Origin of the sequence: Streptomyces sp. NPDC091281, assembly GCF_044757425.1 — a bacterium.
GTDB lineage: Bacteria > Actinomycetota > Actinomycetes > Streptomycetales > Streptomycetaceae > Streptomyces.
In genome coordinates this window covers 346029-388630 of the sequence record NZ_JBIVUY010000009.1, presented here as the reverse complement: position 1 = coordinate 388630, position 42602 = coordinate 346029, and the positions used below count along the sequence as shown (strand labels likewise).

At 72.8% G+C, this 42602-nt stretch carries 30 protein-coding genes (1 of these 30 only partly in view); 15 read left to right on the top strand and 15 right to left on the bottom strand.

Features of this window, described 5'->3' with window-relative positions:
• Window positions 1-127 precede the first annotated feature (127 nt).
• Complete coding sequence (xylA, locus tag ACIQPQ_RS24515; RefSeq protein WP_401307137.1) at window positions 128-1294, bottom strand: xylose isomerase; 1167 nt, start codon at window positions 1292-1294, stop codon at window positions 128-130.
• Window positions 1295-1410: 116 nt separating this feature from the next.
• On the opposite strand from xylA, the gene xylB reads away from it, so the two are divergent.
• The 4 genes from xylB (at window position 1411) to ACIQPQ_RS24495 (ending at window position 7574) form a co-directional block, all read left to right on the top strand.
• Window positions 1411-2856, top strand: coding sequence for a xylulokinase (gene xylB / locus ACIQPQ_RS24510; RefSeq protein WP_401307135.1), 1446 nt, complete (start codon window positions 1411-1413; stop codon window positions 2854-2856).
• A gap of 14 nt (window positions 2857-2870) precedes the next feature.
• Window positions 2871-4079, top strand: a complete 1209-nt coding sequence (locus ACIQPQ_RS24505; RefSeq protein ID WP_401307132.1) for an ROK family protein — start codon at window positions 2871-2873, stop codon at window positions 4077-4079.
• A gap of 443 nt (window positions 4080-4522) precedes the next feature.
• Window positions 4523-5791, top strand: a complete 1269-nt coding sequence (locus ACIQPQ_RS24500) for a GAF domain-containing protein (RefSeq protein WP_401307130.1) — start codon at window positions 4523-4525, stop codon at window positions 5789-5791.
• A 259-nt stretch (window positions 5792-6050) separates the two neighbouring features.
• The gene (locus ACIQPQ_RS24495) at window positions 6051-7574 is read left to right on the top strand and encodes an aldehyde dehydrogenase family protein (protein WP_401307127.1); all 1524 of its coding nucleotides are present in this window, start codon (window positions 6051-6053) and stop codon (window positions 7572-7574) included.
• Window positions 7575-8567: 993 nt separating this feature from the next.
• Here ACIQPQ_RS24495 and ACIQPQ_RS24490 read toward each other — a convergent pair.
• From ACIQPQ_RS24490 to ACIQPQ_RS24470, 5 genes are all read right to left on the bottom strand, one after another.
• Window positions 8568-9446, bottom strand: coding sequence for an ROK family protein (locus ACIQPQ_RS24490; RefSeq protein WP_401307124.1), 879 nt, complete (start codon window positions 9444-9446; stop codon window positions 8568-8570).
• 38 nt (window positions 9447-9484) lie between these two features.
• On the bottom strand, window positions 9485-10513 hold the full coding sequence (locus ACIQPQ_RS24485; protein WP_401307122.1) for an SIS domain-containing protein: 1029 nt from the start codon (window positions 10511-10513) through the stop codon (window positions 9485-9487).
• Between the two features lie 63 nt (window positions 10514-10576).
• Window positions 10577-12097 (bottom strand): GMC family oxidoreductase, encoded by a 1521-nt coding sequence (locus ACIQPQ_RS24480; RefSeq protein ID WP_401307119.1) that lies wholly within the window; start codon window positions 12095-12097, stop codon window positions 10577-10579.
• A 73-nt stretch (window positions 12098-12170) separates the two neighbouring features.
• The gene (locus ACIQPQ_RS24475) at window positions 12171-12929 is read right to left on the bottom strand and encodes a DeoR/GlpR family DNA-binding transcription regulator (RefSeq protein WP_401307116.1); all 759 of its coding nucleotides are present in this window, start codon (window positions 12927-12929) and stop codon (window positions 12171-12173) included.
• Window positions 12930-12964: 35 nt separating this feature from the next.
• Window positions 12965-14428, bottom strand: a complete 1464-nt coding sequence (locus tag ACIQPQ_RS24470; protein WP_401307114.1) for an APC family permease — start codon at window positions 14426-14428, stop codon at window positions 12965-12967.
• A gap of 737 nt (window positions 14429-15165) precedes the next feature.
• Between ACIQPQ_RS24470 and ACIQPQ_RS24465 the strand changes: the two genes are divergently transcribed.
• The 7 genes from ACIQPQ_RS24465 (at window position 15166) to ACIQPQ_RS24435 (ending at window position 21082) form a co-directional block, all read left to right on the top strand.
• On the top strand, window positions 15166-15576 hold the full coding sequence (locus ACIQPQ_RS24465) for a hypothetical protein (protein ID WP_401307112.1): 411 nt from the start codon (window positions 15166-15168) through the stop codon (window positions 15574-15576).
• 466 nt (window positions 15577-16042) lie between these two features.
• Entirely contained in the window at window positions 16043-16546 is a 504-nt protein-coding gene (locus tag ACIQPQ_RS24460; protein WP_401307110.1) for a Fur family transcriptional regulator, read from the top strand.
• A 135-nt stretch (window positions 16547-16681) separates the two neighbouring features.
• On the top strand, window positions 16682-17620 hold the full coding sequence (locus ACIQPQ_RS24455) for a metal ABC transporter substrate-binding protein (protein WP_401307108.1): 939 nt from the start codon (window positions 16682-16684) through the stop codon (window positions 17618-17620).
• Window positions 17621-17631: 11 nt separating this feature from the next.
• Complete coding sequence (locus ACIQPQ_RS24450) at window positions 17632-18501, top strand: metal ABC transporter ATP-binding protein (RefSeq protein ID WP_401307105.1); 870 nt, start codon at window positions 17632-17634, stop codon at window positions 18499-18501.
• Window positions 18498-19379 carry a metal ABC transporter permease gene (locus tag ACIQPQ_RS24445; RefSeq protein ID WP_401307102.1) on the top strand — a complete coding sequence of 294 codons (882 nt, stop codon included), beginning with the start codon at window positions 18498-18500 and terminating at the stop codon, window positions 19377-19379. Before ACIQPQ_RS24450 ends, ACIQPQ_RS24445 begins: the two co-directional genes overlap by 4 nt.
• A gap of 346 nt (window positions 19380-19725) precedes the next feature.
• Window positions 19726-19896, top strand: a complete 171-nt coding sequence (rpmF, locus tag ACIQPQ_RS24440; protein ID WP_401307099.1) for a 50S ribosomal protein L32 — start codon at window positions 19726-19728, stop codon at window positions 19894-19896.
• Between the two features lie 7 nt (window positions 19897-19903).
• Window positions 19904-21082 (top strand): GTP-binding protein, encoded by a 1179-nt coding sequence (locus ACIQPQ_RS24435; RefSeq protein ID WP_401307096.1) that lies wholly within the window; start codon window positions 19904-19906, stop codon window positions 21080-21082.
• Window positions 21083-21276: 194 nt separating this feature from the next.
• Here the strand turns inward: ACIQPQ_RS24435 and ACIQPQ_RS24430 are convergent, their stop codons facing one another.
• Both ACIQPQ_RS24430 and ACIQPQ_RS24425 read right to left on the bottom strand, forming a co-directional pair.
• Window positions 21277-22284, bottom strand: coding sequence for a CU044_5270 family protein (locus ACIQPQ_RS24430; RefSeq protein WP_401307094.1), 1008 nt, complete (start codon window positions 22282-22284; stop codon window positions 21277-21279).
• The gene (locus ACIQPQ_RS24425; protein ID WP_401307092.1) at window positions 22277-22870 is read right to left on the bottom strand and encodes an RNA polymerase sigma factor; all 594 of its coding nucleotides are present in this window, start codon (window positions 22868-22870) and stop codon (window positions 22277-22279) included. The genes ACIQPQ_RS24430 and ACIQPQ_RS24425 overlap by 8 nt, the downstream gene beginning before the upstream one ends.
• Window positions 22871-22975: 105 nt before the next feature.
• On the opposite strand from ACIQPQ_RS24425, the gene ctaD reads away from it, so the two are divergent.
• The 3 genes from ctaD (at window position 22976) to ACIQPQ_RS24410 (ending at window position 25775) form a co-directional block, all read left to right on the top strand.
• Window positions 22976-24592: a cytochrome c oxidase subunit I gene (gene ctaD, locus ACIQPQ_RS24420; protein ID WP_401307090.1), complete on the top strand. Its 1617-nt coding sequence runs from the start codon at window positions 22976-22978 to the stop codon at window positions 24590-24592.
• Complete coding sequence (locus ACIQPQ_RS24415; protein ID WP_401307088.1) at window positions 24589-24942, top strand: hypothetical protein; 354 nt, start codon at window positions 24589-24591, stop codon at window positions 24940-24942. Before ctaD ends, ACIQPQ_RS24415 begins: the two co-directional genes overlap by 4 nt.
• Window positions 24943-25274: 332 nt before the next feature.
• Window positions 25275-25775 carry a GNAT family N-acetyltransferase gene (locus ACIQPQ_RS24410; RefSeq protein ID WP_401307085.1) on the top strand — a complete coding sequence of 167 codons (501 nt, stop codon included), beginning with the start codon at window positions 25275-25277 and terminating at the stop codon, window positions 25773-25775.
• A 290-nt stretch (window positions 25776-26065) separates the two neighbouring features.
• Here ACIQPQ_RS24410 and ACIQPQ_RS24405 read toward each other — a convergent pair whose 3' ends face one another.
• On the bottom strand, window positions 26066-26830 hold the full coding sequence (locus ACIQPQ_RS24405; protein ID WP_401307083.1) for a thioesterase II family protein: 765 nt from the start codon (window positions 26828-26830) through the stop codon (window positions 26066-26068).
• Window positions 26831-27073: 243 nt separating this feature from the next.
• On the opposite strand from ACIQPQ_RS24405, the gene ACIQPQ_RS24400 reads away from it, so the two are divergent.
• Window positions 27074-27736 (top strand): O-methyltransferase, encoded by a 663-nt coding sequence (locus ACIQPQ_RS24400; RefSeq protein WP_401307081.1) that lies wholly within the window; start codon window positions 27074-27076, stop codon window positions 27734-27736.
• A gap of 62 nt (window positions 27737-27798) precedes the next feature.
• On the opposite strand, the gene ACIQPQ_RS24395 is transcribed toward ACIQPQ_RS24400, so the two are convergent.
• The 6 genes in view from ACIQPQ_RS24395 to ACIQPQ_RS24370 are tightly spaced (at most 40 nt apart) and all read right to left on the bottom strand, a layout consistent with a single transcriptional unit that may run on beyond the window.
• Window positions 27799-28875 (bottom strand): HAD-IIIC family phosphatase, encoded by a 1077-nt coding sequence (locus ACIQPQ_RS24395; protein WP_401307078.1) that lies wholly within the window; start codon window positions 28873-28875, stop codon window positions 27799-27801.
• Between the two features lie 11 nt (window positions 28876-28886).
• Window positions 28887-30152 (bottom strand): acyl-CoA dehydrogenase family protein, encoded by a 1266-nt coding sequence (locus ACIQPQ_RS24390; protein ID WP_401307076.1) that lies wholly within the window; start codon window positions 30150-30152, stop codon window positions 28887-28889.
• Window positions 30145-30417 (bottom strand): acyl carrier protein, encoded by a 273-nt coding sequence (locus ACIQPQ_RS24385; RefSeq protein WP_383777410.1) that lies wholly within the window; start codon window positions 30415-30417, stop codon window positions 30145-30147. Before ACIQPQ_RS24385 ends, ACIQPQ_RS24390 begins: the two co-directional genes overlap by 8 nt.
• The gene (locus ACIQPQ_RS24380) at window positions 30414-31310 is read right to left on the bottom strand and encodes a 3-hydroxyacyl-CoA dehydrogenase family protein (RefSeq protein WP_401307074.1); all 897 of its coding nucleotides are present in this window, start codon (window positions 31308-31310) and stop codon (window positions 30414-30416) included. Before ACIQPQ_RS24380 ends, ACIQPQ_RS24385 begins: the two co-directional genes overlap by 4 nt.
• Entirely contained in the window at window positions 31307-37909 is a 6603-nt protein-coding gene (locus tag ACIQPQ_RS24375) for a type I polyketide synthase (RefSeq protein ID WP_401307183.1), read from the bottom strand. Before ACIQPQ_RS24375 ends, ACIQPQ_RS24380 begins: the two co-directional genes overlap by 4 nt.
• 40 nt (window positions 37910-37949) lie before the next feature.
• A protein-coding gene (locus tag ACIQPQ_RS24370) for a type I polyketide synthase (protein ID WP_401307071.1) crosses the window boundary here: on the bottom strand, window positions 37950-42602 show its 3' portion. Its footprint extends 5847 nt past the window's final position; the window shows 4653 of its 10500 coding nt (coding positions 5848-10500); its start codon lies off the right edge, out of view; it ends in the stop codon at window positions 37950-37952.

Here is a 42602-nt window from a genome sequence, read left to right as displayed (position 1 = left end):
CCCGGCCCGCGGGCCCCCCCCCCGGGGGGCCGGGGGGGCCCCCCCGGGGGGGGCGCTGGGGCCCCGGGCCGGCCGCCCCCGCCCGGCCCCCGGGCCCCGCCCACGGCCGTACGGTTTGGCGGGACGGTCAGTCGCGCGCGCCCAGCAGGTGGTCCATGGCCAGCTGGTCGAGGCGCTCGAAGGCCATGCCGCGCGCGGCGGCCGCCTCGACGTCGAAGTCCTCGAAGGCGCCCCGGTCGGCGAGCAGCGCGCGCAGCCCGTCGGACGCGGTCGACTGGGCGAGCTGGTCGAGGCGCGAGTCGCGAAGCGCCTCCCGCACCTGGGGGTCCGCGCGGAAGGCGGCCGCGCGATCCTTGAGGATCAGGTAGTTGCGCATGCAGCCCGCGGCCGACGCCCACACACCGTCCAGGTCCTCCGTACGCGGGGGCTTGAAGTCGAAGTGGCGCGGGCCGGAGTAGCCGGCGCTCTCCAGCAGGTCGACCAGCCAGAACGCGGAGCGCAGGTCGCCCGCGCCGAACCGCAGGTCCTGGTCGTACTTGATGCCGGACTGCCCGTTGAGGTCGATGTGGAAGAGCTTGCCTGCCCACAGCGCCTGCGCGATGCCGTGCGGGAAGTTCAGCCCGGCCATCTGCTCGTGCCCGACCTCCGGGTTGACGCCGTACATCTCCGGGCGCTCCAGGCGCTCGATGAAGGCGAGGGCGTGTCCGACAGTGGGCAGGAGGATGTCGCCGCGCGGCTCGTTCGGCTTGGGCTCGATCGCGAAGCGCAGGTCGTAGCCCTGCGACACGACGTACTCGCCGAGCAGGTCGAAGGCCTCCTTCATCCGGTCGAGGGCGGCGCGGACGTCCTTGGCCGCGCCGGACTCCGCGCCCTCACGCCCGCCCCAGGCGACGTACGTCTTCGCGCCCAGTTCGGCCGCGAGGTCGATGTTGCGGATCGTCTTGCGCAGCGCGTAGCGGCGCACGTCACGGTCGTTCGCGGTGAACGCGCCGTCCTTGAACACGGGGTGGGTGAAGAGGTTCGTGGTGGCCATGGGCACGGTCATGCCGGTGGTGTCCAGGGCCTGGCGGAAGCGCTTGACGTGCTCCTCGCGCTCGCTCTCGGAAGACCCGAAGGGGATCAGGTCGTCGTCGTGGAAGGTCACGCCGTAGGCGCCGAGTTCGGCCAGGCGCTGCACCGACTCGACCGGGTCGAGCGCGCGGCGGGTGGCGTCGCCGAACGGGTCGCGCCCCTGCCAGCCGACGGTCCAGAGACCGAAGGTGAACCTGTCATCGGGGGTGGGCTGGTAGCTCATGCCGCGGCTCCTTGCGTACAGACTATTTCGTCATGGCCGTTTACAAATTAGTATGCGGACGCATCTCTGGGAAGACAGAACCTGCAGAGAGCCGCGAAAAAGTTAGGGAGAGCCCGATGTCAGCAGCCGAGGGTCCGCTCGTCGTGGGCGTGGACACGTCCACCCAGTCCACCAAGGTGCTGGTCGTCGACGCGGCCACCGGGCGGGTGGTCGCCAGTGGCCAGGCGCCGCACACGGTCTCCTCCGGCGCCGGGCGCGAGAGCGACCCGCGCCAGTGGTGGGAGGCGCTGAGCAAGGCCCTGGACCAGTGCGGCGACGCCGCGCGCGAGGCCGCCGCCGTGTCGGTCGGCGGGCAGCAGCACGGGCTCGTGACGCTCGACGCGCGCGGTGAACCCGTCCGCCCGGCCCTCCTGTGGAACGACGTGCGGTCGGCACCGCAGGCCCGGCGGCTCACCGAGCAGCTCGGCGGCGCGAAGGCCTGGGCGGAGCGCACCGGGCTCGTCCCCGCCGCATCCTTCACCGTCACGAAGTGGGCCTGGCTGGCCGAGAACGAGCCGGAGGCGCTGCGCGCGACGAAGGCCGTCCGCCTGCCGCACGACTACCTCACCGAGCGGCTCACCGGCGAGGGCACGACCGACCGCGGCGACGTCTCCGGCACCGGCTGGTGGGCCTCCGCGACCGAGGCCTACGACGACGAGATCCTCGCCCACGTCGGCCTCGACCCGGCACTGCTGCCGCGCGTGGTCCGCCCCGGCGAGGTCGCGGGCACCGTACGCGACAGCCACGACCTGCCGTTCTCCAAGGGCACCCTGGTCGCCCCCGGCACCGGCGACAACGCGGCCGCCGCCCTCGGCCTCGGACTGCGCCCCGGCACACCCGTACTGAGCCTCGGCACGTCCGGCACGGTCTACGCGGTGTCGCGGCGACGTCCCACGGACGCGACCGGCACCGTGGCCGGGTTCGCCGACGCGCACGGCGACTGGCTGCCGCTGGCCTGCACCCTGAACTGCACCCTGGCCGTCGACCGGGTCGCCGCGCTGCTGGGCATCGACCGCGACGCCGTCGAGCCCGCCGGGGACCTCACCCTCCTGCCCTACCTGGACGGCGAGCGCACCCCGAACCTGCCGCACGCCTCCGGGCTGCTGCACGGGCTGCGCCACGACACCACGGCGGGCCAGCTCCTCCAGGCCGCCTACGACGGCGCGGTCCACTCCCTGCTGGGCGCCCTGGACCTCGTCCTGGACGAGGACGCCGACCGCTCCGAACCGCTGCTGCTGATCGGCGGCGGCGCGCGCGGCGCCGCCTGGCAGCAGACGGTACGGCGGCTCTCGGGGCGGCCCGTGCAGATCCCCGAGGCGCAGGAGCTCGTGGCGCTGGGCGCCGCGGCGCAGGCGGCCGGACTGCTGACCGGAGAGGACCCGGCGGCCGTCGCGCGCCGCTGGCAGACGGCCCGGGGGCCGGTACTGGACGCCGTGGAACGGGACCGGGCGGCCCTGGACAGGATCGCCGGGGTACTCTCCGACGCATCCCCGCTGCTGGAGCGGGAACCGAACACCGACTGAGGACCGACGCAGTCATGAGCGCACCGCCGCACGAGGCCCGCCCCACCGGCCCGGGGCGGGCGCTGCCCGACACCCAACAGGGCATGCGCCGCCGCAACCTCTCCCGTGTCATGCACGCCGTGAGCGCCGACGGACCGCTGTCGCGCGCGGCGGTCGCCTCCCGGATCGGACTGACACGTGCCGCGGTGTCGACACTCGTCGACGAGCTGATACGCGCCGGGCTGCTCCAGGAACTGGGCCCCGAGCGCCCCGGCCGGGTCGGCAGGCCCGGCTCGGCGCTCGCCGTGAGCGGGCGCGGCCCGGCCGGGATCGGCGCGGAGATCGGGGTGGACCATCTCGCGGTCTGCGCCGTCGACCTGCGCGGCGAGGTACGCGCGCGTGCCGAACGGCACGGCACCAACCGCGACCGCTCCCCCGAACCCGTCCTGCGGGAACTGACCGCGCTGGTGCGGCAGGTCGTGGCCGCCGGGGAACGCGAGGGGCTGTGGCCGGTGGGGCTGGCGGTCGCCGTTCCCGGCCTGGTGGCACGGGACGCCCGGACTGTCGTACGCGCCCCGAACCTCGACTGGCACGACGTGGACCTCGGCACCCTGCTCCCGGACGGATTGCCGCTGGTCGTGGACAACGAGGCCAACTACGGCGGCCTCGCCGAACTCTGGCTGGGCGACGGCACCCCGCGCGACTTCCTGCATGTGTCGGCCGAGATCGGCATCGGTGCGGCACTGGTCGTCGACGGCAGCCTGCTGCGCGGGACCCGCGGCTTCGCAGGCGAACTGGGGCATGTGCCGGTGCATCCCGACGGCCCGTACTGCGCCTGCGGCGGCCGGGGATGCCTGGAGCAGTACGCGGGCGAGGAGGCCGTGCTGCGCTCCGCCGGTCTGGAGCTGGGCGGAGACCGCGTCGGACTCCTCTCGGGTCGAGCCGCCAACGGGGACGAGGAGGTACGGCGGGCGCTGCGGGAGGCGGGCACCGCGCTCGGCATCGCCCTGACCGGGGCCCTCAACCTCCTCGACCCCGAGCGGGTCGTGCTCGGCGGCGCCCTGTCCGGACTGGCGCCGTGGCTGCTGCCGTCCCTGGAGTCCGAACTGGCCCGCCGCACGGCCGGCCCGCCCTGCCCGGTGTCCGTCTCACGACTCGGCCCCGAGGGACCACTGCTCGGCGCCGCCCACTCGGTGGTCCGAGGAGTGCTCGACGATCCGGCCGGGGTGGCCGGTCGAGGGTGAGGCGGCGTCGCCGAGCGGCGGGGCGGTGTCGGACGCCAGGTGTGGGGCGGGGTGGCGCTGGGGGCGAGGCGGGTGGCGGCCGGGGGCAGCGCGGCACGGGACGCTGTCAGGGGACCCTTTTGACGGCCGCCGATGGCGTACTCCACATTCCTGACGTGACGTCAACTACACGATGGGGTGACGGAGTTGTCCACAGGCGGGCCTTTGTCCACCGATCCTGTCGGCGCTCGCGGGGACGGGCCGGAGCCGCCGTAACGTGATCCGCGGGGCGCAGCTCGCGCTCCGGGACCGAAGAGGCATCGGACTCGTCACTCCAAGCGCGACGACGTCGTACACGGCCAGTGGACTCTCTCCTTTCGGGTGAGCGGGGCCCAAACGGTTGTCGGCGCGCATACTCGGAGTAACGATGTCCCCACAGCCGCACAGCTCACCGGGAGGACGTCTTGACCGATCCCTGGGTGGCCCTCGAACCGGGGGCCGACCCTGCCGAGCGGGTACGGATACTGCGGCGGGCGCACCAGGCGTTCACCGAGGTCGGCACAGTGGCGCGCCCCGTGCGGTCCGTGGTGGCCGAATCGTGGCGACGGTCGGCTCGGGCCGGCGTCGGCCCCGACGGCACGGCCGACGTGGAGCTGACCGACAGCGACCTCGGGGCCTACCGCGCCGAACATCCGCTGGCGCGGCTCATGCCGCTGTTCCGCGAGCTGATGGGGACGTTCGCGTCCGACGGCGAACACCTTCTCGCGGTGTGCGACGCACACGGGCGACTGCTCTGGGTCGAGGGCCACTCGGGGACGCGCCGGCAGGCCGGGAGGATGAACTTCGTGCCGGGCGCGCGATGGTCGGAGAGCGCGGTGGGGACGAACGCGCCCGGCACCGCGGTGACGGTGGACCGGCCGGTGCAGGTCTTCGCCGCCGAGCACTACATCCGGCGCGTCCAGCCGTGGACCTGCGCGGCGGCCCCGGTGCACGATCCCCGGACCGGACGCGTCCTGGGCGCCGTGGACATCACCGGAGGGAACGGACTGGCTCACCCGCACAGCCTGGGCTTCGTCCAAGCCGTCGCGCGGGCCGCGGAATCGCACCTGGCGCTGCTCGCGCCGCCCCGCGAGGAGAGCGATCCGCCCGAACTGGCGGTGCTCGGCCGCGACGAGGCCCGCCTCACCGCCAGCGGCCGCCGGGTCAGACTCAGCCGACGGCACAGCGAGATCCTCGTGCTCCTGGCCCGTCACCCCGAGGGCCTGAGCGGGGACGAACTGCTGTGCGCGCTGTACGAGGACGAGTCGGTGACGCCGGTGACGTTGCGGGCCGAACTGGCCAGGCTGCGCGGCGTGCTCGGTCCCGGACTCCTGGCATCGCGGCCCTACCGTCTTACAGTCCCCGTCGAGTCGGACGTGGGCGTGGTGGAACGGAGGCTGGCCGCAGGAGCGGTCACGGCCGCGTTGACCGCGTTCACCGGACCGCCGCTGCCCGCGTCACAGGCACCCGCGGTGGTCCGCCTGAGAGAACGGCTCACCAGCGGACTGCGCGCCGCCCTGATCGCCCGTGGGGACCCCGACCTGCTGGCGGACTGGGCACACGCGCCCTGGGGCGAGGACGACCTGGACGTGTGGCAGGCCTTGGCGTCAGCCCGGCCCACCGCCGCAGTGCGGTCGCGGCTGGCCGCGCTGGAGTCCGAGCTGATGTCTCCGGTGGGGTGGTCGCGGCGCTGATGCGGCTCGGACCGTCGATGAGCGGGGGCGGGCGGAACAAGCGGGGCGGGCAAGGCATCTAGGGGGGTGGGGGGGAGGGGGGACGGGGGGTGGGGGGGAGGGGCCCCCGTCGAGAGGCTGGCTCCGGCCCGCGTACGCGCCCTCCGCGCACGCCCTCCGCACGCGCCGTCCCCGCAACGTCGCTGCAACGTCCGTCTCCGTAGCGTCGTACCCGGAGCTGTCCAATGGCGGGCAGCCCTGCTCAGGGAGGCAGTCCACCATGACCCGATACGCGGCGCCCGGCACCGAGGGCGCGATCGTCTCCTACCTGTCCCGGTACGACCACTTCATCGGTGGGGAGTACGTCCCCCCGGCGCTCGGGCAGTACTTCGAGAACCCGTCCCCGGTGAACGGGCAGCCGTTCGCGGAGGTGGCGCGCGGCACCGCCGAGGACGTGGAACGGGCACTGGACGCGGCGCACGCGGCGGCACCTTCCTGGGGCAGGACGTCGGCGACGCAGCGGTCCGACATCCTGCTGAAGATCGCCGATCGGATGGAGGCGAACCTGGAGGCGCTGGCGGTCGCGGAGAGCTGGGAGAACGGCAAGCCGGTCCGTGAGACGCTCGCGGCGGACATCCCGCTCGCCATCGACCACTTCCGCTACTTCGCGGGCGCGGTGCGGGCCCAGGAAGGGGCGCTCAGCGAGGTCGACGAGGACACCGTGGCGTACCACTTCCACGAGCCGCTCGGGGTGGTCGCGCAGATCATCCCGTGGAACTTCCCGATCCTGATGGCGACCTGGAAGCTGGCGCCGGCGCTGGCGGCGGGCAACGCGGTCGTCATCAAGCCCGCGGAGCAGACGCCGGTCTCGCTGCACTACTGGATGAGCCTGGTCGGGGACCTGCTGCCGCCGGGCGTGGTGAACATCGTGAACGGGTTCGGCGAGGAGGCGGGCAAGCCGCTGGCGTCCAGCCCGCGGGTGGCGAAGGTCGCGTTCACGGGCGAGACGTCGACCGGGCGGCTGATCCTCCAGTACGCCGCGCAAAACCTGAAGCCGGTCACGCTGGAGCTGGGCGGGAAGTCGCCGAACATCTTCTTCGACGACGTGTGGGAGAAGAACGACGACCTGCGCGACAAGGCCCTGGAGGGCTTCACGATGTTCGCGCTGAACCAGGGCGAGGTGTGCACCTGCCCGTCGCGAGGTCTCGTGCAGCGCGGCAACTACGCCGACTTCATGGCCGCGGCGGTGGCCCGCACCGAGCTGATCAAGCCGGGTCACCCGCTCGACACCGACACGATGATCGGCGCGCAGGCGTCGCACGACCAGCTCACCAAGATCCTCTCGTACATCGACATCGGGCGGAATGAGGGGGCGAAGGTCCTCACCGGCGGGGAACGGGCCGAGTACGGCGGCGAGTTGGCGGGTGGCTACTACGTCCGGCCCACCATCTTCGAGGGCGACAACCGGATGCGGGTCTTCCAGGAGGAGATCTTCGGTCCCGTCGTCTCCGTGGCCGGGTTCGACGACTTCGACGACGCCATCAAGATTGCCAACGACACGTCGTACGGTCTCGGTGCCGGTGTCTGGACCAGAGACATCAACACCGCTTACCGCGCGGGGCGGGCGATTCAGGCGGGCCGCGTCTGGACGAACTGCTACCACGCCTACCCGGCCCACGCGGCGTTCGGCGGGTACAAGCAGTCGGGAATCGGCCGGGAGACGCACAAGATGATGCTGGAGCACTACCAGCAGACCAAGAACCTCCTGGTGTCGTACTCGCCGAAGAAGCTGGGCTTCTTCTAGACGCACAGAGAGGGCGCCTGAACAGGGCAGATGCCCGGCAGGCGCCCTCCTCGGCTCACATCTCAGCAGCGAGTCAAAATACTCCCTTACTCCCGATACATCTGACCTGCGTCCCAGTCCTGACCAGCAGTTCCGGGGAACTTCCGGGCCAAGGTCCCGCTAACACGCTCTCCGCATCGTCATCGGCCGTCGCCTCATCCCGGGTCTCGCGGACGGAGCCATCGTCGGTCCGCTCCTTACCGGCAGTCACGACGCCGCCCCTCAAGTTCAGAAGGCCTCAGCCGCTCTCCGGCAGACGGCACTGGGATTTCTAGGTGGATCACCTCGGCTGGGCGCATGGCGGCGCAGTGCAGGCAGCGAAGAAGGCTTATAGATGAGGGCCACGTCCGGGCAGGGCTCTCACCGCGCCCAGGAGTCGGGCAACCTGAGCGGGGTTCGGCACGCAGTCGGGATCGACCTCATCGGCGACTTCCGGCGCCGCCCGACGAAGTCCGGTCAGCGGGTTCTGTGCGAAGTATCCGCGCTCCACGGCTACACCAAACACCTCGTGGACCGCTGCCTTCTTTCGCTTTACGGTCTTCGCGGCAGCGGCTGTTCCGTGGATCTTCCGAGAGAGCGCGTCGAGGCCACGCCTCAGCGCATCCGGATCATCCAACTCACCTACAGGCCGCGAGTGGATTGCGCAGTGCGATCGTTTCCGCTCTGACGAATTCCTCCCAGACTCGCACCCTCATCCGCGGATCGCTGACACGCTCCGCGCACCGCACAGACCGGGAGGGGCAGGAGAGCGTCCTGGAGCCAGCGCCGACTGTTACGTCTCAATCCGTCCAGGCCCAGCAGTTCCTCCCCCGCGCTCAGACGACTCCTTGAGGACCACTCCGGCCCGGCACCGTCCGGGTGAGTGATCAGATGGCCTTCTTGACCGCTTCCCGGGTCGCTGGCGCAGGTGCGGGCGCCTGCGCCGCCCATCTGTTCTGTGGGCGTGTAGGGCCGTCACTGTCTTGCGGATTTTTGGGCCAGTACGGCTGCTCCGATGGCTCCTGAGTGTTCGGCGAGTCGGGCTGGGAGAACCGGTGGCGTGTAGGCGAAGGGCTCCGTGCGGGTGAGGGCGTGCTGAAGGCCCCCGGCGAAGAGCGGCAGGTGTTGCGCGGCGCTCCCTCCGATGACGACGTGGGCCGGCCGCAGGACGGTGATGAGCGTTCCGGCCCCTGCCCCGACATGCTGGCCGTAGCGTTCGAAGACGGCGCGGGCCTGCAGTTCGCCCGAGTGTGCTCGGGCGGCGAGTTCGGCGGTGGTATGGCCGGTGGCGGCATCCAGGGCGGTGCGGGAGGCGAGTTGTTCCCAGCACGTGGACAGTCCGCAGTAGCAGGGTGCGGGCGGGCCGTTGACGGGGATGTGGCCGGCTTCGGGGTGGGTTCCGTCGGCGCTGCGGTAGGGCGTGCCGTGCGTCAGGAGGGCCACTCCGACGCCCGTGCCAAGCGTGATCATGAGGAGCGCGGGGCTGTCATGACCGGCGCCGTAGGTGTTCTCCCCGATGGCGGCGGTGACGGCGTCGTTGTCGATGAGGCAGGGCACGCCGAGCCGGGCGCTGATCATTTCGGTGAGGGGGATGTGGCTGTAGGGGCGCAGAGTGGCGTCGTTCCGGATGATGCCCTGTGGGTCGACGGGGCCGCTGGCGCCGATTCCGACGGCGGTGAGGGCGGCGCCCTCGGCGGCGTCGCGGATGTGGGCGGCGAGGTCGGAGACCAGGTCCTCGGCGGCAGCGTCCGTGGAGTGCCGGGTCGGGAGGCTGCGGCTGGTGCGGACGGTGCCGGTGGAGTCGAGGGCGACGATGCGGGTGCCGGTGCCGCCGAGGTCGATTCCGATGGTCACGGTTGGGCCGCCGGAGGTCTGGGGGGTGCTGTGGCGTTTCACAGCGCTGTGGTGATCTTGCTGCCGTAGGTGAACGCCCCGGGTTCGATGCCGCGTGCGCGGGCGATGTGGACGGCGATGTGCTGGGCCACGACCGCGCTGGTGGCCAGTTCGGTGAGGGCGTCCGGACGCGGGACCTCGATGGTCCGGGCTCCGTGCTGGACGAGGTCGCCGACGAGCGTGACGTCGGAGCCGCTGGCCACCAGGTCGGCTGCGAGGGTGCGCAGCGACGCGGAGCGGTCGTCGGCCCAGGCGCCGAAGAGGACGGCGGTCAGTCCGGGTCCGGCGAGTTCCATGGGGCCGTGGCGGAACTGGCCGCCGATGTAGCCCTCGGCCGGTACCTTGGCCGCTTCCTTGGTGATGAGTCCCGCGTACAGGGCGGTGGCCGCCTGGTCCTGGTTTCCGATGAACGCGATCCGCGGGGTGTCGGCGGCGCATCGGGCCAGGTCGGTGACGGCCGGGCCGGGATCGAGGTGTTCGACGGCTTTGGCCGCGGCGGTGACGGCGTCGGGGTTGTTGCCGTGGCCGGACAGGGTGTTGAGGAGCTGCTGGTGGGCGGCGAGGGTGTTGAGGTAGCTCTTGGTGCTCACCGTGGCCTCGGCGCCGGAGCGGAGGCCGATGACGGCGTCGGCGGCGGTCGCCAGGGCGCTGTTGTGGTCGTTGGTGATGCCGATGATGGTCCGCGGTCGGGGGGACGCGCGGTGGAGGTCGAGCAGGGCGGCGATCTCCGCGCTGTTGCCGGACTGCGAGGTGGCGACCAGCAGGGTGGTGTCGGTGACCAGTCCGGGGCTGTCGAGCAGTTGGCCGGCGTCGGCCCACCATGCGGTGTGGCCGAGGGAGACGAGGCTGCGCCAGGTGGGCAGCGCCGCGAAGTGGGAGGAGCCCATCCCGGTGAGCACGATGCGGTCGTAGCGTTCGCGGTGCTCCGGCAGGAGAAGCGGCGGTACGGCGTCGGGTTCGGCTCGGGCGAAGTCGCGCAGCGCGCCGGGCTGGTCGATGATGTCTTGCTCGAACGGACTGAGAGTCACGGGTTTTCTTTCGTTTCTTCGAGGGCCCGTTTCTTGCGGGCCCGTTGTCGGGACGGGCCGTGGTCAGCGGGCGGCGACGGTCTCGGGAGCGAGGCCGAGCAGTCCGGCCGCGACGCGGGCGCCGATCATGGCGGTGGGGAGGTTGGTGTTGCCGCGGGTGATGTCGGGCATGAGGGAGGCGTCGGCGACGAAGAGGTTGCCGGTGCCGTGCACGGCACCGGTCGCGTCGACGACGGCGCTGCGGTCCGTGGCCGGGCCCATCTTGCAACTGCCCGCCGGGTGGCAGTAGTTGACGATGTCGCGCAGGGCGTCTTCCGCCGAGGTGACCTGTGTTCCGAGGATCTTGCCGAGCTGGGGATCCGCGGTCATGTCCTGGAGCAGGTCGAGGGCTTCGGTCAGGACGGTGCGGTCGTAGCCGTCGGCGTCACTGGCGTAGCGGTGGTCGATGAGGGGCCGGGCGTCCGGGTCGGCGGAGGGCAGGGTGAGACGGCCTTCGGAGCGGGCCCGCATGGCACCGCCGTAGAGGCTGATCGGTGGCAGGCCGGGGTGTCCGCTGTTGGCGCCGGCGACCATGAAGACGTGGATGTCGTACGGTCCGGCGTCGCAGCGGGAGGACTTGGCGCGGCCGACGGTCTGCTCGTCGGGGTTCCAGGGCAGTGCGGCGAGTTCGTCGAGGAGCCCTTCGTGGCCGGTGAAGTCGAGCTGGACGCAGGAGTGGTCGAGCAGGTGCCTGCCGACGCCGGGCAGGTCGGCGACCGGGGTGATGCCCAGTGCGCGCAGTTCGTCGGCGGGGCCGATGCCCGAGCGCAGCAGCAGGGCCGGTGAGTGGTAGGCACCGGCGGCCAGCACCACGCGGTCGGCGTGGACGCGGTGGACGCGTCCGTCGGGTGTGGCCGCTTCGACGCCGATGACGTCGCTTCCGTCGAACAGGAGCCGCCGTACGGTGGTGCGGGCGGCGATCCGCAGGTGCGGCACGGCGCGGACCGGGTCGAGGAACGCGAACGCGCTGTTCCAGCGGATGCCGTCGCTGACGTTGACCGGCATGGGCCCGATACCGGTGGCCGCGTCGAGGTCGTCGAGATCGTCGGCGAAGGGCAGGCCGGCGGCCAGTCCCGCGGCGACGAAGGCCGCCTGGGGCGGGGTCAGTTCGTCCATGCGGTAGCGGCGGACGCGGAAGCGGTCGTGGACCCAGCGCAGCAGGGGTTCGACATCGGCGGCGGCCCAGCCCGGGTTACCGGCGGCCGCCCAGCCGTCGTAGTCGGCGCGGGCGCCGAGCGAGGCGGTGCAGCCGTTATGCGACGAACAGCCGCCCATGATCTTGGCGCGGGGAAGGTCAAGGACCCGGCCCTCGATGCCGGCGCCGGTCTCCAGCTGCCAGTCGTGGGAGAGCGGGATGGCACGGGCGTCCAGGACGTCGCCGGGCCACGCACCGTCGGCGAAGGGCCCGTAGTCGGGTCCGGCCTCCAGCAGCAGGATGCTCTCCGTGCTGTGCTGTGCCAGTACTCCGGTCAGGGCGGCGCCGCCCGTGCCACCCCCGACGACGAGCGTGTCGACGGTGGAGGGGAGTTCCGTGTCGGTGGTCATGGTGATCTGCTCCTCTGGTTCGGACGGGACGGGACGGGCGGGCCGGGACGGGCGGGCCGGGCACGAACGGGATTCAGGCGATGCGTACGTCGGCTCCACCGGCGGCGGCGGCTTCGCGCTGGTCGGCCGCGAGCGCGGTATCGGTGATGATCACGTCGACATCGCCCAGTGCGGCGATGCGGGCGAACGCGGTCTGCCCGAACTTCGAGGAGTCGCAGGCGACGACGCACCGGCCGGCGACGGCGAGGGCAGCGCGTTTGACGGCCGCGTCGTCGAGGTTCCATTCGGTCAGCCCTGCGGCCGTGTCGATACCGGAGACGGTCATCACGTAGGTGTCGAACCGGTGGTCGGCCAGGGTTCGTTCGGCCGCCGCGCCGGCGAGGCTGAGCTCGTCGTGCCGGATGATGCCGCCGGGCAGCATGACGCGGGTGGCCGGGGAGGAGGCCAGGATTTCCGCCACCCGCATGTTCAGTGCGCACACGGTCAGGTTGCGTCCGACGAGTGCCTCGGCGACGGCCATCCCGGTGGTGCCGCCGTCGAGGATGACGGTCTGGCCGTCGGTCAGCTCCGCGGCGACGGCGGTGGCGATGGCCCGCTTGGCCTCGGTGTGCAGCCGTGCCCGCAGTGCGAACGGCGGCTCGAAGCTGCCGCTGCCGGCGCGTGCGGCTCCGCCGTGGATACGGCGCAGCAGTCCGGTCTTCTCCAGCTGGGCCAGGTCACGACGGACCGTCATCTCCGACACCTCGAATCTGGCGCTGAGGTCGGCGATGGCCAGCTGGCCCCGGGTCTGGAGCATCTGGAGGATGGTCTGCTGGCGTTCCTCGGCTTGCATGATGTGCTGACTCCTCGGTCGTAGCTGCGGTGCTGTCAGGTGATGTCGGGGAGTTCTCCCGCCCGGCCCATCCAATCGCGTTTGCCGGGGCGCAGGTTGCGGGCGAACAGCACCACGGCTCCGAGCACGAGGTAGGTGGCGGCCAGCGCCGGGGCGAGCCGGACCGGCCAGTCCGGCAGCGGAACGATGCTCTTCCAGCCGATCGTGAGGAGCGCCGCGGTGGAGGCCAGGGGGCAGATCACGTGGGCGAGGACCGAGAACTCCTCGCGGTGCTTGCGGTGGAAGAACCGGAACACGGCGATGTTCATCAGGATGAAGATGGGGATGTAGACGAAGGTGCCGGCCGTGCCCAGCAGGTTGAACAGGTTGTAGGCGCCCAGGGAGAGGCCGCCCGCCAGGCACACGGTGACCGCGATGGCGGACTGCACGAACACGGCGGTGACGGGTGTGCGGTGGACCGGGTGGACCTGTGCGAGTCCGCGGGGCAGGGCACCGGTGCGGGCCATGCCGAACAGGGTTCTGGTGGAGCTGGTGGTGCAGGCGATGCACACGCCGAGGCCGGAGTTCACCAGGGCGATCAGCACGATGATCGAGCCTCCGTTCCACAGGCGGTCGGCCAGGACGAAGGCGGGGGCGGTCGGCGAGTCGGCGAGTGCGCCGAGGTTGCTCGTGCCCCAGCCGATCTGCAGTCCCCAGGCACACACGACGTAGAACGCGCCGATGAGCACCAGTGAGCCGATGATCGCGCGGGGCACGAACCGCACCGGGTCACGGGACTCCTCCCCGACGGCCGCCGCGCTCTCGAAGCCGGTGAACGCGAAGATCGACAGCACGATGGCCAGGAAGAAGCCCGAGGAGTCGCCGATGTGGGCCGGGTTGAAGCCGGTGGCGTTGACACCCCCGGGGCCCGGATCGAACAGCCCGGTCATGGCCAGGCCGAGTCCCACCACGATCTCGAACATGGTCATCACGACGAGGAACCGGATGGAGATGACGATGCCGCGGTAGGCACAGGCGAAACAGACCACGAGCATGACCAGCGCGTACGCCCACCACGGCAGGCCGAAGCCGTACTTGCCGTCGAGTTCGTCGTGCAGGATCGCGCCCGTGAAGGCCGCCAGTGCGGCCGGGACGATGACGACCATCACCGCGTAGAGCCATCCGGTGATGAACCCCCAGCGTGGACCGATGCCCCGGGCGACGTAGGTGTAGAAGCCGCCGGCCGACGGCAGGTGCTGGGCCAGACCGGCCATGGGCACGGCGATCAGCAGACAGACCACGAACGCGGCGAGGTAGGTCAGCGGCGCGCTGACACCGGCTTGCCCGGTGTTGAAGGCGATTGTGTAGAAGATGCCCAGGGTCGGCGAGATCTGCGCCACCGACTGCATCAGGACCCCGGCGAGTCCGATGGAGCCGGCTTGCAGATTGGTGGGGGCATCGGGTGCTTGCGGGACGGTGGGGGGTGTGGGGGTCGCTGGCTGATCTGCGGTGGTGCCCATGGGATCTCCCTCGGGAAGGCGGTCCAGGGTGACTGGCAGCGACAGCCCACACATCAACCTGAACATCAGATGCGTTAACTTTCACATCCAAGACGTGCAGAGTCAACGTTAATGTTCGAGGATTTGTTCAATCTGTTGGCTGGATCATCATGTGACCGTGGCCCGGCCGGGGAGTGAGGGGAACGCGCCGGGGGGTGCGGACAGGTACGCCCGTCCGCCGTGCGGATCCTCGTGCCACAGCGCCGTGCCGGGTCTGCCGACGCGGCTGCCGGGCGGCCGCACCCGGCACCTACTGCAACGCGTCCGGCAAGATCGCGGTCAACGCACCCGAGGCGGTCCGAGCCACACAGCTCTGGCGCGACCTGCTGACCGAGTACGGGGTGAGGTGAAGGGCGTCGGCCACTTCGACAGGGAGCAGAACCGCATCACCTTCACCCAGGGCAAGGCGGCGATGCCCATAAACGCCACAGCTAATGGCCCCTTCGACGAGGACCCCAAGTCATCGGTCGTCGCCAGCACGGTCGGCCACGTCCCGGTGCCCTACGCGATCGCCAACCCGCCCGGCACCGGCAACACCGACAGCTCCCCCAACGTGCACGCGCTCCGCCTGAGCGCCTTCAGCAAGCACAAGGACTCCGCATACACCTTCGCGGCCTGGGCGACGAGCAAGGCCGGGCGGGAGGCCAACCGAAGGGACGTCCACCATGCCGGCCGCCACCTGGGCATCCCCAGTGGCGGTGATCATCGTGGCGCTGGCCGACCCCGAATCCCTCGCCCCGCCCCCCCTCGACGCCACGCAACTCGACCGCACCGTCGGCCGTCGGCTCACCCGCCACGTCAAGCGGCCGATGCCAGCCCCCGTGCCGTCGATCGTGCTGACGCTCCGCGTCATCGACAGCGTCCAGACCTTCGCGATCATCAACGCCATGGCCAAGGGCGGCCCCGGCACATCGACCCTGGCCATCAGCAACTACGTCCACCAACTCGGCTTCCAGACCTTCGACATCGGCCATGCCACCGCTATCGGCCTGCTGGCGTCCCTGGCCATGCCGATCCTGCTGGTGAGGAACTCTTGGAGCCCACCGGCCCGAACGACGCCGACCTCACCGGACATCGGAACACCCCAGACGCGGGCGACGGCGCGGTAACGCGCTGCGGCGGTCGTGGGGCGAATCCTGCCGGTGGATGCCGTAGCCGCCGACCGCCACCCGGCACGAAGCTCTCAGACAACCAGACGACCAGACGGCCAGACGGCCAGAGCGGAGCCGTCCGCCTCATGGACGCACAGGTCGTGCGCGCGGCCCCTCGGGCGCGGAAGCAGACGCCGCAACAGGTGCGGGGCCTCAGGAATGCCGTGCTCCGTGTCCTGGGCCTGGACGACGACAGCGCCGTGGTCATCCGCCCGCTCGACCCGAACGGGCCCGGCCGGCCTCCGCGACGATCGTCTCCCTACAGGCCCATGGACTGTGACTCTCGGCACCGCGGCGCGTGCCGCCCACCCGCGGCACGGCAAGGGGATACGCGTAGTCATGAGATTCATTTTCATCTAGCTTTGACCGGCAAACCCCCCGACCTTGACCGACAGACCCCCAACCTCCCCGGGAGGCAAGCAACATGGGCCGCACGGCGACCGGCGAACACCCTTCCCCCTGGCGGTCCACTCGACAGCGTGCCGCGATCCTCCAGGCATTGCTCAATTCCGGCGACTTCGTCTCGGCGCGCCAGTTGCACGCGGAGCTGGCTTCCGTCGGCTTCCTCGTGGGACTGACCACCGTGTACCGGACCCTGCGCATGCTGGAGCAGGAGGGCCATGTGGACGTCGTGCGTGAGCAGTCCGGAGAGCGCCTCTACCGGCCGCGCCCCTCGGACGGTCATCGCCACTACCTCGTCTGCCGCAAGTGCGGCATCAGCCTGACCGTGGACGCCGAGGCGGTCGAGAACTGGGCCGAGGCGATGACGAGGAAGACCGGCTTCAGCGACATCGAGCATGTCGTGGAACTCACCGGGATCTGCGACCACTGCCGCCGACCCGCCGCAGAAACCGCCTCCGAAACCGTCCCCGAACCCCGCCCTCGCGAAGGCGACCGCGCCCGCCCGCGCGAAGACGGCCATGGCTGACGGCTCGCCCGGACCGTAAAGACTTGGAAACGATTCCCATACCGCCCTCCCCGTCATGGTTGCGACATTCGTTTTCATCTAGCGTGAAGGTGTTCACCCGAACGGCTCCACGCTCGCACCACCTGGAGGAAGCCCATGTCCACCACCCCGTCCTTGCGCGTAGCGCTGATCGCCGTCGCTTCCCTCGCTCTGCTGGCGGGCTGCGGCAACTCCTCGGACGCCGACAGCGACGGCAAGAACGCGGGGGGCGGCTCGTCCTCGTCGAAAGTGACCGTGGTCGCCTCCACCAACGTCTACGGCGACATCACCGAGCAGATAGGCGGCGACAAGGTCGACGTCACCTCCATCATCAGCGACCCCGACCAGGACCCGCACTCCTACGAGGCCAGCACGCAGAACCAGCTCGCCCTGTCCAAGGCGAAGGTCGTCATCGAGAACGGCGGCGGTTACGACGACTTCGTCGACCGCATGCTCAAGAGCAGCGGCAACTCCGGTGCCGAACGGATCAACGCCGTGAAGGTGTCCGGCAAGACCGCGCCGGAGGGCGAGGAACTCAACGAGCACGTCTGGTACGACTTCCCCACCGTCTCCAAGCTCGCCGACCGGATCGCCGCCGCCCTCGGCAAGGCCGACTCCGCCAACGCCGACACGTTCACGAAGAACGCGGAGGCGTTCAAGAAGAAGCTCACGGCGCTGGAGACGAAGGAAGCCGACATCAAGAAGGCGCACCACGGCGAGGGCGTCGGCATCACCGAGCCCGTGCCGCTGTACCTGACCGAAGCCGCGGGTCTGGACAACAAGACGCCCGAGGAGTTCAGCGAGGCCATCGAAGAGGGCGACGACGTCTCCCCGAAGACGCTCCAGGAGACCCTGAAGCTTTACAGCGGCAAGAAGGTCGCGGCGCTCGTCTACAACGAGCAGACCTCGGGCCCGCAGACCGAGAAGGTCAAGAAGGCCGCCGAGAACGCGGGCATCCCCGTCGTTCCGGTCACCGAGACCCTGCCCGAGGGCAAGGACTACATCGGCTGGATGACCTCCAACGTCGACGCACTCGCCGCCGCCCTGAACAAGTAGGGCAGCACACCATGGCTCCCGTTTCCCAGGCCCGCGACAACGCCACCGATCACCAGCGCGCGGGCTCCGCCCCGGTGATCGGGCTGAAGGGCGCCGCCCTCTCCTACGGCGAGCGCACGGTGTGGCAGGACCTCGACCTTGATGTACGGCCGGGTGAGTTCCTGGCCGTGCTCGGGCCGAACGGCTCCGGCAAGAGCAGTCTCGTACGGGCGCTGCTCGGCCGGCAGCCCCTGTCGGCCGGGACGCTCACCGTCCTCGGCCGCGCCCCGCGTGAGGCCGCCCGGCACATCGGCTACGTCCCGCAGCAGGCCGAGTTGTCTGCGCAGGCCCTGTTGCGCGCCCGTGACCTGGTCCGCTTCGGCATCGACGGACACCGGTTCGGTCCCGGATGGGGCGGGGCCGCCGTCCGCCGCCGGACGAACGAGATCCTGAAGGCGGTCGGCGCGTCCCCCTACGCGGACGTCCCCCTCGGGATGCTCTCCGGCGGTGAGCGCCAGCGCGTGCGCGTAGCCCAGGCCCTGGCCACCGACCCCGACATCCTGCTCTGCGACGAACCGCTCACGTCCCTCGACCTCAACCACCAGCGGGCCGTGACCGCACTGGTCGACGCCCGCCGCCGCTCCCACGACACGGCGGTCGTCTTCGTCACCCACGAGATCAACCCCGTCCTCGACCTCGTCGACCGGGTTCTCTATCTGGCACCCGGCGGCCACCGCGTCGGCACCCCGGACGAGGTACTCACCTCCGAGTCCCTCTCCCGCCTCTACGGCACCCAGGTCGACGTCGTCCGCGTGCGCGGCCGCGTCGTGGTCGTCGGCACCCCGGACGGCCCGGCCGCCCCGGCGCACCACACCGATGTGAAGGAAGAAGTACGTCCATGACGTCCGCCGACGGGATCTGGCAGCAGATCTTCAGCTTCGACAACTACGGCGAGCTGCTCGTCCTGGTCCGTAACTCCCTGATCGCCGGGGCCGCGCTCGGCCTCATCGGCGGCCTGGCCGGTGTCTTCGTCATCATGCGCGATCTGCCCTTCGCCGTGCACGGCATCAGCGAGCTCTCCTTCGCCGGTGCGTCGGGCGCTCTGCTCCTGGGCACGAACCTCGTCGTCGGCTCGATCGTGGGATCGCTGCTCGCGGCGGCGGTGATCGCGCTCCTGGGCACCCGGGCCCGCGACCGCAATTCGGCGATCGGCACCCTCATGCCTTTCGGCCTGGGCCTGGGCGTGCTGTTCCTCGCTCTCTACAAAGGCCGGGCAGCCAACAAGTTCGGTCTGCTGACCGGTCAGATCGTCGCGGTGGACACCCCGCAGACGGCCTGGCTGCTCGGCACCTCCGCCGTGGTGCTCGCGGCGCTGACCGTCATGTGGCGTCCGCTGACCTTCGCCAGCGCCGATCCGGACGTCGCCGCCGCGCGCGGGGTCCCGGTACGAGGCCTCTCCTTCGCCTTCATGATCGTGCTCGGCCTGGCCATCGCCCTGTCTGTGCAGGTGGTGGGCGCGCTCCTGGTCCTGGCCCTGGTCACCACCCCTGCCGCGGCAGCCGCCCGGGTCACGGCGTCACCGGTGCTGCTGCCCCTGCTGAGCGTCGTGTTCGCAGTCGTCTCGATCGAGGGCGGCATCCTGCTGGCACTCGGCAGCTCCATCCCCATCAGCCCCTACGTGACCACCGTCTCGTTCGGCATCTACGTCATCTGCCGCTTCGTCGGCCGCTACCGGGCCCGGCAGTGGGGCAACCGAACGGCGGTCCCGCAGCCCGTCTGACCCACCGCCGTCCTGCCGCCCAGGGTGGAACAGGCCGAATACCGTATGGCACACCGCACACCGCACACCTCGCTGGCGTGGAACGCGTGTTTTCGCAGGTGGGCGCGGCGAGACGCTCGAAGACCGAGGCGACCCACCCCTCGTCGTTGATCCGGTAGTACGGACGCCGGTCTCCGGGGACGGACACCTTCTCGACCAGGCCCGCCTGCATCAACTGCCGGGGCGATTTCGAGCTTTGCGCGCCGATCTCGCTGGCCGACCCGAGGCCTGCGAAGCGGGCAACTTGCGTAATGACATTCGTTTTCATATATCGTGTGCGCAGCTCACCGATCGCCCGGAGGTCCCCATGGCCGTTCCCAAACGCAAGATGTCCCGCAGCAACACCCGTCACCGTCGTGCGCAGTGGAAGGCCACGGCACCCCAGTTGGTGACCGTCACCGTGGACGGTGTGTCCTACCGTGTGCCCCAGCGGCTGGCCACGGCCTACGAGCGCGGCCTGATCCGCCCCGCGGACTGACCGCCGTATGTCGCACGCTCCCGCGCCGCGCCTGCCCGTCACCGTCCTGTCCGGTTTCCTGGGCGCAGGCAAGACCACTCTGCTCAACCACGTGCTCGGCAACCGCGAGGGCATGCGCGTCGCCGTCATCGTCAACGACATGAGCGAGGTCAACATCGACGCCGCCCTGGTGCGCGGCGGTGAGGCAGCGCTGTCACGCACCGAGGAACGCCTGGTCGAGATGACCAACGGCTGCATCTGCTGCACGCTCCGAGACGACCTCCTGGAAGAGGTGGACCGGCTGGCCCGCGAGGGCAGGTTCGACTACCTCCTCATCGAATCCTCCGGCATCTCCGAACCCATGCCGGTGGCCGCCACCTTCGCCTTCGCCCGCGACGACGGTGCCACCCTCGACGACCTCGCCCGGCTGGACACGATGGTCACGGTCGTGGACGCCGCCAACTTCCTGCCCGAGCTGGCAGGTGGGGACGAGCTGGTCGAACGGGGCCTCGACCAGTACGAGGACGACGAACGCACGGTCAGCGACCTGCTCATCGACCAGATCGAGTTCGCCGACGTCATCGTCCTCAACAAACTCGACCTCGTCGACGACACCTTGGCCACACAACTGCGGGCCACCCTCGCGCGACTCAACCCAGCCGCCCACGTGGTCCCGACGGTCCGCGGCCAGGTACCCCTCCACGAGGTCCTGGGCACCGCCCGCTTCGACCTGGAGCGAGCCCAGCAGGCCCCCGGCTGGGTGAGAGAACTCAACGGTGACCACGTCCCCGAGACCGAGGAATACGGCATCTCCTCCACCGTCTTCCGCTCGGGAGCCCTCTTCCATCCCGGACGGCTGTGGACCTTCGTGACCGAGACCCTGGACAGCCGACAGCACGGACACATCCTGCGTTCCAAGGGCTTCTTCACCCTCGCCAGCCGTCCCCACGTGACCGGGCTCTGGTCACAGGCCGGCTCGGTCGCACGTTTCGAACCGTCCACCGCACGCGACGCCGACAGCCCGCACGCACAGGAACTGGTCCTCATCGGCACCCACCTGGACACGGACGCACTCCAGGCGGCCCTCACCGAGTGCCTCGTACAGGCCGGCGAGGCGGCACCCGCGACCGACTCCTTCCCCGCCTGGGAGACGTACGGACTCGACGAGACCTGCTCGCACGAGAGCCCGGCACCGACGGCTGCCTAGGCCGTGTCCGCGACGAGACTCCGGGCCGGACGGTGGTCGCAGCCACGGCATCGTCCGGCCCGGTTCCCGACCGGATGGTCACCACCATCGACCACGACCCGGGACGCTTCGACACCGCGAAGCATCCCGGGTCGTCGATCTCCTGGCAGACCACCCGCCGCGCGAGCGGCACCGCTACCAGGGGGGCGCCGCGGTCATCTGGTCCAGGCGCTGTACTCCATGACGTCGCCCGCCTGGACGCCGTACTCGGGCTGGTCCTCGGTGAAGGTGGTCTCCAGGCCGAGGACGGCGCCGGTGACCGGGTTGAGGATCAGCATGCGGCGCAGGCCGGCCTGCTCGAACACATAGGCGTGGCCGGGTCGGCCGAGGCGGTCGGTGACCCGGCCGACGGGGCGGAGTTCCGTGTCCTCGGCGAGGAGGCGGGCGAGAGCGGCCGACTCCGGGGCGCCGAGGGTCCAGTTGTCGAGCAGGAGCACGGTCGCGTCGAGGAGTTCCGGGGTGTCGAGGGTGTCGCTGTGCTGTGCCTCCTCCAGGTAGGTGCGCAGGCGTTCCGGGTCCCGCGGCGGCGGCGACTGGGGCGGGGCGTCGCTCCAGCTGGGGGGGTAGGTGCGACGGCTGAGGACGTGTCCGTCCTCGACCAGGCGGGGTGTGCCGTCCTCGTCCTCGCCGAGGACCGGGCGTCCCGGATGGCGCGGGTCGGTCGCCACGACCAGCTCGGTGTGGCGGCCGTCGGCCGTCCACCGCACGACGCGTTCCTCGGGGAGCGTGACCGGGGGCCCGTCGTCGGACATGCCCAGGCTCCACGAGCGCACATGCGTCCCCCGGCGCAGTGCGGGCCCGCCGTCGGCCGCGGCGCGTTCGGCCCGGTCGGCGAGCCGGTCCATCGGTACGGGCGTGGCGTCGGCGACCACGGCCAGCGGGCGGGGTGCGGCGACGGCGGGGGGGGCCGCGGTGCCGCCGAGCAGCAGGACCGACACCGTCACGGCGACCACGGCGACGGCCGTCAGGCTCCAGGCCGCGCGGGCGCGGCGACGGGCGGGCCGGAGGAACCGGACGGCTGTCCGTCCCGGGTCCGTCGACGGCCCGTGCAGCAACTGCTCCAAGTGGTGCTCGGCGCGTGCCGGCAGGGGTCCGTCGCCGAGGGGGGAGGCGTCGGCGGGCACGGGGTCGGCGCGGCGCAGGAGTTCCAGCTCGTCAGCCATGGCCGTGCTCCTTCGCGGGGATGGCGTTCGTCGTGGCCGCCGGGTGGGGGGTCCGCCGGGCGGTGCGGGGTGCGGGAGCGGCAGGCCGGTCCATGCGGTCGATCTCGGCCCTGAGCCGGGCGCGGGCCCGGTGCAGACGCATGGAGGCGGCCCTGCTGCCGCAGCCGAGGGCGAGGGCCAGCTCGTCCACGCCGAGTTCCTCCCAGGCGGTCAGCCGCAGGACCTCCTGGTCCTGGGGAGACAGCCTGGCCAGCGCCTCGTGCACCCAGCCGCCCGGTGGTTCCGCCTCCGGTCCCCGGGTGAGGTGTCTGCCGTGCGCGGCCTGGTCGTTGCCGAGCCGGTCGAGGAGGCGGCGGTAGCGGCCCCGGCCGCGCACCGTGTTGGACAGGCAGTTGCGCGCCACCCCGTAGAGCCAGGGCAGCGGAGCGTGCGGCAGGTCGGCGCGGCGGCGCCAGGCCACCGTGAACACCTCCGCCACCACTTCCTCGACGTCGGCGGTGCGCCCGTCCAGCCGCCGCGCCACGTAGCGGCTGACCGCCCAGTAGTGCTCACGGTAGGCAGCGGCGAAGATCTCGTCGTTGCTCATGTCGTCTTCGTGTCCGGCACCCTCGTGATCGTCACAGGTGTTGTCGTGACGCTCGTCTCGTCGTACGAGTGTGACGTCCGTGCGGGACACGGACACAGGCGGGGCGTGAGAAACCTCAAGAGCATCCAGTGGCTGACCACCACTGACCACAAGACGATCGGCACGCTGTATCTCGTGACGTCGTTCGCGTTCTTCTGCATCGGCGGCGTCATGGCGCTCGTCATGCGTGCCGAACTGGCGCGGCCCGGTCTGCAGATCGTGTCGAACGAGCAGTTCAACCAGGCGTTCACGATGCACGGCACGATCATGCTGCTGATGTTCGCGACGCCGCTGTTCGCCGGTTTCGCGAACTGGATCATGCCGCTGCAGATCGGCGCGCCCGACGTGGCGTTCCCGCGGCTGAACATGTTCGCCTACTGGCTCTACCTGTTCGGCTCGCTCATCGCGGTGGGCGGCTTCCTCACCCCGCAGGGCGCGGCGGACTTCGGCTGGTTCGCCTACTCGCCGCTGTCGGACGCGATCCGCAGCCCCGGTGTCGGCGCCGACATGTGGATCATGGGTCTGGCCTTCTCCGGCTTCGGCACCATCCTCGGCTCGGTCAACTTCATCACCACGATCATCTGCATGCGCGCACCGGGCATGACGATGTTCCGGATGCCGATCTTCGTCTGGAACGTGCTGCTGACGGCCGTCCTGGTCCTGCTGGCGTTCCCGGTGCTGGCCGCCGCGCTGTTCGCCCTGGAGGCGGACCGCAAGTTCGGGGCGCACATCTTCGACGCGGCCAACGGCGGAGCGCTGCTGTGGCAGCACCTCTTCTGGTTCTTCGGCCATCCCGAGGTGTACATCATCGCCCTGCCGTTCTTCGGCATCATCAGCGAGATCATCCCGGTGTTCTCGCGCAAGCCGATGTTCGGCTACATGGGCCTGATCGCGGCCACCATCGCCATCGCCGGTCTCTCGGTGACGGTGTGGGCGCACCACATGTACGTCACCGGCGGCGTGCTGCTGCCGTTCTTCTCGTTCATGACGTTCCTCATCGCGGTACCGACCGGGGTGAAGTTCTTCAACTGGATCGGCACGATGTGGAAGGGCTCACTGTCCTTCGAGACACCGATGCTGTGGGCGACCGGCTTCCTCATCACGTTCACCTTCGGTGGTCTGACGGGTGTCATCCTCGCCTCGCCGCCGATGGACTTCCACGTCTCGGACTCGTACTTCGTGGTGGCACACTTCCACTACGTCGTCTTCGGCACCGTCGTGTTCGCGATGTTCGCCGGCTTCCACTTCTGGTGGCCGAAGATGACCGGCAAGATGCTCGACGAACGACTCGGCAAGGTCACCTTCTGGACCCTGTTCATCGGATTCCACGGCACCTTCCTCGTCCAGCACTGGCTCGGCGCGAACGGTATGCAGCGCCGCATCCCCGACTACCTGGCGGTGGAGGGCCTGACCACGCTGAACACGGTCTCCAGCATCTTCTCGTTCCTGCTCGGCCTGTCGCTGCTGCCGTTCTTCTACAACATCTGGAAGACGGCCAAGTACGGCAAGCCGGTCGGCGTCGACGACCCGTGGGGCTACGGCCGCTCCCTGGAGTGGGCCACCTCCTGCCCGCCCCCGCGGCACAACTTCCTCACCCTGCCGCGGATCCGCAGCGAATCCCCGGCGTTCGACCTGCACCACTCCCCCACCCCCGGCCTGGAAAGGGAGTTGGCGAACCGGTGACCGGCTGGGACGCGCACCGGGCGGACGCGCGGGCACTCCTCGACGGCATCGAGGGGCACCTGCTGGTGGCCGCCACCCGCGAGGAGGCGCGGAGAGCAGCCGTCCGCTTCTCCACCAGCCTCGACGGCCTGGACCCTCACCAGCGCCGCGAGGTGGAGGAGCGCTACGAGTCCGAGTATCTGACTTTGACCCGTGCCTCATGGCGGAGCACGGCGGCGCGGGCCGGGCGGATGTACGAGGAGTACGAGAGTCGCTATCAGGCGCTGCGGCGGCGGTTGCTCGCCGGATGCCTGCTGGGGTGGTGCGCCACGCTGGGATGCGTGGGCGTGCTGGTGCTGGGACGGGCGTAGGCGGGTCGGGGCAGCCGACGCTGTGGCTCAGCTGACCGGAACGAGGGCGGCTCGGGGAACAGCTCGATCGCACATGTGCGTTTCCTCGCTGGGGCGTTCGCTGGTGGCGATCGACCTCGGCGGTGGGGTCATGTCGCCATCCCGCTGTCGAAACCGCTCGCCCATGACCGGCCTGTCTTAAAGGAATTGCGTTGGCGTGCGATCCGACCGGCCCGTACTCCAACCGTAGATCGTTATGAGCCCTGGTCTTGGGGGGCTGTCTGCTCTTGGGGGTGTCTGCCGCTGGCGGAAACTCAGGTGGCCTCAACGTGCCAACCGGGTAGAGTCGGGCGGTGCCCGAGCTGCAGCAGTTGGATGCTTGCCATGCCCCGGCGGTGCTGGCCTTCGAGCTGGCGAACCGTGCCTACTTCGCTGCCTCGGTCTCCGACCGGGGTGACGAGTTCTTCGATCAGTTCTCCGACCGGCACAGCGCCTTGCTGGCTGAGCAAGCGGCCGGCATCTGCGTCTTCTACGTGCTGGTCGCCGAGGACGGCTCGGTGCTGGGTCGGTTCAACCTGTACGACTTCGAGAACGGCACTGCCGACCTCGGTTACCGGGTCGCGCAGCACGTCGCCGGCCGCGGCGTAGCGACCGCGACGGTCCGGAAGCTGTGCCGACTGGCCTCGGCACGGCACGGGCTGCGCACACTTCGGGCAGCCACCGCCCATGCCAATGCCGCGTCCCAGAAGGTGCTGGCCAAGGCCGGGTTCGTCCCGGTCGGCCCGGCAGACCCGGCCGACGTCGGCGGTGAACCAGGCACCTGGTATCAGCGCGATCTGGTGCACGAGCCGTAGATCGTGATCTTGTGGGTGGACCGGGTGCGGGTGGGCTGCGGCCATCGCTGGTCATCGGTGTGTATCGACCGCTGCGGACCGAGCGGCTCGTGCTGCGAGAGTCGAGCCGGGACCGGTCGGCGTTCATTGACCTGTTCGCCTCGTCAGCGGTGCGGAGCTACGTCGGTGGCCCCCGACCATGCGCTGAGATTGAGAGTGAATTGCCTGAAGTGTCCGGACGGCGCCCCGGTGTGTTCGTGGCCGGGACGGGGCGTGTGAAGACGGACGCGGGGGGCGCCGGGGGCCAGGGGTCAGGCCGGGCGTCGGGTCGTCGCGAAGTGGGTGTGGAGGAGGGTGAGTACGGGCTTCGGGTGGTCGCTGAGGAAGAAGTGGCCGCCGGGGAAGGTCTCCAGGTCGCAGGAGGCCGTGGTGTGGGACTGCCAGGCTCGTGCGTCGTCGGGCGGGGTGCGGGGGTCGGTGTCTCCGATCAGGACGGTGACCGGGCACTCCAGGGGCGCGCCGGGGGCGCAGCGGTAGGTCTCCACCGCGTGGAGGTCGGCGCGCAGGGCGGGCAGCGCCATGCGGCGGATCTCCTCGTCCGCCAGGACGAGTGCGTCGGTGCCGCTCATCTCGGTGACCGCGGCCACGAGGTCGTCGTCGGGAAGGAGGTGCAGGCTCTCGCGCCGGGGCACCGAGGGGGCGACCCGCCCGGAGGCGAAGAGACGTTCGAGCGTGCGGCCCTCGCGCTCCAGGCGGCGGGCCACCTCGAAGGCGAGGAGTGCGCCCATGCTGTGGCCGAAGAACGTCAGCGGCAGATCGTCCTGGCCCCGGAGCGCGTCGAGGACGGCGTCGGCCAGCACGCCCAGGTCCTCGACGCACGGCTCGGCCCTGCGGTCCTGCCGTCCGGGGTACTGGAGCGCGACCACGTCCACCCGGCCCGCGAGTGCGGCGGAGACGGGGAAGTAGAAGCTCGCCGATCCTCCGGCGTGCGGAAAGCAGACGAGGCGTTCCACCGCGTCCGGGGAGGGATGAAATCGACGGCACCAGAGATCACTGTCCACGGGAAAGAGAACCATGTCGCCCGGCTGCACCCTTCACCATCGCGTCCGGCACACGGGTGCCGGACTGTTCGATACCGGTCGTTCGTTCCGTCAGCCTGCCATGTTTCTCACGGAATCGGCAACGGGCTGCACATTTCCGGCCAATCAAGGCCTGTTTCGATTTCACGCGCGGTACGCGCTGTTAATGTCGTGGAGCGTTTTCCGTTTCCGCGCACCTCGGAGATGATCCGCGCACCTCCGGGAGAAGGGGGTTTCTCCATGGCCCGTCAGATCGGTTCCACCGACGTCCTCCTCGACTACGTGAGAGACGTGTCCCTGCGTGACGACGAGATCCTGAGGGGGCTGCGGGAGCAGACGGCCCAACTGCCCGGTGGCACAGCCTTGCAGGTCATGGCGGAGGAAGGCCAGTTGCTGGCGCTCCTCGTCGGTCTCACCGGGGCCCGTTCGGTGCTGGAGATCGGCACCTTCACCGGATACAGCACGCTGTGCATGGCCCGCGCACTGCCCGCCGAAGGCACTCTCGTCACCTGCGACATCACCGACCGGTGGCCCGAGATCGGCGCCGCGTTCTGGAAACGGGCCGGTGTCGACGACCGGATCGAGCAACGCGTCGGAGACGCGACGGACGTCCTGGACGGATTACTCGCCGAGCGGGGTACCGGAGCGTTCGACCTGGTATTCATCGACGCCGACAAAACCCGGTACCGCACCTATTACGAGAAGTCGATCGAACTGACCCGGAAGGGCGGTCTCGTCGTCATCGACAACACCCTTTTCTTCGGCCGGGTCACCGACCCGGAATGCGTCGACGCCGACACGGTGGCCATTCGCGAGCTGAATACGGCGCTCGCCTCCGACGAGCGGGTGGACCTCGCCCTGCTGCCGATGGCCGACGGCATCACCCTGGCCCGCAAACGCTGAACGGCACCCCGGCGGGGGCGCGCCGGTGCGCGCGCACCACGCACCGGGAGCGGCCCCGTCGGTCAGGTCAGTGCGACGGCGTTCACCTCGATCGTCGTCGACGCGGGGCGCGGCTCGGGCCGCAGGTGCAGGCGGTGCGGATCACCGGAGGCAGCCCGCGGGAGGGCGGCGGCGCAGGACGGGCACGGGGCGTCGTCCTCGAACCCGGCGAAACGGTAGGCGATCTCCATCATGCGGTTGCGCTCGGTGGGCCGGAAGTCGGCCATCAGGTGGGTGCCGGCGCGAGCGGCCTCGTCGATGAGCCAGTTGAGGATCGTCGCCCCCGCCCCGAACGACACCACGCGGCACGACGTGGCCAGGAGCTTGAGGTGCCAGACGTCCGGGCGGCGCTCCAGGAGCAGGACGCCGACCGCGCCGTGCGGGCCGAAGCGGTCGGTGAGGGTGACCACGAGGACGGCGTGACCGGGATCGGTGAGCAGCCCGCGCAGGTCGGCGTCGGAGTAGTGCACCCCCGTGGCGTTCATCTGGCTGGTGCGCAGGGTGAGTTCCTCCACCCGTGACAGGTCCTCCTCGGTGGCGTGCCCGATCCGCATGTCCAGGCGGAGGGAGCGCAGGAAGTCCTCGTCCGGTCCGCTCGCCTCGGCGCGGGCGGCGTCGCGCCGGAAGCCCGCCTGGTACATCTGGCGCCGCCGCCCGGAGTCGACCGTCCGCACGGGCGGGGTGAACTCCGGGCGCGCGGGGAGGGTCACGGCGGCCTCGGCCTCGTAGCAGCGGACCTCCGGCAGGTGGAAGGCGACCTCGGCGCGTTCGGCGGGCTGGTCGTCGACGAAGGCGATCGTGGTGAGGGCGAAGCCGAGGGTGTCCGCGATCCGGCGCACCGCCGCCGACTTGGGCCCCCAGCCGATCTCCGGCAGGACGAAGTACTCGGCGACGCCGAGCTTCTCCAGCCGGGCCCACGCCGTCTCGTGGTCGTTCTTGCTGGCCACGGACTGGAGGATGCCGCGGGAGTCGAGTGCGACGACCGCCTCGCGGACGGCGTCCGGCAGCGTCACCTCGCCGTCCTCCAGGAGGGTCCCCCGCCACAGGGTGTTGTCGAGGTCCCAGACGAGGCACTTCACCAAGGGGGCGGTGTTCGTCATTCCGGTTCCCTTCACGCGCTGCTCCCGAGGACGTGCCGGGCCAGCATCAACTGACACATCTCGTTGCTGCCCTCGATCAGTTCCATCAGCTTGGCGTCGCGGTGGGCGCGGGCCACCGGATGCCCGTCCTGCGCCCCGGCGGAGGCCAGGACCTGGACGGCGGTGGCGGCGCCCCGCGCCGCGTTCCGCGCGCTGACGTGCTTGGCCAGGACCGTGGCCACGACCTGCTCGGGCGAGCCCTCGTCCCAGCAGCGGGAGGCGTGTTCGCACACGCGGGTGGCGGTCTGCTCGGCGGCGAACAGCTCCGCGAGGTGGCGGGCGACGAGCTGGTGGTCCCCGAGCGGGGCGCCGAACTGCTCGCGCGTGGCGGCGTGCCGGGCGGCGGCCGTCAGGCAGCCGCGCAGGATGCCCACGCATCCCCAGGCCACGGACATGCGGCCGTACGCCAGGGCGGTGGTGACCAGCAGCGGCAGCGGCAGCGGCGAGCCGCCGAGCACATGGTCCGCCGGGACGCGTACCGCGTCGAGGGCGATGTCGGCGTGCCCGGCCGCTCGGCAGCCCAGCGGGTCGGCGACGCGGGTGACGCGGACGCCCGGGGTGTCGGCGGGGACGACGACGGCCACCGCGTCGTCCCCGCCGCCCGCCGCCGCGCCGGGGTCGGCGTCCTCGTACCTGCCGAACAGGACGAGGAGGTCGGCGTAGTGCGCGGCGGTCACCCACACCTTGTGTCCGTCGAGGACGACGGTGTCGCCGTCGCGGCGGACGCGGGTCGTCATGGCGGAGAGGTCGCTCCCGGCGGCGCGTTCGCTGAACCCGGCCGCCGCGAGGGCGCCGCCGGTGAGCCGGGGCAGGAACGCGGCGCGCTGCCCGGCGGTGCCCAGGCGCTCGACGGTCCAGGCGGCCATGCCCTGCGAGGTCATCACGGACCGCACCGAACTGCACAGGCTGCCCACGTGCGCGGTGAACGCGCCGTTGTCGGCGCTGTTCAGGCCCCGGCCGCCGTACGCGGACGGCACCTGCGCGCACAGCCAGCCCGCGGTGCCCAGGTGGCGCAGCAGGCCGACGGGAAGCAGACCCGCGCGGTCCCAGCCGTCGGCCCCGTCGGCCACCAGCGCGGTGACGGCGGCGGCCGCCTCCTCCCCGGCCGGTACGTCCCGCGGGACGGCGGTGTCCCACGGGTCGGGGGCGTGAGCTGCCGCTGGGTCGGGTGCGTGGGCCGCGGCCGGGTCGGGTGCGTGGGCCGGGGCGGGTGTGGGGGCCGGTGACCGGTCAGGCACCGGTTCCTCCCGCGCCCGCCGTCCGCAGCCGTGTCACGAGCGCCGTCATGGAGGCGACCGTACGGAAGTTGTCCAGTCGCAGATCGGCGCCCCGGACGGAGACGCCGAAGGACTTCTCCAGGTGGACGACGAGTTCCATGGCGAACAGGGAGGAGAGTCCGCCGGAGGCGAAGAGGTCGGCGTCGGTTTCCCAGGTCCGCCTGGTGCGGGTCTCCAGGAAGCGCAGGATCTCCTTCTCGGTGGTCCCGGTGTCGAAGTCGCTCATCGGTTCTCCTCCTCGTACACGTAGAATCCGCGGCCGGTCTTGCGGCCGAGTTCGCCCTGCCTGACCTTGTCGAGCAGCAGGTCGCAGGGGCGGCAGCCCTCGTCTCCGGTGCGCCGGTGCAGCACGCGCAGCGAGTCCACCAGGTTGTCGATGCCGATCAGGTCGGCGGTGCGCAGCGGGCCGGTGGGGTGGCCGAGGCAGCCCTCCATGAGGGCGTCGACGGCCTCGGGCGTCGCGGTGCCCTCCTGGACGACCCGCGCCGCGTCGTTGATCATCGGGTGCAGGACGCGGCTGGTGACGAAGCCCGGGGCGTCCCGGACGACGATCTGCTCGCGGGCCAGCGCGGTGAGCAGGGCGCCGACCGCGGCCATGGTCGCGTCGCCGGTCCGGGCCCCCCGGATCACCTCGACGGTCGGGATCAGGTAGGGCGGGTTCATGAAGTGCGTGCCGACGACGTCCTCGGCGCGCGCCGCCCAGTCGGCGAGTTCGTCGACGGGGATGGACGAGGTGTTGGAGATCAGCGGGGTGCCGGGGCGTACCCGGGCCGACACGTCGGCGAGTGCCTTGGCCTTGATCTCGGCGATCTCGGTGACGGCCTCGACGACGGCGGTGACGTCGCCGACGCCGTCGGTGGTGGTGGCCGCCTCCAGGGCCGCGGTGACGGCCGTGGCCGGGAGGCGGCCGAGGAGCTGCGCCGTGCGCAGTTCGCGGTCGACGGCGCCGCGCGCCCGGTCGAGCCGTTCCGCGTCGGTGTCGACGAGGAGGACCGGTATGCCGTGGCCGAGGGCGAGGGCCGTGATGCCCACGCCCATGACCCCCGCGCCGAGGACGGCGATCCGGTGCGGATCGGGGACGGCGTGCGGATCGGGGGCGGTGTGCCGCGTCGGTGTCATGCGCCTCTCCTGGGCTGCGGGCGGGCATCGGGGTGGACGGGTGCGGTGGTTCCGGAGGGGGTCAGGACGGTGCCGAGCCAGTCGGTGACGGCCTGTGCGGTCGTGGCGACGTGCTCCTCCATGAGGGAGAAGTGGTCGCCGGGCACGTCGACGACGCTCCGGGCGGTCGGCCAGGTGGCGCGCCAGTCGCCCGCGCCGGGGTCCGGCGTGCCGAGGGGTTCGCCGGCGCGGACGAGGAGGGTGGGGGCCCGTACCGTCGGCGGGGTCCAGGTGTCGAGGAGGCGGAAGTAGCGGCCCATGGCGGTGAGCCGGGTGTCGTCCATGGGGGCGGCCCGCTCCTCACGGGCGAACATCCCGCCGACGAGGACGTCGTTGAACTGGGTCATGCCCGCGTTGTCCGAGAGGTACGTGTCGAGCAGGACCACGGCGGCGGGCCCGCACCCCTCCTCCTCCAGGCGGGCGGCGACGCCGTGGGCGAGGGTGCCGCCGGAGGAGGAGCCCAGCAGGACGAGGGGCCGCCCGCCGAGTTCCGCGCGCAGGGTCCTCGCCTGGAAGTCGAGGAGCGCGGACATCGAGGCCGGGAGCGGTTCGTCCGGCAGGAAGCCGGGAGCGGCGAGGGCGCTGACGCCGTACCGGTCGCGGAACCGCGCCGCGAAACGCGCGTACTGGTGGGCGCCGCCCAGCGCGACGACGGAGCCGAAGCAGACGAGGTGGGGGGCGTCGGCCTGGTCGCGCAGACGCAGCAGCCGTGGCCTGGCCTCGGCGGCGAGGAGTTCGGCCCCGGTGCCGCGGTCGGCGCGCAGGGCGGCGGCGTGTTTCAGCAGGGCGATGCCGTCGTCGAGGCGGCCGGTCTCGCACGCCTGCCGGAACAGGGTGCCGACCGGGCCCGGAGCCGGGAGGTCGCCGGTGGCGGGGAGGCGACCGCCGCCCGGACCGTGACCGCCGCCCGCACCCAGATCGCCGCCCTCCCCCTGACCGGCGCCCTCCCCCTGACCGGGGACCAGCCCGCGACCGGGGCCCTGCCCGTGACCGGCGTCCGGTCCGGGGTCCGGGGCGGCGGTGTCCAGGGCGGCGTGGAGCACGTCGGCGAGGCGGGCCGGGGTGCCGCTGTCGAGGACGGTGGTGGGGCGCAGGCGCAGGCCGGTGCGGGCGGCGAGCCGGTTGCGCAGCTCGACCGCGGTCAGCGAGTCGAAGCCGACGGAGAGGAACGCGTCCTCGGCGCCCAGGGACTCGGCCGCGGTGTGTCCGAGCACCGCGGCGGCCTCGCCCAGGACGAGGTCGAGGAGGAGGCGCGGGCGCTGGTCCGTGCCCGCGGCGGCGAGGCGCCGTCGCAGCGCCGTGCCGTCGGTCCCGGTCCGGGCGGGGGCCGGTGCCGTGACGAGGGAGCGCAGCAGCGGCGGCACCTCCCGGCCGCGGTGGGCGGCGAGGTCGAGGTGGACGGGGACGAACACGGGCCCGTCGGACGCGGACCGGGCGAGCGCGGTGTCGAACAGCGCCGTGCCCTCGGCCGCCGACAGGCCGCGGACACCGCTGCGGGACATGCGGCGCAGGTCGGTGTCGGAGAGGCCGGCGGTCAGTCCGCTGCGCCGCTCCCACAGGCCCCAGGCCAGGGAGGTGGCGGGCAGGCCGAGGCGGTGCCGTTCGGTCATCAGGGCGTCGAGGGCGGCGTTGGCGGCCGCGTACGTGGACTGGCCGGGGCTGCCGAGGACTCCGGCCGCCGACGAGTACACGACGAACGCCGTCAGGTCCGCGTCACGGGTGAGGGTGTGCAGATGGTGGGCGCCGTCCACCTTGGGCCGCAGGACGGCGCCCAGCCGCTCGGGGGTCTGGGCCTGGAGCAGGCCGTCGTCGAGGACGCCCGCGGTGTGGACGACGGCGCGCAGCGGGTGCCCGGCCGGTATCGCGGCGAGGGCGCGGGCGACGGCCGCGTGGTCGGTGACGTCACCGGCGGACACGGTCACGTCGGCGCCCGACTCCCCCAGTTCCCGGGCCAGTTCGGCCATGCGGGCCTCGGCGCCGCCGCGGCCGAGGAGCAGCAGACTCCGTACGCCGTGCCGGGTGACGAGGTGGCGGGCGAGGACGCCCGCCAGGACGCCTCCGCCGCCGGTGAGCAGGACGGTGCCGTCCGGGTCGAGGGTGCCTCCGGCGTCCGGGGCGTCGGCGACGGGCGGCGCGGAACGCACGAGGCGGGGCGCGTAGAGGGTGCCGTCCCGCAGGGCGAGCTGGGGTTCCCCGGCGGCGAGCGCGGCGGGCAGGGCGGCGGCCGTCGCGGCGGGGTCGTCGGTGTCCAGCAGGACGAACCTGCCGGGGTGTTCGAGCTGCGCCGAGCGCAGCAGACCCCAGACGGCGGCGGACGCGACGTCCACGGCGTGCGGTCCGGGACCGGTGGACGAATCGGGGGCGGGGTCGGTGGCGGGGTCGGCGCAGGTCCCGGTCCGTCGGCCGGGGCGGGGCGTGGTCCGCGGGTCGGGTCCGGTCGCGCCGCGGGTGAGGACGACGAGCGGTACGGCGGCGGACTCGGGGTCCGCGAGCCAGGCTTGCAGCCGTTCCAGGACGGTCGCGGTGACGGCGTGCACCGCGTCGGGCGTGCCCGGAGCCGGGCGTCCGGCGGACGGCGGCGCGGGCGGCGGGCAGAGCAGGACGGCGGCCGGGGTGCCCTCGGTCAGGGGGCCGGGGGTGCCGAAGTCGGCGGGCAGCAGCCGGGCGTCGGGCTCGCCGAGCACGGCCCAGTCGCCGTGGGCGGGCGGCGCGGGGGCCTGCTCGGCGCGGACCCAGTCCAGGCGGTACAGCGAGCGGGCGAGGGCGGCCGGGCCGTCGTAGGAGGCGGCGCGGAGGGTCAGGGAGCCGATGTCCGCGACCGTGCGGCCGTCCTCGTCGGTGACGCGCACGCTCACCGCGTCGGGGCCGTCGGGGCGCAGCCGCACGCGTACGGTGCGGCCCGTGCCGGGGCCGAGCGTGACCCGGCTCCAGGCGAACGGGAGCGGCACGCCGTCCCCGCGCGGGGCCGCGGGCCGCAGGCCGGTCGTCTGGAGCGCGGCGTCGAGCAGCGCGGGGTGCACGGTGAAGGCGTCCGTCACCGTGTCGGGGAGCGTCGCCTCGGCGAACAGGTCGTCGCCGCGAACCCACGCGGCACGCAGCCCCTGGAAGGCGGGGCCGTACTCCACGCCCTGGGACGCCATGACGTCGTAGAGGTCGTCGATGTCGAGGGGGCGGGCGTCCTCGGGCGGCCAGGGGGCGGGCGCCGCGGGTTGCGGGAGCGCGGCCGGGCCGGGTTCGAGCAGGCCGCTCGCGTGCCGCGTCCACGGGTCGTCCGGCGCGTCCTCGGGCCGGGAGTGGACGGCGAGCGCGCGCCGTCCGTCCTCGTCCGCGGGGTCCACGGTGAGCCGCAGGTGGACGCCCGTGTCCGCGGTCCCGGCGGGCAGGGTCAGGGGTGCGGCGAGCGTCAGTTCCGCGACGTGCGGGGCGCCGAGCAGGCGCCCGGCGTGGGCCGCCGCCTCCAGGAGGGCCGCGCCGGGCAGCAGGACCGTGCCGTGGACGGCGTGGTCGGCCAGCCACGGCGTGGTCGCCGTCGACAGCCGCCCGGTGAACAGGGCGCCGCCGCCGGGCAGGTCGGCCACCGCGCCGAGCAGGGGGTGAGCGGGGTCGCGCTGGCCCGCCGGGGCCTGACCGCCGCCGGGCGGGGACGCGTCGAGCCAGAAGCGCCGCCGCTGGAAGGCGTAGGTGGGCAGGTCGGTGCGTCGGGCCCCGGCCGCCTCGTACGCGGGCCGCCAGTCGACGGGGAGGCCCGCCACGTACGCCTCGCCGAGGGCGAGCAGGAGCCGCCGCTGTCCGCCCTCGTCCTGGCGGAGCGTGCCGATCACCTCGACGTCGTCCAGGCCCGCGTCGGCCGCCGTGTCGGCGATGCCCCAGGTGAGCGTGGGGTGCGGGCTGACCTCCACGAAGGTGCGGTGGCCCGCGTCGAGGAGCCGTCGCACGGCGGCGTGGAAGCGGACGGGTTCGCGGAGGTTGCGGTACCAGTGGTCGGCGGTGAGCCCGTCGCCGGTCAGCCACTCGGTGTCCACGGCCGACAGCAGCGGCACCTCGGGCGGGCGGGGGCGCAGACCGGCGAGGGCGGTGCGCAGTTCGTCGCGTACGGCGTCGACGGCGCCGGAGTGCGAGGCGTGGTCGACGGGGATCGTCCAGGCCATGACGCCCTGCGCCGACAGGTCCGCGACGAGGTCGCCGACGGCGTCGGAGGGGCCCGCGAGGACCGTGACGCGGGGGCCGTTGACCGCCGCGACCGACACGTCCGAGCCGCGTTCGGCCAGGAGGCGTTCGGCCTCATCGCCGGACATCATCACGGTGGCCATGCCGCCGCCGGTGATCCCGGCCAGGGCGCGGCTGCGCCGGGCCGAGACCCGGGCGGCGTCCTCCAGGCTGAGGGCTCCGGCGACGCACGCGGCGGCGACCTCGCCCTGGCTGTGGCCCACGACGGCCGCGGGCTCGACGCCGTGGGCGCGCCACACGGCCGCGAGGGACACCATCACGGCGAACAGCACGGGCTGGACGACGTCGACCCGGTCCAGCGCGGGCGCGCCCGGCTCGCCGCGCAGCACGGCGCGGGGCGACCAGTCGAGGTGGGGGGCGAGGGCGCGTTCGCAGTCGGCGAGGCGGGCGGCGAACACCGGTGACGTGTCGAGGAGTCCGGCGGCCATGCCGGGCCACTGCGCGCCGAGTCCGGGGAAGACGAACACCGCCTTGCGTCCGCCGCGCGGGGCGGTGCCGGTGACGCCGTCGGCGGGGAACTCGCCGCGCGCCAGGGCGCCGAGGCCGTCGAGGAGTCCGGCGCGGCCGGAGCCCACGACGACGGCGCGGTCGGTGAACCGGGAGCGGCCGGTGGCCAGCGAGAGACCGATGTCGGCGAGGCGCAGCGCGGGGCGGGCCAGGACGTGCGCGTGCAGGGCGGCGGCCTGGCCGCGCAGCGCCGCCGGGCTCCTGGCGGAGAGCGGCCAGGCGACGGGGCTGTCGTGCCGCCGGTGCTCTTGGTGCGCCTGGCTCCCCCGTTCTGCCGCGGGGGCCGCGGGGGCCGCCCGGTCGTGGGGCACCCGGTCGTGGGCCGCCCGGTCGTGGGGCGCGTCGCGCGGGTCGGCGCCGTCGGGCGATCCGGGTCCGGCGGCCGGGTCCTCGGAGGCCTGTGCCTCGGGAGCCGGGTCCTCGGGAGTCAGTTCCTCGGCGGCCGGGTCCTCGGAGGCCTGTTCCAGTACGACGTGGGCGTTGGTGCCGCTGGCGCCGAAGGAGGAGACGCCGACGCGGCGCGGGCGGCCCGTGGCGGGCCAGGGGGTCGCGGCGGTGAGCAGGCGGACCGCGCCCTGCGTCCAGTCGACCTGCGGGGTCGGCCGGTCGACGTGCAGGGTGCGCGGCAGCAGGCCGTGGCGCAGCGCGAGGACCGACTTGATGACACCGCCGACGCCCGCGGCCGCCTGGGTGTGGGTGAGGTTGGACTTCAGGGAGCCCACCCAGAGCGGCCGTTCGGCGGGTCGGCCCTGCCCGTAGGTGGCGAGCAGCGCCTGCGCCTCGATGGGGTCGCCGAGCACGGTGCCGGTGCCGTGCGCCTCGACGGCGTCGACCTCGTCCGGGGCGAGTCCGGCGCTGTCCAGCGCGTGGCGGACGACGCGTTCCTGGGCGGGGCCGTTGGGCGCGGTGAGGCCGTTGCTGGCGCCGTCGGAGTTGACGGCGGAGCCGCGGACGACGGCGAGCACCGGGTGGCCGTTGCGGCGGGCGTCGGAGAGGCGCTCCAGCAGGAGCATGCCCGCGCCCTCGCCGAATCCCGCGCCGTCGGCGGCGGCGGAGAACGACTTGCAGCGGCCGTCCGGGGCGAGGCCGCGCTGCCTGCTGAACCCGGCGTAGAGGCCGGGGGTCGCCATGACGGTCACCCCGCCCGCGAGGGCCAGGTCGGCGTCGCCCGCGCGGAGCGCCTGGCAGGCCAGGTGCAGGGCGACGAGCGACGAGGAGCAGGCGGTGTCCAGGGTGACCGCGGGCCCCTCCAGGCCGAGGGTGTAGGCGACCCGGCCGGAGGCGACGCTGGCGATGGAGCCGGTGCCGAGGAAGCCCTCCAGGTGGTCGGGGACGCGGGCGAGGCGGGAGCCGTACTCGCTGTAGATGACGCCCGCGTAGACGCCGGTGCGGCTGCCCCTGAGGGTGAGGGGGTCGATGCCCGCGCGTTCGACGGCCTCCCAGGAGACCTCCAGGAGGAGGCGCTGCTGGGGGTCCATGGCGAGGGCCTCGCGGGGGGAGATCCCGAAGAAGCCGGGGTCGAAGGCGCACGCGTCGTGGAGGAACCCGCCCGCGCGGGTGTAGGAGGTTCCCGGGGTGTCCGGGTCGTCGTCGTGGAGGGCGTCGAGGTCCCAGCCCCGGTCGGTGGGGAAACCGGTGACGGCGTCCCGTTCCTTGACGAGGAGTTCCCACAGGTCCTCGGGCGTGTCGACGCCGCCGGGGAAGCGGCAGCTCATCGCCACCACGGCGACGGGTTCACGCAGGCCGTCGGCGGCGGTGGCCAGCCTGGAGTTCTCCTCGCGCAGCCGCCGGTTGTCGATGAGAGACGCCCTCAGCGCCTCGACCACTCGGTCCGTGGACATGCTGTTCCCTTCGTCCCGCGCCGGATCAGACACGCTCGTCACCGCCCAGTGCCATCCGTACGAGGGCGTCGGCTTCCATCTCCTCGATCGGGTCCGGTCCGCCGGTGGGCTCCGCCGGGCCGTCGCCCGCGGCAAGGCGCAGCAGCGCGTCCAGCAGCCCGGCCTCGCGCAGCCGCGCCACGGGTACGGCGGCGAGGCGCCGCCGGAGGTCCCGGTCGTCGTCGGGGCGCGGCGCGGCGCCGGTCGGGGGCGGGCCGGACGTGGGGGGCGGGGCGAGGCGCGCGGCCACGTGGGCGGCCGCGGCGGCCGGGGTCGGGTGGTCGAAGACGAGGGTGGCGGGCAGCCGCAGGCCGGTGGCCGCGTTGAGGCGGTTACGGAGGTCCACGGCGGTCAGGGAGTCGAACCCGAGGTCCTGGAAGGCCTGTTCCGGGTCGATCGCTCCGGGACCGGTGTGTCCGAGGACGTCGGCGACCCGGGCCCGCACCAGCTCCTCGACCTGTTCCCGGCGTTCGTCGGCGCCGAGCGCGGCGAGCCGGGCGCGCAGCGAGGCCGTCCCGGCGGCGTCGGCGCCGACGGCGGCGGGCCGGGCGCTCCGCACCAGGCCGCGCAGCAGGGGCGGAACGGGGCCGCGCGCGCCCGCCCGCAGCCGCGCGTCGTCGAGGCGGACGGGGACGAGGACGGCGTCGTCGAGGCCGAGGGCCGCGTCGAACAGGGCGAGGCCCTGGTCGTCGGAGAGCGCGGCGACGCCGCCCCGGGTCATCCGGTCGAGACCGGCCCCGTCGAGGGTGCCGGTCATCTCGCTGCGCCGTTCCCACAGGCCCCAGGCGAGCGACTGCGCGGGCAGCCCCGCCGCGGCGCGGTGTTCGGCGAGGGCGTCCAGGCAGGCGTTGGCCGCCGCGTAGTTGGCCTGGCCCGCGTTGCCGATGACGCCCGCCGCGGAGGAGAAGAGGACGAACGCGGAGAGCGGCAGACCGCGGGTGGCCTCGTGCAGGACGAGGGCGGCCTCGGCCTTGGGGCGCAGCACGCGGTCGAGGCGTTCGGGGGTGAGCGCGGTGAGGACGCCGTCGTCGAGGACGCCCGCCGCGTGCACGACGCCCGTCAGGGGGTGCCGGGCGGGCACGCGTGCCAGCAGCCGGGCGACGGCGGCCGGGTCGGCGACGTCGCAGGCCACGAACTCCGCCTCGGCGCCGAGGGCGCGCAGCTCACCGAGAAGCGCCTCGGCGCCCGGTGTGGCGGGTCCGCGCCGACCGGCGAGGAGCAGGTGCCGCACGCCGTGCCGGGCCGCGAGGTGCCGGGTCACGAGGCCGCCGAGGACGCCGCCCGCGCCGGTGACGAGGACGGTGCCGTCGGGGACGAACCGGGCGGGGCGACGGGCCTGCTCGGGGGGCGCCGCCACCCGGCCGAGGCGCGCCGCGAGCAGTCTCCCGTCGCGGACGGCGAGTTGGGGTTCGTCGAGTTCCAGGGCGGCCGTCAGCGGGGTGAGCGGGTCCTCGGCGTCGGGGGCGTCAGGGGCGTCGACGAGGAGGAACCGTCCGGGGTGCTCGGACTGCGCGGCGCGCACGAGACCGCGGGCGGCCGCGGCGGCGGGGTCGGCCGGGCCGTCGGCCGGTCCCGTGCGGACGGCGCCGCGGGTGAGGAACACCAGCCGGGTGTCGGCGAACCGGTCGTCGGCGAGCCATTCCTGGAGCAGGGCGAGCGTGCCGCCCACCAGGTCCCGCACGGCTGCCGGATCGGTCCCGTCGGCCCCGTCGGCCGTGGCGCACGGCACGAGGACCGCCTCGGGCACGGGGGCCCCGGCGTCGACGGCCCCGGCGAGGTCGGCGAGGTCCTGGTAGGTGTCGGGCAGGGGCACGCCGGGGCCGAGCGCGGCCCAGCGGCCCGCCGGGGCGGTCCCGGCGCGGGCCGGGGCGGGCAGCGGCTGCCAGTGCGGGCGGTACAGGGAGCCGTCGGCCGCCGGGGCGGTCGCGGCGCGCAGGGTGGCGGTGTCGACGGGCCGGACGGCGAGCCCGGTCACCGTGATCACCGGGCGGCCGGAGGGGTCGTGGGCGTCGAGGGAGACCGTCCCGTCGTCGTGCGGGGCGATGCGGACGTGCAGAGCGGTGGCGCCGGAGGCGTGCAGCGTCACCCCGGTCCACGCGAACGGCAGCCGCGCGGTGCCCGGCGCGGGGTCGGCGTCGTGGGCGGCGCCGGGCACCAGCCACAGTCCGTGCAGCGCCGCGTCGAGCAGCGCGGGGTGGATGCCGAAGGCGGCGGCGACCGGGTGCTGGTCCTCGGCGAGGCGCACCTCGGTGTACAGGTCGCCGCCGTGCCGCCAGGCGGCGCGCAGGCCGCGGAAGGCCGGGCCGTAGCCGTGACCGGCCGCGGTGAACCGCTCGTAGAGGTCCCCCGTGCCGACCGGTTCGGCCCCGGCCGGCGGTCGGCCCCGGTGGGATGCGGGGGGCTGTCCGGGGGGTGCCGGGTGCTGTCCGGGGGACGCCGCGCGGTCCGTTGCGTCCGCCGCCGCGGCGAGGACGCCGGAGGCGTGCCGTGTCCAGGGTGCGCCGGTCCCGGTGTCCGGGCGGGCGTGCACGTCCACCGTGCGGCGGCCCGCGCCGTCCGGGGCGCCGACGCGTACCTGGAGCCGCACGCCGCCGGTGGCGGGGACAGGCAGGGGGGCCTGGAGGGTGAGTTCCTCCAGGACGGGGCAGCCGGACTCGTCGCCCGCGCGGACGGCCAGCTCCACGAACGCGGCACCGGGCAGCAGCACGGTCTCCGCCACGGCGTGGTCGGCGAGCCACGGGTGGCTGTGGGCCGAGATCCGGCCGCTGAGCAGCGTCTCGCCGGTGTCGGCGAGTTCGACGGCCGCGCCCAGCAGGGGGTGCCCGGTCGGGCCGAGGCCCATGGCTGCCGCGTCGCCGCCGCTGTCCGGGCCCGGCACGGCCCAGTAGGGCCGGTGCTGGAACGCGTACGTGGGCAGGTCCACGCGGCGGGCGGCGGCGCCCCCGAAGAGGGGCGTCCAGTCGACGGGCACGCCGTGCGCCCAGGCGGTGCCGAGGGACAGCAGGACGCGTTCCCGGCCGTCCTCGTCGCGCCGCAGCGTGCCGAGGACCGCCCCGTCGGCGTCCGCGGACTCCAGGGTCTCCTCGACGGCGGGGACGAGGACGGGGTGCGGGCTCACCTCGATGTACGTACGGTGTCCCGTCGCCGCGAGGGCCCGCACCGCGGACTCGAAGCGCACGGTGCGGCGGAGGTTGGCGTACCAGTAGCGGGCGTCCATCGTCGCCGTGTCCAGCCAGCCGTCCGTCACCGTCGAGTACAGCGGGATGTCCGCCGCGGTGGGCCGGATGCCGACGAGCGCGGTGGTCAGTTCGGCTTCGAGGTCCTCCATGTGGGCCGAGTGGGAGGCGTAGTCGACGTCGACGCGGCGGGCGCGGACGCCGTCCGCCGCGCAGGCCGCCAGCAGTTCGTCCAGGGCGTCGGTGTCGCCGGAGACGACGACCGCCGACGGTCCGTTGACCGCCGCCACCGACAGCCGTCCGGGCCGGTCCGCGATCCGCTCGGCCGCCTGGCGCGCCGGCAGCGCGAGCGAGACCATGCCGCCGCGTCCGGCGAGCCGGGCGATCGCCCGGCTGCGCAGGGCGACGACCTTCGCCCCGTCCTCCAGAGACAGCGCGCCCGCCACCACGGCGGCGGCGATCTCGCCCTGCGAGTGACCGACGACGGCGTCCGGGACGACGCCGTGGGCCCGCCACAGCCGGGCGAGGGAGACCATCACGGCGAACAGGACGGGCTGCACGACGTCGACGCGGTCGAGGCCGCCGCCGTCGCGGATCACGTCGGGCAGCGACCAGCCGTCGGCGTACGGGGCGAGCGCGTCCGCGCAGGCGCGCAGGGCGTCGGCGAACTCCGGCGACTCGGCGGCGAGCCGACGGGCCATGCCCGGCCACTGCGAACCCTGGCCGGGGAAGACCATCACGGTACGGGCCTCGGGGTCCGCGACGCCGCCGACGGCGGGCTCGCCGCCCTCGGCCCACTCGGCCAGGGCGGACGGCAGCCGGTCGGGACCGCCGACGAGGACGGCCCGGTGCGGGAAGGCGGTGCGCCCCGCGAGGGACCGGGCGATGTCCGGCGCGCCCGGCCCCTCGGTCGTCCCGGCCAGATGCAGGTGCAGGCGTCCGGCCTGGGCACGCAGGGCTTCCGCGGACCGGGCCGACACACACCAGGCGACGACGGACGGGGCACTGCGGGCATGCCCGGCGCCGGACGGACCGGACTCCGGTGCGGGGGCCTTCGGTGCGGCGGGCTCCGGTTCGGCGGACTCCGGCACGTCGGACTCCCGCGTGCCTGACTCCAGTACGCCGGTCCCCGCCGCGCCCGTCTCCGGTGCGCCCGTCTCCGCGACGTCGGAGCGCGTTTCACCGGGCACGGACCCAGGCCCGTCGGGTCCGTCTGCCGCCGCCTCGGGCTCCGGGGCCTGTTCCAGGATGACGTGGGCGTTGGTGCCGCTGAGTCCGAAGGAGGAGACACCGGCGCGGCGCGGCCGGTCGGTGACCGGCCACGGGGTGGCGTCGGCGGCGAGGGCGACGGCGCCCTGGGTCCAGTCGACCTGGGTGGTGGGCCGGTCGGCGTGGAGCGTCGCCGGGACGGTGGCGCGGCCGAGGGCCAGGACCGTCTTCATGACGCCCGCGACCCCCGAGAG

Bases quoted from the DNA above. Each gene is read 5' to 3' on its own strand.
- ACIQPQ_RS24460 (WP_401307110.1), top strand. From the start codon at position 16,043: ATGGGCCGCACGGCGACCGGCGAACACCCTTCCCCCTGGCGGTCCACT.
- ACIQPQ_RS24385 (WP_383777410.1), bottom strand. From the start codon at position 30,417: ATGAGCGACTTCGACACCGGGACCACCGAGAAGGAGATCCTGCGCTTC.
- ACIQPQ_RS24455 (WP_401307108.1), top strand. From the start codon at position 16,682: ATGTCCACCACCCCGTCCTTGCGCGTAGCGCTGATCGCCGTCGCTTCC.
- ACIQPQ_RS24475 (WP_401307116.1), bottom strand. From the start codon at position 12,929: ATGCAAGCCGAGGAACGCCAGCAGACCATCCTCCAGATGCTCCAGACC.
- ACIQPQ_RS24450 (WP_401307105.1), top strand. From the start codon at position 17,632: ATGGCTCCCGTTTCCCAGGCCCGCGACAACGCCACCGATCACCAGCGC.
- ACIQPQ_RS24425 (WP_401307092.1), bottom strand. From the start codon at position 22,870: ATGAGCAACGACGAGATCTTCGCCGCTGCCTACCGTGAGCACTACTGG.
- ACIQPQ_RS24405 (WP_401307083.1), bottom strand. From the start codon at position 26,830: ATGGTTCTCTTTCCCGTGGACAGTGATCTCTGGTGCCGTCGATTTCAT.
- ACIQPQ_RS24400 (WP_401307081.1), top strand. From the start codon at position 27,074: ATGGCCCGTCAGATCGGTTCCACCGACGTCCTCCTCGACTACGTGAGA.
- ACIQPQ_RS24395 (WP_401307078.1), bottom strand. From the start codon at position 28,875: ATGACGAACACCGCCCCCTTGGTGAAGTGCCTCGTCTGGGACCTCGAC.
- xylB (WP_401307135.1), top strand. From the start codon at position 1,411: ATGTCAGCAGCCGAGGGTCCGCTCGTCGTGGGCGTGGACACGTCCACC.
- rpmF (WP_401307099.1), top strand. From the start codon at position 19,726: ATGGCCGTTCCCAAACGCAAGATGTCCCGCAGCAACACCCGTCACCGT.
- xylA (WP_401307137.1), bottom strand. From the start codon at position 1,294: ATGAGCTACCAGCCCACCCCCGATGACAGGTTCACCTTCGGTCTCTGG.
- ACIQPQ_RS24435 (WP_401307096.1), top strand. From the start codon at position 19,904: ATGTCGCACGCTCCCGCGCCGCGCCTGCCCGTCACCGTCCTGTCCGGT.
- ACIQPQ_RS24430 (WP_401307094.1), bottom strand. From the start codon at position 22,284: ATGGCTGACGAGCTGGAACTCCTGCGCCGCGCCGACCCCGTGCCCGCC.
- ACIQPQ_RS24470 (WP_401307114.1), bottom strand. From the start codon at position 14,428: ATGGGCACCACCGCAGATCAGCCAGCGACCCCCACACCCCCCACCGTC.
- ACIQPQ_RS24480 (WP_401307119.1), bottom strand. From the start codon at position 12,097: ATGACCACCGACACGGAACTCCCCTCCACCGTCGACACGCTCGTCGTC.
- ACIQPQ_RS24495 (WP_401307127.1), top strand. From the start codon at position 6,051: ATGACCCGATACGCGGCGCCCGGCACCGAGGGCGCGATCGTCTCCTAC.
- ACIQPQ_RS24505 (WP_401307132.1), top strand. From the start codon at position 2,871: ATGAGCGCACCGCCGCACGAGGCCCGCCCCACCGGCCCGGGGCGGGCG.
- ACIQPQ_RS24445 (WP_401307102.1), top strand. From the start codon at position 18,498: ATGACGTCCGCCGACGGGATCTGGCAGCAGATCTTCAGCTTCGACAAC.
- ACIQPQ_RS24380 (WP_401307074.1), bottom strand. From the start codon at position 31,310: ATGACACCGACGCGGCACACCGCCCCCGATCCGCACGCCGTCCCCGAT.